This window comes from Streptomyces sp. KPB2, assembly GCF_003950055.1.
Classification (GTDB): Bacteria; Actinomycetota; Actinomycetes; order Streptomycetales; family Streptomycetaceae; genus Streptomyces; species Streptomyces salinarius.
This window is the reverse complement of record NZ_CP034353.1, coordinates 1,025,468-1,081,952: the sequence shown is the minus strand read 5'-3', so window position 1 is coordinate 1,081,952 and position 56,485 is coordinate 1,025,468. Positions and strand designations below refer to the sequence as shown.

Here is a 56,485-nt window from a genome sequence, read left to right as displayed (position 1 = left end):
TGTTCACGCGTCCAGGGCATTACGAACTCACCGTCCGCTTCTCTATCTTCTTGTCGGCGGCCTGCTCGGGGGTGAGGGCCACCACCCGCTGGACGAAGATCCCCGGCAGGTGCACCGCGTCCGGGTCGATCCCGCCGGGCTCGACCAGCTCCTCCACCTCGGCGATCGTCACCCGGCCGGCCATCGCGGCCAGCGGGTTGAAGTTCCGGGACGACTTGGCGAAGACCAGGTTGCCGTGCCGGTCGCCCTTCGCCGCGCGGACCAGCGCGAAGTCGGTGCGGATGCCGCGCTCCAGGACGTACTCCGTCCCGTCGAACTCGCGGACCTCCTTCGGCGGCGAGGCCAGCGCGACCCCGCCCGACCCGTCGTACCGCCACGGCAGCCCGCCGTCGGCGACCTGGGTGCCGACCCCGGCGGGGGTGTAGAAGGCGGGGATGCCGGCGCCGCCGGCCCGCAGCCGCTCGGCCAGCGTGCCCTGCGGGATCATCTCCACCTCCAGCTCCCCACCCAGGTACTGGCGCGCGAACTCCTTGTTCGCGCCGATGTAGGACCCGGTCACGCGGGCGATGCGTCCGGCGGCCAGCAGGACGGCCAGCCCGGAGTCCATCGCCCCGCAGTTGTTGGAGACCACCGACAGCCCGCCGGTCCCGCGCTCGTACAGCGCCTGGATCAGCACGTTCGGCACACCGCTCAGCCCGAAACCGCCCACCGCGAGCGACGCGCCGTCGGGCACGTCGGCCACCGCCTCACCGGCCGTGGCCACCACCTTGTCCATCCGAGAAGCCCCATCTCTGCCGCGCGCCCCGTGAGTGGATAGTCAGGGCACTGAGTATTTCAGCGAGGTTGCCCACACGCTGCCATCGGACGGTCGGGGCGTCAAGACCCACAAAACGCGAGGTAGACCGCAAGGAGTGATCTCGGGCTGCCGCTGTTCGTTCCATGTATCGTCAGTGCACCAACGAAAGTGACCCACGGGAGTGCGCGCATGGCAGCGGTCGATCTGACCACCCACCCCGGCCACCTCGCCAGGCGGCTGCAGCAGGCGCACTACCTGCTGTGGACCACGATGGTCTCCGAGGAGACCACCTCGCCGCAGTACGCGGTCCTCAACGCCCTGGTCGCCGAGCCGGGCCTGGACCAGCGCACCGTGGGCGAGCGGGTGGGGCTGGACCGGTCCACCATCGCGGAGGTGGTCAGCAGGCTCGGCCGACGCGGGCTGCTCGACAAGGTGCGCGACCCGCAGGACGGCCGCCGGTCCCTGCTCCGGCTCACCGAGGAGGGGCAGCGTGTCCACCGCAGGCTGGGCGTGCGCATCGCGCGCATGAACCAGGTCTTCCTCGCCCCGCTCGCCCCCGGCGAGCAGGCGGTCTTCGTCGACCTCCTGCGCCGGGTCGCGGACGCCGCGGAGGGGCTCCGCAACCCGGCCGAACCGACGACGGCAGCGGGCTGAGCGGGGACTTCCCCGTCAGGAGCGCCCGGCGAAGACCACCCAGACCTGCCCCTCGGCGAAGTTCAGCGGCTTGCCGTCCTCGGTGGTGAAGGTCGTGCCGTCCTCGGCCGCCCCGCGCTTCCAGGTCGCCTCGTAGGCGCGCCCGTCGCGCAGCACCTCCGCATGCCCCGAGCCCACCGACTCGACGTAGGGCGATTTGCTGCTGCGGAAGTCGCGGAAGGCCGACTCCCGCACCGTCACGTGCTGCACGACGACCGTGGCCGGGGCCAGCCGGCCGCCGTCGGTGGTGCGGGCCGGGCTGCCGTCCATGGTGACCAGCCACCGGTCCCGGCTGTCGGACCAGGTGAAGGTGAAGCTCGCCGAGGGGTAGCGGACCGTGTGCGAGGACTCCGCCCGCCCGCCCGCGGGTGCCTTGCCGTAGGTGAAACCGGTGGTGAGGGCCGCGGCGCCCGACGGCTTGCGGAGCAGTTCGGCCGGTCGCAGGTAGAGGTTGTGCGGAGCCTGCCGGTTCGGGTCGCGCACGTAGGCCGCGGAGTCCTCGTCCGCGGGCTCCGCGCGCAGCGGCGCCTTGTCGATCAGCGGCAGCAGCTTGCTCTGCGCACCGGAGAACGCCAGCACCGGCTGGTCGAACTGGCCCAGCAGCTCCAGGTCGGACTCGCGGGCGCTGCGCACCGGTCCCACCGACTCGGGCAGCTTGGTGGCGTAGATCGCCATCAGGCGGCTCAGTCCGGCCTCCACCGGCTCGGCGTAGACGACGTCCGCGTCCTCCAGACCCGTCTGGGGACGGGCCGCGCGTACGTTGTCGACCTTCACGGCGAGCACCGGTCCGGACGCGGGGGCCGCGCTGTGCGACCGCTCCGGTTGCGGCGCGTTTGACGCCCGCCCGTCGTCCTCGGTGCCGGGCCCCGTCGTGCAGCCCGCCGCGGCCAGCGAGACCGCCACCGCCGCCGTCAGCAGGGCGGCGCATCGCCCCTTGTGGGTTCCTCTTCGCGATCCGGTCATCCGTCCACCCATCCCGTGTCATTGATTGTGCGCTTCTTGAAGCATTTAGTGCCATACCTGACTGAATCCGATACGGCACACGGAACGGGGCAGATAATCCGCTGTTCGGCCGAAACGACCGCCGGGTTCGGGGCCGGGAGCCCCGGGGTACCCGGCCGCCACGCAGAACCGACGCGCACGGCGACGGAGGGAGCGCGGGCGATGAAGGCAGTGACGTGGCAGGGCAAGCGGGACGTGCGGGTGGAGGAGGTGCCCGACCCGAGGATCCAGGAGCCGACGGACGCCGTCATCCGCGTCACCTCGTCCGGGCTGTGCGGCTCCGACCTGCACCTGTACGAGGTGCTCACGCCGTTCATGACACCGGGCGACATCCTCGGCCACGAGCCGATGGGCATCGTCGAGGAAGTCGGCCCGGAGGTGACCCGTCTGAAGCCCGGCGACCGGGTCGTGGTGCCGTTCCAGATCGCGTGCGGACACTGCTACATGTGCGACACCGGGCTGCCGACCCAGTGCGAGACCACCCAGGTCACCGGCGAGGGCATGGGCGCCCCGCTGTTCGGCTACACCCGTCTGTACGGCGCGATCCCCGGCGGCCAGGCCGAGTACCTGCGGGTGCCGCAGGCCCAGTTCGGCCCGATCAAGGTGCCCGAGGGTCCGGCCGACGACCGATTCGTCTACCTCTCCGACGTACTGCCCACCGCCTGGCAGGCGGTCGAGTACGCCGCCGTACCGCAGGGCGGCAGCCTCGCCGTGCTGGGCCTCGGCCCGATCGGCGACATGGCGTGCCGGATCGCCCGGCTCAAGGGTGTCGACCAGGTGTTCGGCGTCGACCTCGTGCCGGAGCGGCTGGAGCGGGCCCGCGCACGGGGCGTGGAGACGTTCGACCTGCGATCCTTCGACAAGGAGAAGGAACTCGTCGCCGCGATCCAGGACCGCACGGGCGGCCGCGGCCCCGACGCCGTGGTCGACGCGGTCGGCACCGAGGCGCACGGCGGCGCCGTGGCCAAGCTGGTGCAGCAGACCGCCGCGGTGATGCCCCGGGCCATCGGCGGCCCGCTGGCGGAGCGGTTCAGCATCGACCGGCTCGCCGCCCTCTACACCGCGATCGACCTGGTGCGCCGCGGCGGCACCATCTCGCTGTCCGGCGTGTACGGCGGCATGGCCGACCCGATGCCGATGCTCACCATGTTCGACAAGCAGATCCAGCTGCGCATGGGCCAGGCCAACGTACGCCGCTGGAGCGACGAGATCGTCCCGTTCCTGACCGACGAGGACCCCCTCGGCGTCGACGGCTTCGCCACCCACCACGTGCCGCTGTCCCAGGCGCCGCAGGCGTACGAGATGTTCCAGAAGAAGCGGGACGGCGCGGTCAAGGTCCTGATGAGGCCGTGACGCCCGCCGCTCAGGCGCCGCCCAGGATCTCCGCCAGGTCGTAGCGGACCGGCTCCTCCAGCTGCGCGTAGGTGCAGCTCTCGGGGGTCCGGTCCGGGCGCCAGCGGCGGAAGCGGGCCGTGTGCCGGAAGCGTGCCCCGTTCTCCATGTGGTCGTACGCCACCTCGACCACCCGCTCCGGACGCAGCGGCACCCAGGACAGGTCCTTCTTGCCCGACCAGCGACTCGGCGCGCCCGGCAGCCGTGCCGACTCGTGCGCGGCCTCCTCGGCCCACTTCGCCCACGGATGGCCGCCCACGCCGTCCATGCGCAGCGGCTCCAGCTCCTCCACCAGCTCGGCCCGGCGCTTCATGGTGAAGGCCGCGCACACCCCCACGTGCTGGAGGGTGCCCCGGTCGTCGTACAGGCCGAGCAGCAGCGAGCCGACCACGGGGCCGCTCTTGTGGAAGCGGTAACCGGCGACGACCACGTCCGCCGTGCGCTCGTGCTTGATCTTGAACATGGCCCGCTCGTCCTGCCGGTACCGCAGGTCGAGCGGTTTGGCGACGACCCCGTCGAGCCCCGCGCCCTCGTACTGCTCGAACCACTGCCGGGCCACCTCGATGTCGTCCGTCGCCGGTGCCACGTGCACCGGCGGCGTCACCCCGCCCAGCGCCCGCACCAGCAACGCCCGCCGGTCGGCCAGTCCCACGTCGAGCAGGGACTCGTCGTCCAGCGCAAGCAGGTCGAAGGCGACCAGCGAGGCCGGCGTGCGCTCCGCCAGGGTCCGCACCCGGGAGTCCGCCGGATGGATCCGCTCGGTCAGCGCGTCGAAGTCGAGATGCCCGTCCCGCGCGATCACGATCTCCCCGTCCACCACGCACCGCTCGGGCAACCGCTCCCGCACCGCCGCCACCAGCTCCGGGAAGTACCTGGTCAACGGCTTGCCCGTGCGACTCCCCAGCTCCACCTCGTCCCCGTCGCGAAACACGATCGCCCGAAATCCGTCCCACTTCGCCTCGTAGTGCATGCCCGGCGGGATCTTCGCCACGGACTTGGCGAGCATCGGCTTCACGGGCGGCATGACGGGGAGGTCCATGGTCCGATTCTGTACGCGCCCGCCCGCGCACGCCTGCTGTACGCCCCCGCCCGCGCACGCCTGATATGCGAAGCTCCCGTGCTGCGCCTACCGTGGCTCGCATGGCGGAAGCGGTGGAACTGGAGGCGGGCGGCCGGACCGTACGGCTGTCCAGCCCGGGGAAGGTGTTCTTCCCGGAGCACGGGTACACCAAGCTCGACGTGGCCCGGTACTACCAGGCCGTCGCCCCCGGCATCCTGCGCGCCCTGCGCGAGCGGCCCACCACCCTCCAGCGCTACCCCGACGGCATCACCGGCGAGTGGTTCTACCAGAAGCGCGCGCCCAAGGGCATGCCCGACTGGATCCCGACCGCGCACATCACCTTCCCCAGCGGGCGCAGCGCCGACGAGATGTGTCCGACCGAGGAGGCCGCCGTGCTGTGGGCCGCCCAGTACGGCACCCTCACCTTCCACCCCTGGCCGGTGCGCCGCGACGACGTCGACCACCCCGACGAACTGCGCATCGACCTCGACCCGCAGCCCGGCACCGACTACGACGACGCCGCCCGCGCCGCCCACGAACTGCGCGCGGTGCTGGAGGAGTTCGGCGGACTGCGCGGATGGCCCAAGACCTCCGGCGGGCGGGGCATCCACGTCTTCGTGCCGATCGAGCCGCGCTGGACCTTCACCCAGGTGAGGCGCGCCGCGATCGCCGTCGGCCGGGAGATGGAACGCCGGATGCCCGACCGGGTCACCATCAAGTGGTGGAAGGAGGAGCGCGGCGAGCGCATCTTCGTCGACTACAACCAGACCGCCCGCGACCGCACCATCGCCTCCGCCTACTCCGTGCGGCCCCGCCCGGGCGCGCCGGTCTCCGCGCCGCTGACCTGGGACGAGGTGGGCGTCGCCCACCCGCAGGACTTCGACATCACGACCATGCCCGCGCGCTTTGCCGAACTCGGCGACGTGCACGCGGGCATGGACGACACGAGGTACTCCCTCGACGCGCTGCTGGAACTGGCGACGAAGGACGAGCACGACCACGGGCTCGGCGATCTGCCGTACCCGCCCGAGTATCCGAAGATGCCGGGCGAGCCGAGCCGGGTCCAGCCCAGCCGGGCCAGGAAGAAGACTCCCGACCCGGACTGAGCCCCGACCACCGTGCTTCTACAGGTCCTTGATCCGGACGTCGCGGTACGAGACCACGTCCGACGTGCTGTGCACCTGCAGTCCGATGTAGCCGGCCGCGAACCGCCGCCCGTCCGTGCCCGGGTCGTCCGAGCGCTCGGGGTAGAAGGTCTGGCCGCCGAAATTGTCGAACTCGTTGATCAGCACGCCGTTGCGGTAGATCGAGAAGTGCTGGTCCACCACGCGGATCTCGTAGTCGTTCCAGGTCCCCTTCTCCGTCACGCCCGCGCCGGCCAGGCCGACCCGGTCGAAGCCGTAGACGGACCCGGACTTGTACATGTCGCCGGTCGGGCTGTCGAACACCTGGATCTCGTGCCCGTACTTGATGGCCACCCACTCCGGCCGCGGCTCCTCCGGGTGGTCGTGCACCTGCGGGAAGCGCACGAAGACGCCGCCGTTGGTGTTCGCCGTGCCCGCCGCGTCGTCACGCCACTGGAGCTTCAGCGAGAAGTCCCCGTACTTGCGCTCGGGGAACCACAGCATGCCCATGCCGGGCGTGCTGGTGCTGGACGTGATCGACCCGTCCGCGTTCAGCGCGAACGAACCCCCGCCCACCTGCTCCCACTTCGCGAAGGACTCCTGGCTGCCGTCGAGGATCGTGCGGTAGCCCTCGGTCTGGCCGGGCCTGCCGATCTTCGACTGGCGGGCGGCCTTGTTGATCGCCCGGTACTCCCGCTTGTCGACGACGCCCTCGTCCAGGAGCGCGTCCATGACCTCACGGACGTGCTTGAGGAAGAGCGCCTGGGACGTCCACTCCTTCTCGTCCTCGATCATCTCGCCGATCCGGCACCGGTTGTCGGTGACCCGGTTCGGCACCCCCGAGTCGACCGTGCCGACGATCACCGTGCGGCGCTCGTCGTACTCCGGGCAGGGCGGCGGCGGCACCTGGCCCGCCACCACCGTGAAGCTCACGGTCAGCGGCTCGGAGGTGTTGCCCGCCTTGTCGCTCGCCCGGTACGCCACGGTGTGCCGGCCCACCCGGTCCACGACCACCGGGTCGGTGTACGCCAGGTAGGGCCCGGCGTCCAGCGAGTACTCCACCGCGGCGACACCGGAACCGCCCTCGTCCGCGGCGCTCACGGTCACCTTCGCGCTGCCGACGTAGGCGCCGTCGGAGTCCTTGGTGCCGTCCACGGTCGCGCCGGTCACCGGCGGGGTGGTGTCCTGCGGGGGAGCGGCGGCCACGGTGAAGGCGACGCTCTTCTCCGCCGCGACGTTGCCCGCCTTGTCGGTGGCCCGGTAGCGCACGGTGTGCTCGCCGACCTCGTGCACCATGACCGGCGCCGTGTACGCCGTCCAGGCGCCGTCGCCGACCGCGTACTCGATGGTGTTGACGCCGGAACCGGTGTCGGAGGCGGTGACGGTCACCGTCGCCATGTCGATGTAGGCACCGTCCGCGTTCTTCTCACCGCTGACCGTCGCCGAGGTCTCCGGCGCGGTCGTGTCGTCGGTGTCCGGCGCGGCCACGGCGAACGTGACGCTCTTCTCCTCGGCGGCGTTGCCCGCCTTGTCGAACGCCCGGTAGCGCACCGTGTGTTCGCCCACCTGGTCGACGACGACCGGCGTGGTGTACGGCTGCCAGGCGCCGTCGGCACCGATCGCGTACTCGATCCGCTCGACGCCGGAGCCGCCCTCGTCGGTGGCGGCGAGCGTCACGGTCGCGGAGCCGACGTACGCGCCGTCGGCGTTCTGCGTGCCGCCCACCTCGGCCGAGGTCGCCGGCGCCGTGGTGTCCTCGCCACCGCCGCCCTCGGTCACCACGAGCACGCCCGTCATCTGGCCGTGGCCCGGGATCGTGCAGTGGTAGAGGTACTTGCCGGGGGTGAGGGTGACTTCGGCGGTGTGCTTGCCGCCCTGGTCGTCGAACGGGTTGGCCAGGATGTTCAGCTGCACGTCCTGGTTGTACTCGGGATCGCTGGTCACGAACGTCAGCGTGTGCGGCATGCCGGTGGTGTTGCCGGTGGCCTCACTGTTCTCGAAGACGATCGTGGCCGGACCGGCCACCGCCGTCTCGGGCGCCGACGTGTACTTGGTGATGTCGTCGCCGGCCGTCCAGGTGAGCACCTGGTCGGCGGCGGCCGCGGCGGGCGCCGCCGCGGGCTGTCCGGAGGCGGACGTCGCCTGCAGACCGAGCACCATCAGCAGGCCGGCCAACAGCGCGGCCCACATTCTTCGTTGGCGTATCACTCGGACCCCCTCGCCAGCTGGTTGGCGGCCGGGGTCGGCCCGCCGCCCTCGTAGGTGACCCTCCACAGCGCCGACTTGGAGTCCGAGGTGAAGAAGCCGCGGCCGTAGTCGAGGACGTACAGCGCGCCGTCCGGGCCGAACTTCCAGCCCATCAGGTTCTTGATGCCGTCGTTGCCGACCGGCACGATCTTCTTCAGGGACTCCGAGTGCACCGGCAGACCGCCGTCGCCCTGCGTCTTCGGGTCCATCAGCACCGCGTTGCGCGGCTGGTCGGCGTCGTAGAAGTCACCGACGAACCACTTGCCGTCCCAGTACGCGGGCCACTTGGTGTCACTGGTGCTGTCGGCGTCGTAGCGGTACACCGGCCCGTTCATCGCGGCCTGGCCACCACCCTTGAGCCAGGGCAGCCTGTACGTGGCCTCGTCCTCCTTGTACGACGGGACGCCGTTCTCGTCGCGCGGGTAGTCGGGGCCGCCGCCCTGCGGCGAGTACCAGATGTTGTTGCCGGTCACCGGCGGCAGGTTGACCAGGCCGTCGTTGTTCGGCGACTCGTTCTTCGGGTGGTCGCAGTCGTACCAGCCCAGCGGCTTCGACGGGTCCGGCAGGTTCCGGTCCCGGTACGGCTGCTTGTTGCCCATGCAGTACGGCCAGCCGCGGTTGCTCGCCTCGGTGATCGCGGCGAACGTGTCGTACTTGGCCGGACCCCACGTCGGCGACGGGGCGCCGGCGTCCGGGCCGACCCAGCCGGCGTACAGGGTGTCGGTCTTCTTGTCGACCGAGATGCGCGCCGGGTTGCGCACACCCATCACGTAGATCTCACCGCGCGTCTTGCCGCCGCCCTCGGCGGTCTCCTTCCCGGTGAAGAGGTTGCCCTCGGGGAGCGTGTACGTCCCGTCCGGCTCCGGGTGGATGCGCAGGATCTTGCCGTTGAGGTTGTTGGTGTTGCCGGCGGTGCGGCGCGCGTCGGCGAAGGAAACGCCCTTGAAGTTGGGCTCCGGGTTGTTGCCGGAATAACCGCCGCTGAAGCCGCTGGAGTTGTTGTCACCGGTGGCGATGTACAGGTTCCCCTTGGAGTCCCAGGCCATCCCGCCGCCCGCGTGGCAGCAGCTGTGGATCTGCACCGGCCACTTCAGCAGCACCTTCTCGCTGCCCAGGTCCAGCTTGTTGGTCGCGAGGTCCAGCGTGAAGCGGGAGACCCGGCGCTCGGCCATGTGCGTGTCCCGGTTGATCTCGGAGTGCGGGGTGTAGTGCAGGTACACCCACCCGTTCTCCTCGAACCCCGGGTCCAGCTCGATGCCGAGCAGGCCCTCCTCGACCTTGGTCAGCTCGTCGCCGCCGCCCTTGTTGCCGAAGACGGTCAGCGCGCCCGCGAGGGTGACCTTGTCGGTCTTCGGGTCCCAGACGTGGATCTCGCCCGTGCCCTTGCCGACGTTCGGGTCGTTCCAGTCGGTCACCACCGGCTGGGAGGAGTCCGCGCCGCCGCGCCCGATGTAGAACACGCGGCCGTCGGGGGCGGTGACCAGGCCGTGCGGTTCGCCGATCTGGTCGTTCTGGCCGGGCTGGTTGGGCTCGGTGAGCCGCTCGGCCTTGTAGTTGGCGTCGATGGTCGCCTTGCAGTCGGCCTGCGACAGCCGGGTCGTCCACATCAGGGCGCCGCGCAGATGGCTGCGGAAGTCGGTCTCGTCGTACGACGACACCGTGCCGCCCATGCCGGTGTAGAAGGACCGGCCGCCGTCGTAGTCCCGGCACCAACTGACCGGGTGGTCGGCCCCGTTGGCGCTCGCGCCGGGCGCGTACGTCGACTCGCGCACCCGGGCCACGGTGTGCACTTCGCCGGACGGGTTCTCCTTCCAGTTCAGCCACTGGTCGGGGCGCTTCCACTCCATCGGCAGGTCCTTGGTGGCCGGATGCCGCCGGTCACCGACCTCGACCGTGGCCCGCTGGACCTTCGCCGGACTGTCGGCGGCCGGACGCGCGCCGACCAGACCCGTGAACCAGTCCGAGTACGGCTCCGCACGGGCCGCGTCGTGGACGCCGAGGAAGCCGCCCCCGGCCTCCATGTAGGCCTCCAGGCCCACCTCCTGGGCGGGCGTCAGGACGTCGCCGCCGCCGGTCAGGAACACGACCGCGTTGAAGCGGCCGAGCTTCTTCCCGTTGGTGAAGACGTCGGCGTTGTCCGTGGCCTCGACCTTGAAGCGCTCCTTGGCCGGGCCGGAGAGCCCGATCCGCTCGATGGCCGCGATCCCGGCGTTCACGACCGGAGACTCGTCCCCGGCCGCGGCGGAACCGTAGAAGATCAGCACCCGTACGTTCGCGCCACCCGGAGGCGACTTGATCGACATCGTTGTCAGGGATGGGTCCGGCGCCGGACGTGCGCTGGCGGCAGGGCCGGCCAGCAGTCCCGCGGCGACGAAAGCGGCGGTGGCGCACGCCGCCCAGCCTCTTCTTCTCGCGCTCAACCCTCTTAAGGGCATGGGCACCTCCTCGGTCACGGCAGCAGCGCCAAGGAAGCTAGACCTCTTTGCGCGGTACGCCAATAGGTATGACCGGGATCGAACGAACTTTGTCCTGAGTGTGGATAAACACGACGGCAACCGGTACGGTCCCACAGGTTCGGCACAGCCAATCAGGTCCTGGGTGCGCGCACATTCCGTATCGGCGTGGGGAGTTGGGCATGGACAGGCGAGGCTTCAACCGACGGGTACTGCTGGGCGGCGCGGCCGCCGCGACATCGTTGTCCATCGCCCCGGAGGCCGTGGGCGCCCCGCCCTCGGCCAAGGGGATCACCGCGCCGACGGCGCCGGCCGGCGGCGAGGTGAGACACCTCAAGATGTACGCCGAGAAGCTGCCAGACGGGCAGATGGGCTACGGCTTCGAAAAGGGCAAGGCGTCCGTCCCCGGCCCGCTGATCGAGCTCAACGAGGGCGACACGCTGCACATCGAGTTCACGAACACCATGGACGTGCGGGCCAGTCTGCACGTCCACGGCCTGGACTACGAGATCTCCAGCGACGGCACCGCGATGAACAAGAGCGACGTCGAGCCCGGCGGCACCCGCACCTACACCTGGCGCACCCACAAGCCCGGACGCCGCAACGACGGCACCTACCGGCCGGGCAGCGCGGGCTACTGGCACTACCACGACCACGTGGTGGGCACCGAACACGGCACCGGCGGCATCCGCAAGGGCCTCTACGGCCCGGTGATCGTGCGCCGCAAGGGCGACGTGCTGCCGGACGCCACGCACACCATCGTCTTCAACGACATGACCATCAACAACCGCGCCCCGCACACCGGTCCCGACTTCGAGGCCACCGTGGGCGACCGCGTCGAGATCGTCATGATCACGCACGGCGAGTACTACCACACCTTCCACATGCACGGTCACCGCTGGGCGGACAACCGCACGGGCATCCTCACCGGGCCCGACGACCCGTCCCGCGTCATCGACAACAAGATCACCGGCCCGGCGGACTCCTTCGGCTTCCAGATCATCGCGGGGGAGGGGGTGGGCGCCGGGGCGTGGATGTACCACTGCCACGTGCAGAGCCACTCCGACATGGGGATGGTGGGCCTCTTCCTCGTGAAGAAGCCGGACGGCACGATCCCCGGGTACGAGCCGCACGACCACGGCGGAACGGCCGCGAAGAGCGCAGTGCCGGACGCCGAGGCACCGGCGCCGGAACACCAGCACGAGCACTGAGCCGGCGCCGGCCGGGCGGCCCAGCCCGGCCACGCACCAGCACGTTCCCCACCCCGAGCACGCGTCCTCCCGCCCGGTGGCTGCCGCTATCCTGAGCCGCAGCCGCCGAGGAGGAGCCGCCCGTGACCGAGACCGCGCCGCGCCCCACGCTCGAGGCCGTGGCCGAGCGCGCCGGGGTCTCGCGGGCCACCGTGTCCCGCGTGGTCAACGGCGCCCACGGGGTGCGGGAAGCACTGGCCGAGCGGGTCCGGCGCGCCGTGGAGGAGCTGGGATACGTGCCCAACCAGGCCGCCCGCTCCCTGGTGACCCGGCGGCACCAGGCCGTCGCCGTCGTCGCCGCCGAACCGGAGACCCGGGTCTTCGCCGACCCCTACTTCGCCCAGCAACTGCGCGGCATCAGCAAGGAACTGACGGCCCACGACAACCAGCTCGTGCTGCTGCTCACCGAGGGCCGCGAGGACCACGCCCGCGTCGGCCGCTACCTGGCCGGCGGGCACGTCGACGGCGCGCTCGTCTTCTCCCTGCACCTCAACGACCCGCTGCCCGGCCTGGTCCGCGGCGCCGGCCTGCCGACCGTCTTCGGGGGGCGCCCCGACTGGGACGACGGGCGGGACGACGTGGTCTACGTGGACAGCGACAACCGGGGCGGTGCCCGCTCGGCCGTCCAGTACCTGGCCGGGCTCGGCCGCACCCGCATCGCCCACATCACCGGACCGCTCGACCAGACCTCCGCGGCCGACCGGCTGGCGGGCTTCCGCGACGTCCGGGCCGGCACCGGCCCGGAGCTGATCGCCCGGGGCGACTTCACCTCGGGCGGCGGGGAACGGGCGATGCGCGAACTGCTCGACCGGTGCCCCGGCCTGGACGCCGTGTTCGCGGCCAACGACCTCACCGCGGCGGGCGCCCTGCGGGTACTGCGCGAACGCGGGCGGCGGGTGCCGGACGACGTGGCCGTCGTCGGCTTCGACGACATGCTGCCCGTCGCCGAGGAGACCGACCCGCCGCTGACCACCGTCCGCCAGGACATCGAGGGCATGGGCCGGCTGATGGCCCGCCTGCTGCTGCGCGGCCTGGACGGCGGGCCGGCCGACGACGCCGACGCCCCCCGGGCCCCGGCCGCCACCGCGCCCGGCGTGGTCCTGCCGACCACCCTCGTGCGCCGCGCCACGGCCTGAGCCGGACACGCCACCCGGCCCGCCCTCGGCTTGCTCGCGCGGGGCACGCCCGCGTGTGAGCCGGGCGCCGGGGGCGTCGCGCGGTGTGCGGGTGCTGGACCGGGCGCGGGGGCGGGGCGTGCGGGGTGGCGCTTTTGGTTTGGTCGCGGGGCACGCTCGCGTGCGTGCCGGGGGCCGGGCACCGTCTAGCGAGTGCGGGCACCGAACCGGGCGCGAGTGCGGGCACCGGACCGGGCGCGAGTGCAGGCACCGGATCGGGCGCGAGGGCGGGACGCGCCGGTACGCGCACCCTGGTGTCGGGCCGTGACGTATGTGTGTGCGGGCGCCGGACGCGCCCCGCCCGCTACCCCTGGCGCGGGGCCGGCCTGAGGATCGCGAAGCGGGCGCCGTAGGGGTCGGCGAGCCGTGCCACGCGGCCGACGCCCTCGATGTCCGTCGCGGGCATACCGACCGAGCCGCCCAGCTCCGACGTCCGGGCGACCGTGGCGTCGGCGTCGTCGACCGCGATGTAGGGCAGCCATCCGGCACCGGTGTCCGCAGGGTCCTCGGCGAGCGGGACGATGCCGCCGAACATGGCCTCCTCGCCCTCCCCGGCCGGATTGACGCACGTGTAGGAGCCGCCGGGGAAGGAGACGGCGGAGGTCTCCAGGCCGAGCACCGCACGGTAGTACGCGGCGGCGGCCGCGACGTCCGCCGTGTGCAGCTCGACCCAGCACAGCGCGCCGGTCTCGCCGGCCACGTCCAGACCCGCGCGCTGCGCGGGCTGCCAGATGCCGAACGGCACCCCGGCCCGGTCGGCGAGGATCGCCATGGTGCCCTGATCCATGACGTCCATCGGCTGCACGAGGACTCCGCCGCGGGCCTCCTCGGAGGCCTTCGCGGCGGCCCGGGCGTCCGGCGCCTGGAAGTACACGGTCCACGACGGCGGGCCCTGCTCCTCGGTCGTACGCATGCCGCCGGCCACGATCCGGCCGTCCAGCTCGAAGAAGCCGTAACCGCCGGCCTCCGGTCCCGCCGACCGGAACCGCCAGCCGAAGAGGCCGCCGTAGAAGGACGTGGCGCCGTCGAGGTCGGGGGTGCCGACGTCGAGCCAGTTCGGAGCGCCGGTGACGTAACGGGTGGTGAGCATGATCGCCCTCCTCGGAAGGGTCCCGTTGCCTGCACTGACGAGTCTTCCACCGACCACTGACAACCGCTTCCGCGCGCCGCCGTGCGCCGCCGTGCGCGGCAATGGACGATCTGATCGGCTGCGGGTGCCGGACGCGCGGCGTTGATGCCGCGTTGATCGAACGTTTTTCGCCGCCCGGCACGCTGCTGCCCATGCACATCGAGACGACCGCGACGCCCGACCTCAGCTGGCAGGAGCAGGCGTTGTGCGCGCAGACCGGGGGAGACTTCTTCTTCCCCGAGCCCGGCAGCTCGGTACGGGACGCGAAGCGGATCTGCGCCCTGTGCCCGATTCGCTCGACCTGCCTGGAATTCGCCATGAGCAACGACGAGCGCTTCGGCGTCTGGGGCGGCCTGTCGGAGAAGGAACGGCTGGCCCTGCGGCGCACCACCCCCTGAGCGCGGTCCGCACGGGCGAGGGGAGCCCGCGCGGACCGGGACCGGAGCGGTCAGCCCGCCGCGCGGGCCGCCATCCGGGCCTTGCGCGCCGCCAGCTTCTCGTCGAACTTGGCGGCCTCGGCGTCCAGACCGCCCATGTACAGCCCCAGTTCCTCCTGGGCCGCCTGCCCGTCGGGACCGAGGCCGTCGATCTCCATGACCTTCAGGAAGCGCAGCACGGGCTGGATCACGTCGTCGTGGTGGATGCGCAGGTTGTAGACCTCGCCGATCGCCATCTGCGCGGCGGCCCGCTCGAAGCCGGGCATGCCGTGACCGGGCATCCGGAAGTTGACGACCACGTCCCGGACCGCCTGCATCGTCAGGTCGGGCGCCAGCTCGAAGGCCGCCTTGAGCAGGTTCCGGTAGAAGACCATGTGCAGGTTCTCGTCGGTCGCGATGCGGGCCAGCATGCGGTCGCAGACCGGGTCGCCGGACTGGTGGCCCGTGTTGCGGTGCGAGATGCGGGTGGCCAGTTCCTGGAAGGCCACGTACGCGACCGAGTGCAGCATCGAGTGCCGGTTGTCCGACTCGAAGCCCTCGCTCATGTGGGCCATGCGGAACTGCTCCAGCTTGTCCGGGTCCACCGCGCGCGAGGCGAGCAGGTAGTCGCGCATCACGATGCCGTGCCGGCCCTCCTCCGCGGTCCAGCGGTGCACCCAGGTGCCCCAGGCGCCGTCACGGCCGAAGAGGCTGGCGATCTCGTGGTGGTAGCTGGGGAGGTTGTCCTCCGTCAGGAGGTTCACCACGAGGGCGATCCGGCCGATCTCGGTGACCTTGGACTGCTCCTTCTCCCAGGCCTCGCCGTCCTCGAAGATCCCCGGGAAGTTCCGGCCGTCGCTCCACGGCACGTACTCGTGCGGCATCCAGTCCTTGGCGACCTTCAGATGCCGGTTGAGTTCCTGCTCGACCACTTCCTCCAGCGCGTACAGCAGCCGGGCGTCGGTCCATTCTGCGGAAGTGCCGAGGTGCGGGGAGACGATCGTCACGAATAACTCCAGGGGGACGTACGACAGTGCGGTGCGGCCGGCGAGCGGTGCCGGGAACCTACGGGATCGTAGGCTACGAAACCGTAGGTTACGAGACCGTAGGTTAAACGCACTGTAAAGGCCGCTGATCAGTCACCGTCCGGCGGAGTACGGCAAGGCCCCGAGACCCGCAGGCCCGGGGCCGGTCGGTCGTTCCTGGCGGCGTGCTCAGGCGTACAGCTCCCGCAGCCGGACCGAGAGGCAGGTCACACAGCCCTCCAGCTTCTCGAACTCCCCGATGTCGACGAGGACCGGTTCGTGACCGAGGTCGGCGAGCATGTCCGCCGTCTTCGGCGCGCTCGCCGCCATCAGCAGCTTGGCGCCGCCGAGCAGTACCACGTGGGCGCCCGACTCCTCCGGCACCGGCAGGAAACGCGGGAACAGCGAGGGCACGTCCGTCATCGGGATGTGCCCGATCACCGTCCCGTCCGGCAGCGCGGTGACCGCCGACTTCAGGTGCAGCACCTTGCTCACCGGCACGGCGACGACCCGGGCGCCCAGCGGTTCGAACGCCGCCCGCACCTGCTGGACCCCGGCCGCGTTGGTGCGCCCGCCGCGGCCCACGTAGATCGTGTCGCCGATCTTCAGCACGTCGCCGCCGTCCAGGGTGCCCGGCTCCCAGACCCAGTTGACCGAGCAGCCGAGCCGGGCCACGGCCTCCTCGACGCCGGCCGTCTCCGCGCGCCGCGACTCGGCGCCGGGCCGCGTGAGCAGCGCGACGTTGCGGTACATGACGACGATGTCCTCGACGAAGACCGAGTCCGGGCAGTCGTCGGCCGGGTCCACCTCCAGCGTCTCCCAGCCGTGCGCACCGAGGGCCTCGACATAGGCGTCCCACTGCTCGACGGCACGGCCGTGGTCGACCTTCTCCCGCTCGATGTGCGTGACCAGCCCTTCGGCGAGCTTCGGGCTGGGACGGCGGACGAGGGCCTTCTTGCTGGGCACGAGGGGTCTCCGGGGTCTCCGATTCGGGGCTGGCTGCTCCGGCGTCACGTATCGGCGCCGGTTCGCCATCATGCAGCGGGGACCTGGGCGGACGGAACCCCCGTCAGCCCCTCGTAGCCCTCCTGAGATGCTCCGCGGTGCTGGAGCCGCGGGCCGCGAGCAGCTCGCGCGGGGTGCCCTCGAAGATCACCCGGCCGCCGTCCCGTCCGCCGTCCGGACCGAGGTCGATCACCCGGTCGGCGTGCGCCACCACGTCCAGGTTGTGCTCGACGACCACGACCGTGTTGCCGGTGTCCACCAGCCGGTCCAGCAGAGCGAGCAGGCCCTGGACGTCCGACATGTGGAGTCCGGTGGTCGGCTCGTCCAGGACGTACACCGCGCCGGTGCGGTGCAGCCGGGTGGCCAGTTTGATGCGCTGCCGCTCGCCGCCGGAGAGCGTGGACAGCGGCTGACCGAGGGTGAGGTAGGTGAGGCCGACGTCGCGCAGGGCGTGCAGCCTGCGGCGTACGCCGGTGTCGGCGAAGAAGCCGAGGGCCTGGTCGGCGGTCATCGCGAGCACGTCGGCGACGGACCGGCCGTCGACCGTCAGACGCAACACCTCCTCCCGGAAGCGGCGCCCCTCGCAGTCGTGGCAGATGGTCGTCACCGGGTCCATGAAGGCGAGGTCGGTGTAAATGATCCCGCGTCCCTCACAGGTGCCGCACGCCCCCGCCGAGTTGAAGCTGAAGAACCCCGGCTCGGCACCGGTCTCCCGGGCGAAGAGCTTCCGCACCGTGTCCATGATCCCGAGGTACGTCGCCGGGGTGGAGCGGGCCGAGATGCCGATGGCCGACTGGTCGACGACCACGGCGTCCGGGTGGGCGGCGGTCAGCTCCGCGACCAGCGTGCTCTTGCCCGACCCGGCGACCCCGGTGACCGCGGTGAGCACCCCGGTCGCGAACGCCACCGTCACCTCCCGCAGGTTGTGCCGGTCGGCGCCCTTGACCCACAGCTCGCCGGTGGGTGTGCGCACGGTCTCCTTCACCGCCGTACGCCGTCCCAGGCACCGCCCGGTGAGCGTGTCCGAGGCGGCCAGCCGGTCCGGCGTCCCCTCGAACACCACCCGGCCGCCGTCCGCGCCGGCCCGCGGCCCCATGTCGACGACGTGGTCCGCCAGCGCGATGACGTCCGGGTCGTGCTCGACCACCAGCACGGTGTTGCCCTTGTCGCGCAGCCGCAGCAGCAGGTCGCCGAGACGCCCCACGTCACGCGGGTGCAGCCCGACGCTGGGCTCGTCGAAGATGTACGTCATCCCGGTGAGACTGGACCCGAGGTGCCGCACGGTCTTCAGCCGCTGCCCCTCGCCGCCGGAGAGGGTGGCGGTCTCCCGGTCCAGGCTGAGATAGCCGAGGCCGATGGCCTCCACCCGTTCCAGCGCGGCCACCGCGGCGGCCGCCACCGGCAGGGCCACCGGGTCGTCGATCTCCCGCAGTACGGCGATCAGGTCGGTGATCTGCATCCGCGAGCAGTCGGCGATGGAACGCCCGCCGATCCGGGACGCGAGCGCGGCCGCGTTCAGCCGGGCGCCGCCGCAGTCGGGGCAGCGGGCCTCGACCAGGAAGCCGCGCACCAGGTTCCGGGTCTTCTCGCTCATGCCGGACAGGTCCCGCTTGAGGTACAGCCGTTCGAACCGGTCGGCGAGGCCCTCGTAGTCGGTGCTCCACGTCCCGCCCGAGCCGCTGACGGTGACCTTGCTGCCGGGCCGCCCGCGCATCAGGAAGGCGCGCTCGGCGTCCGTGAAGTCGCCGACCGGCTTGCCGGTGTCCAGCTCCGGCGTGTTGGTGTACGCCTGCCCCTGCCAGGTCCCGGCCGCGAACGGCGGGAAGCGGACCGCCCCGCCCGCCAGCGACCTCGCCGGGTCGAGGATCCGGTCCCAGTCGGGCTGCACCCTGCGGCCCAGGCCGTCGCAGCCGGGGCACATGCCCGACGGGTCGTTGAAGGAGTACGCCGTCGCCCCTCCCGCACCGGGGGTGCCGTGCCGGGAGAACAGCACCCGCAGCACGGAGTGGATGTCGGTCATCGTGCCGACCGTGGAGCGGGAGTGGCCGCCGACCGGCCGCTGGTCGACGACGATGGCGGGGGTCAGATCCTCCAGGGCGTCCGCGTGCGGCCGCTCGTACTTGGGCAGCCGGTTGCGCACGAACCAGGTGAACGTCTCGTTCAGCTGGCGCCGCGACTCCACCGCGATCGTGTCGAACACGACCGACGACTTCCCCGACCCCGAAACGCCGGTGAACACGGTCAGCCGGCCCTTCGGGATGCGGAGCGTGACGTCCTGGAGGTTGTTCTCCCTGGCACCGGTGATGCTGATGAATTCGCTCATCCAGCGGACGCTAGGCGCAATACCCGACAGCTTCCGGCGTGATTTCCCTCAGTTCTCCCTCCTCCAGCAGCAGCCAGCGCGTGATGCCGAGCGACTTCAGGAACGGCAGGTCGTGGCTCGCCACGATCAGCGCCCCCTCGTAGGCCTCCAGCGCGGTGGTGAGCTGCCGGACGCTCGCCATGTCCAGGTTGTTGGTCGGCTCGTCCAGCATCAGCAGCTGCGGCGCGGGCTCGGCCAGCATCAGCGCCGCCAGCGCCGCCCGGAAGCGTTCGCCGCCGGACAGTGTCGCCGCCTGCTGGTCGGCGCGGGCGCCCCGGAACAGGAAGCGTGCCAGCCGCGCCCGGATCCGGTTGTTGGTGGCGCCCGGCGCGTACCGGGCCACGTTCTCGGCGACGCTCAGCTCGTCGTCGAGGACGTCGAGCCGCTGCGGCAGGAACCGGAGCGGCACGTGTGCCGTCGCCTCGCCGGCCACCGGCGCCAGCTCCCCCGCGACGGTGCGCAGCAGCGTGGTCTTGCCCGCGCCGTTGCGGCCGATCAGCGCGATCCGCTCGGGGCCGTGCAGATCGAGACCGCCCGTCACCCGGGCACCGTGGGCCAACTCCAGGTCGCGCAGGGTGAGCACGGTCCGGCCCGGCGGCACGGCCGTGTACGGCAGGTCGACGCGGATCTCGTCGTCGTCCCGCACGGCCTCCACCGCGTCGTCGAGTCGCTCCTTGGCCTCGGCGAGCTTCTCCTCGTGCATGATGCGGTACTTGCCGGCCGACTGCTGGGCCGTACGGGCGCGCAGCTTCATCACCGCCCGCGGCTCGCGCTTGGTGTCGTACATCTTCTGCCCGTACCGCTTGCGCCGGGCCAGGACGACCTGGGCGTCGGCCAGCTCGCGCTTCTGCCTGCGCAGGTCCGACTCGGCGACCCGGACCATCCGCTCGGCCGCCTCCTGCTCCACGGCCAGGGCCTCCTCGTAGGCCGTGAGGTTGCCGCCGTACCAGGTGACCGTGCCGGAGCGCAGGTCGGCGATCTGGTCGACCAGCTCCAGCAGCTCGCGGTCGTGGCTGACCACGACCAGGACGCCCGGCCAGGACCGGACGGCCGCGTACAGCCGCCTGCGCGCGTACACGTCGAGGTTGTTGGTGGGCTCGTCCAGGAGCAGGACGTCGGGCCGGCGCAGCAGCAGCGCGGCCAGCCGCAGCAGCACCGACTCGCCGCCCGAGACCTCGCCGACGGTGCGGTCGAGCCCGAGGTGGCCCAGCCCCAGCTCGCCGAGGGTGGCCAGCGCGCGTTCCTCGACGTCCCAGTCGTCGCCGACGGTCTCGAAGTGCTCCACGCTCGCGTCACCCGCCTCGATGGCGTGCAGCGCGGCCCGCCGCCCGGCGATGCCGAGCGCTTCGTCGACGCGCAGCGCGGTGTCGAGGGTGACGTTCTGCGGCAGGTGGCCCACCTCGCCGGCCACCCGGACGGTGCCGTCGGTGGGGGTGAGCTGCCCGGCGATCAGCTTCAACAGGGTGGACTTCCCGGCGCCGTTGACGCCGACCAGCCCGGTTCTGCCGGGGCCGAAGGCAACGTCGAGTCCGTCGAAGACGGCGGTGCCGTCGGGCCAGGCGAAGGACAGGGACGTACAGGTGAGGGAAGTGGGGGAAGTAGACATACGGGGTCTCCGCGGTTGCTCGAAGCGGTCAGGGGCAAACGCGTATCGAGACACCGGAAGCGGGCGGCCACCGTCGGACGAGGGAGGGCACGAAGGAAGCCCTGCTCCGCTAAGGAGGCACGGACGGCTCGAACGCCGAGGTCGCACGCGGCGCCCACACGTGAGATACGTGTGACGCGGTGTCTCAGGACCTCAGACGAGCAACGTCCTTCTCCAATCGGCGGCAACAGAAGCGACATTGAACCTAGGAGAGACCCGGTGGCCTGTCAACGCATTTACGCGGGAACCGGACACCGACTCGCTCCACGGACCGAGGAGGCCCCCGTGCCCAACGGCTCGCTCTCCCTGCCGGCCCGGCTCTGCCTGCTGGCCTGGGACCCCGCGCGGTCCACGGCCGCCGACACCGCCCGGGTCCACCACCTGGTGCGCGCCGGCGCGCTCACCGAACTGGCCCGGTGCGGCCTGCTCACCGACGACGAGGGCATCGCCACGCCCGCCGACCCGGACTCCCGCACCGGGGACCCGGTCCTCGACGGCCTGCTGGAGCTCGTCCGCGAGTCGATGCCGCGCCGGTGGCGCACCTGGGTGCGGCCGCACGCCCGGGTCACCTACGACGCCGTGCGGGAGCAGCTCGTGGCCGAGGGGTACGTGCGGGCCGAGAAGAAGCGCGTGCTCGGCGTGTTCCCGTCCGTGGACCACGTGCTCGCGCGGCCCGCCGTGGCGCGGGCGCTGCGCGAGGAGGTGCGGCGGGTCCTGGAGGGGCCGCTGCCGGCCGGGGAGGTGTCCGAGCGGGACGCGGCCACGGCGGTGCTGGCGGCCGCCGCCGGGCTGGGCGTCCCGGAGGGCTGGGGGAGCGGAGCGCGCGGCCGGGACCGGATCGCCGAGCTGATCGGGCGGTGCGGGAGCGCGGCCCCCGGCATGCGGACGATCGTGGGCGAGGTCAGGGGCGCGGTGAGCGACGAGACCACGCGCGCGCGGGCGCAGGCGTCGGCCGGCGGCTGAGCGACCGCCGCAGCGGGCCCGGCGGGGCGGTCAGCGGCTCCCGCCGCCGCGGGGCCCGGCGGGCGGGTCAGCAGCTCCCGCGCATCAGCTCCGCCAGGTCGTGGTCCAGGTCCAGTTGGAGATGCTCCAGACCCACCGGCACCAGCTCGCCCGCGGCCCGCAGGAACCGGCGCAGCTCACCCGAGCGCACATGGATCACGGCGGTGCCCTCGGGCGCGTGGAACTCCAGGACGGTGCGGTCGTACCCGTACGGGCGCACCCGGACGTCGCCGTGGCCGTTCGGCTCCCGCATCCCGGCGATGAGCAGCTCGCGGGAGAAGGTCCAGCAGACGTCCACGCCCTCGAGGGTGGCCGGGGCGGGGAAGGTCATGCGGACGGCGAACGGGTCACTGCGGTCGTAGTGCAGGGTGGCGGGGATGCTCGGCATACGCGGTGCGGCGGCGACGAGACGCGCCTCGACGGGCTGCTCGATGACGGTGGACAACGCCTTGCTCCCTCGTGACGGCTGGACGGGCTTCGGAGGTGGTGCGGGCCGGGCACTGGAAGAGACGTCGGAATCAGCCCATCCGTGCACACGACGAGCGAGTGACCTCTGTCACCGCGTTCATGCCCGGCAGCCCCCGGGAGTGACACGGCTCTCCCCGCGTGCCCCGAAGGACACTTGCGGCACTCGCGCGCCACACGCGCGTGGTGGACGAGTGCCGGCCGACGCCCCCTGGACGGCGCCCGGGCGGTGGGCTAGCTTCGCCCGCCATGAGGCGCTTGGGAAGCACGCGACGCACGGTACGGCCCGTTCGAGCCGGCGGCAGGCGTACGGGGCGGGTGGTGCTCGCGGCGGCGGTCTGCGCCGCGGCGCTCGCCGCGCTGACCGCCGTACCCGCCCAGGCGCACCCGCGGCCGCAGTGGGACGTGAAGGACACCGGGATCTCCGACGTCCGGTTCCGCGGGCTCGCCGCCGTCAGCCGGCACACCGCGTGGGTGGCCGGCACCGGGGGCACGGTCCTGCGCACCACCGACGGCGGCGACACCTGGCGCGACGTCTCCCCGCCCGGCGCCGGCGAACTGGAGTTCCGGGACATCGAGGCCTTCGACGCCCGCCGGGCCGTGGCCCTGTCCATCGGGGAGGGCGAGGCGTCCCGGGTCTACCGCACCGACGACGGCGGGGCGACCTGGACCGAGTCCTTCCGCAACACCGATGCGCGGGCCTTCTACGACTGCCTCACCTTCTTCGACCGCCGCCACGGCCTCGCCATGAGCGACCCGGTGGACGGGAGGTTCCGCATCCTGTCGACCAGCGACGGCGGCCGCTCGTGGAAGGTGCTGCCCGACGCCGGGATGCCGGCCGCGCAGACGGGGGAGGCCGGATTCGCTGCCGGCGGCCAGTGCCTGGTCTCCGCGGGACCGAAGGACGTGTGGCTCGCCACCGGTGGGGCCGCGCACGCGCGCGTGCTGCACTCCGCCGACCGCGGGCTCACCTGGACGGCCGCCGACGCCCCGATCCCGGCCGGCGACCCCGCCCGCGGCGTCTTCGCCCTCGCCTTCCGCGACCGCGCCCACGGTCTCGCCGTCGGCGGCGACTACCGCCCCGACCAGGCCTCCCCGCGGGCCGCCGCCCGGACCGGCGACGCCGGCCGCACCTGGCACCCCGCCGACCGGCCGCCGCCGGCCTACCGCTCCGGCGTCGCCTGGCTCCCGCACAGCCGCACCGCCGCCCTCGCCGTGGGCCCCACCGGCACCGACCTCACCACGGACGGCGGCCGCACCTGGCGCACCGTCGACACCGGGTCCTACGACACCGTGGACTGCACCCCGGACCTGGGCTGTTGGGCCGCGGGCGAGCAGGGCCGGGTTGCTCGGCTGGAGCGCTGACGCCGGGCGGGGCGGGGTGTTTGTCCGTAACGTGGGTAACCGTTCGCTGTACGTGAGCCGTACGCGAGAGGAAGTGAGCGGACATGCCCAGCGGTTCCGGCCCCAAGCGGGAGCGGCAGTACGAACACATCAAGAAGAGCGCGAAGGACCGCGGCGAGAGCACCGGCCGCGCCAAGGAGATCGCGGCGCGCACGGTGAACAAGGAGCGCGCGCAGTCCGGCGAGTCGAAGACCGCCAGCCGCACGTCCACGCGGGACGAGTCGCCGAGCAAGCGCGGCGGCCGGCGGTCCGGGAACCGGCAGGGACCCCAGGGGCCCACCTACGACCAGCTGTACCAGGAGGCCAAGCGCCGTGACGTCCACGGCCGTTCGAGCATGAACAAGGGCGAGCTGCGCCAGGCGCTCGGCAAGTGAGCCGGCGCTACCGGGCGAGCGTCTCCCGGTAGCGCTCCAGCGCGGGCGCCGTCTTCGTGGCGACGAACTCGGTGACGCGGTACGCGCACACGCCGGCCCTGACGAATGGGTCGCCCGCGACGATCTCCTCGATCCGCGCCCGGTCCTCCGCGACGGCGAGGACAACCCCGCCGTCGCGGGGTTCCTTGGGGCCGGACGCCAGGAACACACCCTGCTCGTAGAGTCCGTCGAGCCAGGCCACGTGCTCCTCCAGCACGGCGTCGACGGCTTCGCGCGGGGCGGTGTGGGACAGCTCCAGTACGAACATGATCGCGAGCCTACTCCGGGCTCCCGTAGGCTTGCCGCCACCATGACGACCGTGACCGTGCAGATCCCCGCCGACTGGCCCGCGACCGAGGAACGGGCCCGCGCCGTCCAGGACGAGCTGCGCGCCCGCGTCGTGCTCGACGAGCCCGGACCGACGCCCGGCACCGGCCGGGTGACCGGCGTGGACGTCGCCTACGACGACGAACGCGACGTCGTCGCGGCGGCCGCCGTCGTGCTGGACGCCGCGACCCTCGCCGTCGTGGCCGAGGCCACGGCCGTCGGGCGGATCTCCTTTCCCTACGTGCCCGGTCTGCTCGCCTTCCGGGAGATCCCGACCGTGCTCGCCGCCCTGGAGGCGCTGCCCTGCCCGCCCGGCCTGGTCGTGTGCGACGGGTACGGCCTGGCCCACCCGCGCCGCTTCGGCCTCGCGAGCCACCTGGGCGTCCTCACCGGCCTGCCCACGATCGGCGTGGCCAAGAACCCGTTCACCTTCACGTACGACGACCCGGACGCCCCGCGCGGCAGTACGTCCCCGCTGCTCTCCGGCGCCGAGGAGGTCGGGCGCGCGGTGCGGACCCGCGACGCCGTGAAGCCGGTGTTCGTCTCCGTCGGGCACCGGGTGGGCCTGGGCAACGCCTGCGCCCACACGCTGGCCCTGACTGCCGGCTACCGGCTGCCGGAGACCACCCGCAGGGCCGACGCGCTGTGCCGCGCGGCCCTGCGGACGGCCACCTATCCGGCCTGACCCTCGATGCTCCAGCGGCCCACCTCCCGGTAGGCCGAGTCGTGGATCGCCGAGCCGTCTCCGGGCCGCAGGTCGTAGTGCTTCAGATTGCCGCCCCAGTACCGCAGGATCCGCTGGAGTTCGCCCGCCGGGTCCTCGGCGAGCGCGCCGTCGTCCATGGTGACTTCGAGAAGGAACTTCATGCCTTCAAGGGTTTCATTGAAGTCCTTTTTGGCACTTTGCCGCACACCGGGCCCGTTCGCAGGGGGAGGGGCGCGCGAGAAGTCTCAAATCATGCCGTTCGGGCGCCCAGGCGTGTCTGAGTACCCGTACGGATGTGCCGCCGCCCGGCGCACCGGCAGGGTGGGCGGCATGACGACACACCGTGCATCCAAGAACTCGGCCGAGCCCGGCCGGCCCGTCGAGCGGGCCGTGGTCGCCGGCCTCGTGCTGGCGGTGGGTGCGGGGCTGGCCTGGATCGGCGGGATGATCTACACGATCGCCGGGTGGGCGGGGTAGAGACGGCGGGTGGGCCGGGTGGAGACGGCCTCCGGACCCGGCCTCCGACCGCCTCGCGGGGCCTTCAGCGGCTCGCGGCCACCCGGAACCCGATGCCCGCCGCCCGCAGCCGCTCGGTCAGCGCGTCGCCCATCGCCACGGCCGTCGTGACCTGCCCGGCCGTCGCCGGCAGGGTGTCGAGCGCCAGGCACAGCGCCGCCTCGGCGAACATCTTGGCCGTCTCGTCGTACCCGGGATCGCCGCCGGACACCTCGGTGAACACCTTCCGCCCGCCGCCCTCGCCCACGAAGCGGACCGAGAACCAGCTCCGCGCCCGCCGTTCGGCGCTCGGTCCCTCGCCCGGCGCGAGCCGGCCGGACAGCCGGCGCCGCACGGGCGGGACCTGGGCCGCCGCCACCAGCGCGGCCACCGCCGCCACCCCGCCCACCGCGACGGGCAGCCGCCGCACGGCCGCGTAGTGGCGGTAGCGGAAGTCCGGTCCGTAGCGGTCCAGGGCCTTCGCGGACCGGCGCACGATCTGCGCGTCCACGGTCGGCAGCGGCAGCGCCCACGCACCGACCTCCCCGGCGAACCGCGGCGCCCCCGTCGGCGTCGCCACGCGGCGGCCCACCAGCCGGGGCTCGTGCCGCCGGCGTTCCAGCGCGGCGGCCCGCAGCCGACGGCCGCGGGCGAACTGGCCCAGCGCGGAGGCGAGCGTTCCGCCCGAGAAGGTGGCGCCGACGCGCACGAAACCGTCCACGCGCAGCGGCACGCCCTCCGGCAGCTGCCCCACGGTGAAGTGCACGCCCAGGTCGTGCGGGACGGAGTCGAAGCCGCAGGCGTGCACCAGCCGGGCGCCGGTCTCCCGCGCGCGGGCGTCGTGGCGCACGTACGTCAGGTCCACGAACTCGGGCTCCCCGGTGAGGTCGAGGTAGTCCGTTCCGGCGTCCGCGCAGGCGGCGACCAGCGCGTCGCCGTGGCGGAGGTAGGGGCCGACGGTCGTGGCGACCACGCGCGCGTGCCCGGCGAGTTCGCGCAGCGAGTCCGGATCGGACACGTCCGCGAGCAGTACGCCGACGTCCGCCGCGGCCGGCAACCGCTCGCGCAGGCGGCGCAGCTTCTCCTCGCCCCGGCCGGCGATCGCCCAGCGCAGCCCCTTCGGCGCGTGCGCGGCGAGATACTCCGCCGTCAGTTCGCCGACGAAACCCGTCGCCCCGAACAGCACGATGTCGTACGGCCGGTCGGCCGTCTTCAGCCTGCTCATGACATCCCTCCGTCACCCGTCGGCAACCCCTGGGTCCGCAGCACGCGCCGTTGCCGGTGGCTGAGGCTAGCGTGAGGAGCGCGCGGCCCGGCGAGGAGCCTCGACCACAATTGGCTAAGCGCTTGCTCGCCCGGGTCTTGTGCCCAGTGGAACACGTTCTTAGCATCACTGGTGTTACATCGGTTGTGTCACAGAGCTGGGGGCTGAATGTCGCAAGCGAAGACGCCGACGCGGACACCGGGTGCCGAGGGCCCGCTCACCGGTGTGCGCGTGGTGGAACTGGCCGGCATCGGTCCCGGGCCCTTCGCCGCCATGCTCCTGGCCGATCTGGGCGCCGACGTCGTCCGCGTCGACCGCCCCGGCGGTCCCGGACTCGGGATCGACCCCGCCCATGACGTCACCAACCGCAACAAGCGCTCCGTCGTCGTCGACCTCAAGGCGCCGGACGGCCCCGCCCGCGTCCTCGACCTCGCCGAACGCGCCGACGTCCTGATCGAGGGCTACCGCCCCGGTGTCGCCGAACGGCTCGGCGTCGGCCCGGAGGACTGCCACGCCCGCAACCCGCGCCTCGTCTACGGCCGTATGACCGGCTGGGGCCAGGAAGGCCCGCTCGCCCAGCGCGCCGGGCACGACATCGGGTACATCGCCCTCACCGGCGCCCTCGGCATGATCGGCGCCCCCGACGCATCGCCGCCCGCCCCCGCCAACCTCCTCGGCGACTACGCCGGCGGCTCCCTCTACCTGGTCGTCGGCGTCCTCGCCGCCCTGCACCACGCGCGCGCGAGCGGCACCGGCCAGGTCGTGGACGCCGCGATCGTCGACGGGACCGCCCACCTCTCCTCGATGATCCACGGCATGCTCGCGGCGGGCGGCTGGCAGGACCGGCGCGGCGCCAACCTCCTCGACGGCGGCTGCCCCTTCTACGGCACCTACGAGACCGCCGACGGCCGCCACATGGCGGTCGGCGCGCTGGAGCCGCAGTTCTACGCCGAGTTCATGCGGCTGCTCGGCATCCCCGGCCTCGCACCGGCCCGCGACGACATGTCCCGCTGGCCAGAGCTGCGTGCGGCCGTCGCCGCCCGGTTCAGGTCCCGTACCCGGGACGAGTGGACGGCCGTCTTCGCCGGCTCCGACGCCTGCACGGCGCCCGTCCTGTCGCTGCGCGAGGCCCCGCACCATCCGCACCTCGCCGCCCGCTCCACCTTCACCGACCACGGCGGCATCACCCAGCCCGCCCCCGCGCCCCGCTTCTCCGCGACCCCCACCGCCGTACGCACCGGGCCCGCGCTGCCCGGCGCCGGCGCCGAGTCCGTGGCCCGCGACTGGGACCTGCCCCGCGAGCAGGACCCGCCCCGGGCGTCCCTCCCGAACCCCGCAGTGCACAACCCTCAGTGAAAGGCCTGCCAGTGAGCACCGAAGCGTACGTGTACGACGCGATCCGCACCCCGCGCGGACGCGGCAAGGCGAACGGCGCCCTGCACGGCACCAAGCCCGTCGACCTGGTCGTCGGCCTCATCCACGAGATCCGCGCCCGCTTCCCGGACCTGGACCCGGCCGCCGTGGACGACATCGTGCTCGGCGTCGTCGGTCCGGTCGGCGACCAGGGCTCCGACATCGCGCGCATCGCGGCGATCGCCGCCGGGCTGCCGGACACCGTGGCCGGCGTCCAGGAGAACCGCTTCTGTGCCTCGGGCCTGGAGGCCGTCAACCTGGCCGCCGCCAAGGTCCGCTCCGGCTGGGAGGACCTGGTGCTCGCGGGCGGCGTCGAGTCCATGTCCCGGGTCCCGATGGCCTCGGACGGCGGCGCCTGGTTCAACGACCCGATGACGAACCTCGCCACCAACTTCGTCCCGCAGGGCATCGGCGCCGACCTGATCGCCACCATCGAGGGCTTCTCGCGCCGCGACGTCGACGAGTACGCGGCCCTGTCCCAGGAACGCGCGGCCACCGCCTGGAAGGAGGGCCGCTTCGAGCGCTCCGTCGTCCCGGTGAAGGACCGCGCCGGCCTCACCGTCCTCGACCACGACGAGCACCCGCGCCCCGGCACCACCGCGGACTCGCTGGGGAAGCTCAAGCCGTCCTTCGCGGACATCGGCGAGCTGGGCGGTTTCGACGCGGTGGCGCTGCAGAAGTACCACTGGGTCGAGAAGATCGACCACGTCCACCACGCGGGCAACTCCTCCGGCATCGTCGACGGCGCCTCCCTGGTCGCCATCGGTTCGAAGGAGGTCGGCGACCGCTACGGTCTGCGGCCGCGCGCCCGGATCGTCTCCGCCGCCGTCTCCGGCTCCGAGCCCACCATCATGCTCACCGGCCCCGCTCCGGCCACCCGCAAGGCCCTCGCCAAGGCCGGGCTGACCATCGACGACATCGACCTGGTCGAGATCAACGAGGCGTTCGCGGCGGTCGTCCTGCGCTTCGTGAAGGACATGGGCCTGTCCCTGGACAAGGTCAACGTCAACGGCGGCGCCATCGCACTCGGCCACCCCCTCGGCGCCACCGGCGCGATGATCCTCGGCACCCTCGTCGACGAACTCGAGCGCCAGGACAAGCGCTACGGCCTCGCCACCCTGTGCGTGGGCGGCGGCATGGGCATCGCCACCATCGTCGAGCGCATCTGACCCCCTCCCGACGGATACGACGGCCACGACGGCTGCCACGGCCACGACGGCCACGACGGCCACGACGGACCACCTGGAGCACACCTCATGAGCACCGAGCCCACCACCATCCGCTGGGAGCAGGACGACACCGGCGTCGTCACCCTCGTCCTCGACGACCCCGACCAGTCCGCGAACACCATGAACCAGGCGTTCCGCGACTCCCTCGCCGCGGTCACCGACCGCCTGGAGGCCGAGAAGGACGCCATCCGCGGCATCATCGTCACCTCGGCCAAGAAGACCTTCTTCGCCGGCGGCGACCTGCGCGACCTCATCCGCGTCACGCCCGAGACCGCCCAGGACCTCTTCGACGGCGGCATGGCCATCAAGCGGAACCTGCGCCGCATCGAGACCCTCGGCAAGCCCGTCGTCGCCGCCATGAACGGCGCGGCCCTCGGCGGCGGCTACGAGATCGCGCTGGCCTGCCACCACCGCGTCGCCCTCGACGCCCCCGGCTCCAAGATCGGCTGCCCCGAGGTCACCCTCGGCCTGCTCCCCGGGGGCGGCGGCGTCGTGCGCACCGTCCGGATGCTCGGCATCACCGACGCCCTGCTGAAGGTCCTCCTCCAGGGCACCCAGTACAACCCGCGCCGCGCCCAGGAGAACGGCCTGGTCGACGAGGTCGCCGACAGCCGCGAGGACATGCTCGCCCGGGCGCGCGCCTTCATCGACGCCCACCCGGAGTCCGCCCAGCCCTGGGACCGGCCCGGCTACCGCATCCCCGGCGGCACCCCGTCCCACCCGAAGTTCGCGGCCAACCTGCCCGCCTTCCCCGCCAACCTGCGCAAGCAGACGAACGGCGCCCCCTACCCGGCGCCGCGCAACATCATGGCCGCCGCCGTCGAGGGCTCCCAGGTCGACTTCGAGACCGCCCAGGTCATCGAGGCCCGCTACTTCGTCGAGCTGGCCGCCGGGCAGACCTCGAAGAACATGATCCAGGCGTTCTTCTTCGACCTCCAGGCGGTCAACTCCGGCGCCAACCGCCCCAAGGGCGTGGAGCCCCGCAAGGTCGCCAGGGTCGCCGTCCTGGGCGCGGGCATGATGGGCGCGGGCATCGCCTACTCGTGCGCCCGCGCGGGCATCGACGTCGTACTGAAGGACGTCTCGCTGGAGTCGGCGCTCAAGGGCAAGGCGTACTCGGAGAAGCTGTGCGCCAAGGCCGTGGCGAGGGGCCGTACGAGTCAGGAGAAGGCGGACGCGCTGCTCGCCCGGATCACGCCGACCGCCGAGGTCGCCGACCTCGCGGGGTGCGACGCGGTGATCGAGGCGGTCTTCGAGGACACCTCGCTCAAGCACAAGGTGTTCCAGGAGATCGAGCACGTCGTCGCCCCGGACGCGCTGCTGTGCTCCAACACCTCGACCCTGCCGATCACGGCGCTGGCCGAGGGCGTCGAGCGGCAGGGCGACTTCATCGGGCTGCACTTCTTCTCGCCGGTGGACAAGATGCCGCTGGTGGAGATCATCAAGGGCGAGCGGACCGGGGAGGAGGCGCTGGCGCGCGCCTTCGACCTGGTCCGGCAGATCAAGAAGACGCCGATCGTGGTCAACGACTCGCGCGGCTTCTTCACCTCCCGGGTCATCGGCCACTTCATCAACGAGGGTGTCGCCATGGTGGGGGAGGGCATCGAGCCGGCGTCCGTGGAGCAGGCGGCGGCCCAGGCGGGCTACCCGGCCAAGGTGCTCTCCCTCATGGACGAGCTGACGCTCACCCTCCCGCGGAAGATCCGGGCCGAGACCAGGCGCGCCGTGGAGGAGGCGGGCGGCACCTGGACCGCGCACCCCGCCGACGCCGTCATCGACCGCATGGTCGACGAGTTCCGGCGCCCCGGGCGCAGCGGCGGCGCCGGGTTCTACGAGTACGGCCAGGACGGCAGGCGGGCAGGACTCTGGCCGGGGCTGCGCGAGCACTTCACCCGGCCCGGACAGGAGATCCCGTTCCGGGACATGCAGGAGCGCATGCTCTTCTCGGAGGCGCTCGACACCGTCAAGCTCCTCGAGGAGGGCGTCCTGACCTCCGTCGCCGACGCCAACATCGGCTCGATCTTCGGCATCGGCTTCCCCGGCTGGACCGGCGGCGTCCTCCAGTACATCAACGGCTACGAAGGGGGTCTGCCGGGCTTCGTCGCCCGCGCCCGCGAGCTGGCCGACCGCTACGGCGAGCGCTTCACGCCGCCCGCGCTGCTGGTGGAGAAGGCGGAGAAGGGGGAGGTCTTCACCGACGGTCGCTGAGGCCGGTGCCCGCGGCGGGGACCGGGGCCGCCTCAGTCCTCGCCGTACGCGCTGCCCTCGTCGAGCCACTCCCGCAGCTCCTCGCGCAGCGAGCGCTGGAACGTGGTCAGCAGCGCCTGCACCACCAGCGGGTGCATGTGCGCCGAAAGGGACCGCACGTCCGGCGCGTCCCGTTCGGCGACCGCGTCGCGCAGCAGCCGCGACAGGTCGCGCGCGGCGGCGCGGGAGTGCTCCAGCAGGGCGGCGCGGGCGGCGAGCACCGTCTCGGGGGAGAAGGGCACGTCGAGCAGCTCGACGCCGAGCCGCAGCAGCCCGGCGTCGACGCGGTAGCCGTCCCCGTCGGGCACCACGACGTCCATCGCGCCGAGCCGTTCCACCTCCTCGTCGGTGAGCGGCCGCCCGGCCCGCCGGCCCAGCTCCTCGCGGGTGACCCGCTCCACCGTCTCCGGCACCCAGGAGGCCACCACCGCGCGGTGCAGCGCCAGGTCGTGGGGGCTCAGGTCGTCCGGCAGCCGGTTCAGGTACCGCTCGATCGCGGCCAGCGTCATGCCCTGGTGCTGCAGCTCCTCGATCAGCGCGAGGCGGGCCACGTGCTCGCGGCCGTAGTGCCCCACGCGGCGCGGGCCGAGCACCGGCGGCGGCAGCAGCCCCCGGGTGCCGTAGAAGCGGACCGTGCGCACCGTGACGCCGGCCCGCGCGGCCAGCTCGTCGATCGTGAGGGTCGGCTCCTCGGTGTCGGTCGTCGTCATGTGCAGCAGTATCGCTGTCTCACCAACACTGTGAAACCTCTTCCGCATCGGTCGCAGGCCTCTTGCACACCAGGTGCAGACCGTCGGTGGATCTTGTGAGAAGTCACGCTGTGTGACATGAACCACCGCATGCCCACGCTGTGTCGTGGGAAGGTGCCGTCTTGGTCTGTGCCGCGTCATTGGGTGGTGCGGGCCCGAGACACACGTACGGACGACTCGGGCGCACCCCGCCCGAGCGCACCAGAGAGTGGAACCACCCGTGAGCAAGGACGCCGTCGACACGGCACAGGTCGCCGCCCACCCCCAGGCGACCGGGACCATCCCCGCGGACGCGGGCGACGCCGGTTACAGCAAGGACCTCAAGGCCCGCCACGTCAACATGATCGCCATCGGCGGCGCGATCGGCACCGGCCTCTTCCTCGGCGCCGGCGGCCGCCTGCGCGACGCGGGCCCGGCGCTCGCCGTCGCGTACCTCGTCGCCGGCGTCTTCGCCTTCTTCGTCGTCAAGGCCCTCGGTGAGCTGGTGCTCTACCGGCCCTCCTCCGGATCCTTCGTGTCGTACGCGCGCGAGTTCCTCGGCGAGAAGGGCGCCTACGTCGCCGGCTGGATGTACTTCCTGAACTGGTCGACCACCGGCATCGCCGACATCACCGCCATCGCGCTGTACACGCACTACTGGAGCATGTTCACGAGCATTCCCCAATGGGTGCTCGCCCTGATCGCCCTGGCGGTGGTCCTGGCCGTGAACCTGATCTCGGTGAAGATCTTCGGCGAGATGGAGTTCTGGTTCGCGATCGTCAAGGTCGCCACCCTCGTGGGCTTCATGCTGATCGGCATCTTCCTGCTGGCCACCCAGCACGAGGTGAGCGGGCAGACCCCGGGCGTGGGCATGATCACCGACCACGGCGGCATCCTCCCGCACGGCGTGATGCCCGTGGTCCTCGTCATGCAGGGCGTGATCTTCTCCTACGCGGCCCTGGAGCTGGTCGGCGTCGCCGCCGGCGAGACCGCCGAGCCGCACAGGATCGTCCCCCGCGCGGTGAACTCGATCATGTGGCGGGTCGCCCTGTTCTACGTCGGCTCGGTCGTCCTCCTGGCGCTGCTGCTGCCGAGCTCGCTGTACTCGGGCGACGAGAGCCCCTTCGTCACGGTGCTGTCGGGCATCGGGGTGCCGGCCGCCGGTGACGTGATGAACCTCGTCGTGCTCACCGCCGCGATGTCGTCCCTCAACTCCGGTCTGTACTCCACCGGCCGCATCCTGCGCTCCATGGCGATGGCGGGCTCCGCGCCCCGGTTCACCGGCGTGATGAGCCGCAGCCAGGTTCCCTACGGCGGCATCCTGCTGACCTGCGGCATCTGCGTCCTCGGTGTCGGACTGAACTACCTGGTGCCGAACAAGGCCTTCGAGATCGTCCTGAACGTCGCCTCCCTGGGCATCATCAGCACCTGGGTGATCATCATGATCTGCCACCTGGTCTTCGTGCGCCGGGCGCGCGCGGGCCTGGTCGAGCGGCCGCGCTTCCGGCTGCCCGGCAGCCCCGTCACGGAGATCGTCACGATCGCCTTCCTGCTGGCCGTGATCGGCCTGATGTGGAACGACGAGGAGGTCGGCCGCAAGACCGTGCTGCTGGTGCCCGTGATCGCGGTGATGCTGGTGGCCGGCTGGTTCGGCGTCCGGCGCCGGGTGGCGCGCAACGCCGAGCAGGAGCTGTCGGCACTGCGGAAGTAGCGGCCCCGGGCCACTGTCAGTGGTGGCCCCTACGGTGGCGTCATGTCGGAGATCAGGTATGTCCGGGGTGACGCCACCGCGCCGTCGGTCAAGGGCGTCAAGGTGATCGCCCACGTCTGCAACGACCTGGGCGGCTGGGGCAAGGGCTTCGTCCTGGCCCTCTCCCGCCGCTGGCCCGAGCCGGAGGCGGCCTACCGCGCCTGGCACCGCGACCGCGCGTCCAACGACTTCGCACTGGGCGCGGTCCAGTTCGTCCAGGTCGAGCCGTACGTGTGGGTGGCCAACATGATCGGCCAGCGCGGCATGCGGACCGGCAGCAAGGGAGCCCCCGTGCGCTACGAGGCCATCGGCACCGCCCTCGGCCGCGTGGCCGACAGGGCCGCCGGGCTGGAGGCGTCCGTGCACATGCCCCGCATCGGCTGCGGCCTGGCCGGGGGCAAGTGGTCCCGCGTCGAGCCGCTCATATCCGACCGCCTCGCCCGGCGCGGCGTCCCCGTGACCGTCTACGACCACGGGGACGCCGCCTAGACCCGCGGCCTGCGGCTCAGTGCTCGTGCACGCCGTTCGTCGCGGCGATCCTCCGCCACGAGCGGGGCTGCGCGGGGGTCTCGGACCCCTTGGACGCCGGAGCCGCCTTCGCGAGCGACTCGGCGCGTGCCGCCGGCGCGTCCGGCTTCGACGGCTGGAACAGCCAGGTGTCGAACAGCGCGGCCAGCGGCTCGCCCGACACCTCCTCGGCGTACCTCTGGAAGTCCGCGACCGACGCGTTGCCGTAGGCGTGCTTCGAGGGCCACCCCTTCAGGATCGCGAAGAAGTCCTCGTCCCCGACCTCGTTCCGCAGCGCCTGGAGGGCCAGCGCGCCCCGGTCGTAGACGGCGGCGTCGAACTGGTTCTCCGGGCCGGGATCACCGGGCTTCACCGTCCAGAAGGCGTCGTCGGCCGGGTGCGAGGCGTAGGTGTAGTCGGCCAGTTCCTGCGCCGTGCCCTCGCCCTCGTGCTCGGACCACAGCCACTGGGCGTACCGGGCGAAGCCCTCGTTGATCCAGATGTCCTTCCAGCCGCGCACGGAGACCAGGTCGCCGTACCACTGGTGGGCCAGTTCGTGCACGACCACGGACACGTTCGACCCGTTCGCGAACTGCCGCGGGCTGTAGAACGGCCGGGTCTGCGTCTCCAGCGCGTACCCGGTGGTGGTGTTCGGCACATAGCCGCCGAGCGCGTTGAAGGGATACGGCCCGAAGTACCCGCTCAGCCAGTCGGCGACCTCGCCGGTCCGCTCCACGCTGGCCCGGGCCGCGCCGTCGTTCGCCCCCAGGTCCCGGCTGTAGGCGTTGACGACCGGGATGCCGCTCTCGGTGGTGCCCGTGGTGAGGTCGAACTTCCCGACCGCCAGAGTCGCGAGATACGTGGCCTGGGGTTTGTCCGAGCGCCAGTTCCAGCGCGTCCAGCCGAGCCGCGAACTCGTCGACCGGAGGGTGCCGTTGGAGATCGCCTGGGTGCCGTCCGGCACCTGCACCGACACGTCGTAGGTGGCCTTGTCCAGCGGGTGGTCGTTGCTGGGGAACCACCACCAGGCGGCCTCGGGCTCGTTCGCGCCGACGCCTCCGTCCGGGGTGCGGTGCCAGCTGGTGAAGCCGTACGCCTGCTTCGACGACGGCACCCCGCTGTAGCGGACGACCACGGTGAGGGGCGCGCCCTTGTCCAGGGGCTTCTTCGGGGTGATCTCCAGCTCGTGCTCGCCCGAGGTCGTGAACGACGCCTTGGCGCCGTTCACCCGTACCTCGCCGACGTCCAGCAGGAAGTCGAGGTTGAACCGCGACAGGTCCGCGGTGGTGCGGGCCAGGATCGTCGCTGTCCCCTCCAGCCGGTCGGTGGCCGGCTGGTACTTCAGGCGCAGGTCGTAGTGCGAGACGTCGTATCCGCCGTTGCCGTAGGCCGGGTAGTAGGGGTCGCCGATGCCCGGAGCGCCGGGGGAGTGGGCCGCCGCCGACGCCGGGATCGCCAGCATGAGGGAGGCGGCGCCCAGTGCGCCCGGCACGATGATTCTGCGGTGCACGAAAGCTCCAAGTGGTAGGGCCACGAAGTCTGTTCGGAGCCTATTCAGCCCCCGTGGGCGCTGTCGTGTCCACGGCCACCCTGGTCACACGATCGTCATCCGGCCGACATGAGCCACCCGCGCCGCCGAGCGCGCCGCGCCGTGTGACGGTGGGTCACCGCGATATCCGCCGCGGAGAAGGTGAGTTCCGCGTCTTACGTGGTATGGGCCTAGCGGACGGGTATTTTCGGCCTCATCGACTGGAAAGGTGCCGCCTGTGACGCAGGACCGACCAAGCGACAAGGAAGAGCACGAAAGAGGCGCGCTCCCGGGTTCGGAAGCGGGCCTGCCGGGGCACGAGCACAGGCCCCGGACCGACCGCGTCGTCTTCGGCGTCACGGCCGTCCTCACTCTGGCGTTCGTCATCTGGGGCGCCGCCGCCACCGACTCGCTGGAGGACGTCTCCAGCAGCATGCTCGGCGGCCTGCTCCACAACGGAGGCTGGGCGTTCACGCTGGCCGCCTCCGGCTTCGTGGTCTTCGCCCTCTGGCTCGCGGCCAGCCGCTACGGCCGCATCCACCTCGGCGCCGAGGGCGAGGAACCCGAGTTCCGGACCGTGTCCTGGGTCGCCATGATGTTCAGCGCGGGCATGGGCATCGGTCTGATGTTCTACGGCGTGAGCGAGCCGCTGGCGCACTACACCACGCCCCCGCCCGGCACGAGCCCCGCCGACTCCGGCGACCGCATGGCCACGGCCATGGCCACCACCCTGTTCCACTGGACGCTCCACCCGTGGGCGATCTACGCCGTGGTCGGTCTCGGCATCGCCTACAGCACCTTCCGCAGGCGCCGCAGGCAGACCATAAGCGCGGTGTTCACCCCGCTCATCGGCGAGAAGCACGCCAACGGCGCCGGCGGCCGGGTCATCGACATCCTGGCCATCATCGCCACGATCTTCGGCTCCGCGGCCTCCCTCGGCCTCGGCGCGCTGCAGATCGGCTCCGGCATGGAGAAGCTCGACTGGATGGACAAGGTCAGCACCGGGCTGCTCGTCGGCATCATCGCGGTGCTGACGGTGGCGTTCGTGGCCTCCGCCATCTCCGGCGTCGAGAAGGGCATCCAGTGGCTGTCCAACACCAACATGGTGCTGGCCCTGCTGCTCGCCGTCTTCGTGTTCGTCGCGGGCCCCACCATCCTCATCCTCGACCTGCTGCCGACGTCCGTCTTCGCCTACCTCGGCGACCTGCCCCAGATGGCCGGCCGCACCGAGATCAGCGGCGGCAAGGAGGTCGCGGACTGGCTGGGCAGCTGGACCGTCTTCTACTGGGCGTGGTGGATCTCCTGGACGCCCTTCGTCGGCATGTTCATCGCCCGCATCAGCCGGGGCCGGACGATCCGCCAGTTCATCGGCGGCGTCATCCTGGTGCCCAGCACGGTCAGCCTGATCTGGTTCGCGATCTTCGGCGGCTCCGCGATGCGGCTCCAGGAGCAGCACCGGCTGGGCGACGACTCGACCCCGGAGGGGCAGCTCTTCGGCGTGCTCCAGGAGTACCCCATCGCCACCGCGACCAGCCTGCTGGTGATGATCCTCGTCGGCATCTTCTTCGTCTCGGGCGCCGACGCGGCCTCCATCGTGATGGGCACGCTCTCGCAGAAGGGCGCGCTCGAACCCAGCCGCTGGGTCGTTGTCGTCTGGGGTGTGGTGACCGGCGCCGTCGCGGCCATCATGCTGCTGATCGGCAGCGGCGAGGCGGACGCGCTCACCGGTCTGCAGAACCTCACGATCCTCGCGGCGGCGCCCTTCGTCATCGTGATGATCTTCATGTGCGTCGCCCTCATGCGCGACCTGCGCCGCGACGCGCTCATCGTGCGCGGCGAGATGGCCAACGAAGCCGTCGAACTGGCCGTCATCGAGGGCCACAAGCAGTACGAGGGCGACTTCGAGATCCGGATCGGCCCCGGCCCCGGCACGGACGTGGAGGGCGACCCGATCGGCAAGCACCACCAGGACTGATCCCGGCCGGCCGAACGGGACCGCACCACGGCGTCAGGAGGCGAGCCGGGCCGCCTCCTGCGCGCAGCCCCAGGCCACGGTGACGCCCGCGCCGCCGTGGCCGTAGTTGTGCACGAGCCGCCGCCCGTCCGGCAGCGTTGCGCGCTCCAGCCGGACCGCGTCCCGGGCCGGCCGCAGCCCCACCCGGTGCGCGAGCACCCGCGCCCCGGCGATCTCGGGCCGCAGGGCCGCGCACCGCCGCACGATGGCCTCGGCGACCGCCGGGTCCGGCTCGGTCGACCAGACGTCGTCCTCGGCCGTCCCGCCCAGCAGGAGCCGGCCGGGCTGCGGAAGGAAGTACGTCGTCTCACCGGAGTGGGGGTCGGCCGAGACCAGCCAGGTGCGGATGCCGGGATTCTCCACGACGACCAGTTGCCCGCGCACCGGCCGCACGGCCGGGTCCGGCACCAGGTCCCGGGCGGCCAGACCGGTGCAGTTGACCACGACCGGCGCGTCCGCCTCGGCCAGCTCGGTCACCGCACGGTTCTCCACCGTGCCGCCCGCGGCCACCAGCCGCTCCCGCAGCCACGGCAGATGGGTCGACATGTCGATGAGCGGCAGCCGCGCCCACAGCCCGGCACCGTCGTACTCCGCCGCCGTCGAGGCACGCAGCCCCGGCAGCCGCGCCGCGGCCCACGCGCCCACCTCGTCCGGGCCGGTCTCGCCGAGCACCCCCTCGGCCATGCGCACGCCGGTCTCCTCGGGCCGCGCCGCCAGTTCCTCGTACACGTCCAGGGAACGCAGCGCCCACGACTGCGCCAGCGCGACCGGCTCGATCCGGTACGGCCACCACAGCCCGCCCGCGACGACCGAGGTGGTCCGCTCGACGGGCTCCCGGGTCCACAGCCGCACCCGTCTGCCCCGCTCGGCGAGCACGACGGCCGTCGTCAGCCCGATCACCCCGCCGCCGACCACGACGACTTCACCGGTCAGTTCGCCATCCAGTTCGGTTTCCACACCAGGACGTTAACCGAACGCCCCGGACCGCGCCCGGAGCGGCCCCGCCACCGGCCCGGCCGAGCGGACGCCGGGCCGCGACTAGGATCTACGGTCTGATGACTGCCACCCTCGTCGCCAAAGACCTCGCCGCCGGCCACGGCGACCGCTCCCTGTTCACCGGGCTCGACCTCGTCGTCGCACCCGGCGACGTGATCGGCCTCGTCGGGGCCAACGGCGCGGGCAAGTCCACCCTCCTGCGGATGCTCGCCGGGCTGACCGCACCGGAGGAGGGCGAGCTGCGTCTGTCCCCGCCCACCGCCACCGTCGGCCACCTCCCGCAGGAGCCGGAGCGCCGCCCCGGCGAGAGCGTCCGGGAGTTCCTGGCCCGCCGCACCGGCGTCACCGACGCCCAGCGCGCCATGGACGAGGCCACCCAGGCCCTGGTCGACGGCGCCCCCGGAGCCGACGACGCCTACGCCAGCGCGCTGGAGCGCTGGCTGGCCCTCGGCGGTGCGGACCTCGACGACCGGGCCGAGGAGACCGCCGAGGCGCTGGGCCTGACCGTCGACCTGGACCAGCCGATGACCTCGCTCTCCGGCGGCCAGGCGGCCCGCGCCGGCCTCGCCTCCCTCCTCCTGTCCCGCTACGACGTCTTCCTCCTCGACGAGCCGACCAACGACCTCGACCTGGACGGCCTGGAACGCCTCGAACGCTTCGTGACCGGCCTGCGCGCCGGCACCGTCGTCGTCAGCCACGACCGCGAGTTCCTCACCCGCACCGTCACCAAGGTCCTCGAACTCGACCTCGCCCAGCGGCAGATCAACCTCTACGGCGGCGGCTACGAGGCGTACCTGGAGGAGCGCGAGGTGGCCCGCCGGCACGCCCGCGACGAGTACGAGGAGTACGCCGACAAGCGGGCCTCCCTCCAGGACCGGGCCCAGACGCAACGCGCCTGGATGGACAAGGGCGTCAAGAACGCCCGGCGCAAGGCGGGCAACGACAACGACAAGATCGGCCGCAAGTTCCGCAGCGAGGCCAGCGAGAAGCAGGCCGCGAAGGCCCGTCAGACCCAGCGCATGATCGAACGCCTGGAGGTCGTCGAGGAACCGCGCAAGGAATGGGAGCTGCGGATGGAGATCGCGTCGGCACCCCGCTCGGGCGCGGTCGTCGCCACCCTGCGCGACGCCGAGGTCAGGCGCGGCGACTTCGTGCTCGGCCCGGTCTCCCTCCAGATCGACTGGGCGGACCGGGTGGCGGTGACGGGAGCCAACGGCGCGGGCAAGTCCACGCTCCTCGGCGCCCTCCTCGGCCGGGTCCCGCTCGACGCCGGGCACGCGGCGCTCGGCTCCGGCGTCCTGCTCGGCGAGGTCGACCAGGCCCGCAAGCTGTTCCACGGCCCCGAGAGCCTGCTGGACGCCTTCCGTCCCGCCGTCCCCGACACGGAGCCGGCGGAGATCCGCACCCTGCTGGCCAAGTTCGGCCTCAAGGCGGATCACGTCACCCGCCCGGCGTCGAGCCTCTCACCCGGCGAGCGCACCCGGGCCGCCCTCGCCCTCCTCCAGGGCCGGGGTGTCAACCTCCTGGTCCTGGACGAGCCGACCAACCACCTCGACCTGCCGGCCATCGAACAACTCGAATCGGCCCTGGACGCCTACGAGGGCACGCTCCTCCTCGTCACCCACGACCGCCGCATGCTGAACGCGGTACACGTGACCCGCCGCCTGGAGGTGGCAAACGGCAAGGTCACAGAACGCTAGCTGCCCGCAGCCGCAGCCGCAGCAGCCGCAGCAGCCGCACCCGCAGCAGCCGCAGCTGCGGGCAGTCGTGCCGCTGGGGCGGCACGGGTGGGCGGTGGGGGCACCTCCCGCTCGAGCGAAGCCGAGAGTGGGGGAGGCACCCCGCAACGCCGGGTCGCACCCCCACCCCCGCCCGCCCCAGCCGCGGGAGCCCTACGCCAACCCGGCCCGCCGCAACGCGTCCGCCATCGCCCCGTTGGACGGAGCAGGCGTCGACGCCGGCCGCCCCTTACCGCCGACGGCCTTCCGCTGCCGAGGCGGCCTGCCGCCCCGCTCCTTCTTCGGCTCCCCCTGCGGAGCCGCTTCGTCGTCCAGCCGCAACGTCAACGAGATCCGCTTCCGCGGAATGTCGACGTCCATCACCTTCACCTTCACGATGTCCCCGGGCTTCACCACGTCCCGCGGATCCTTCACGAACGTCTTCGACATGGCCGACACATGCACCAGCCCGTCCTGATGCACACCGACGTCCACGAACGCCCCGAACGCGGCGACGTTCGTGACGACCCCCTCCAGCACCATCCCGGACGCCAGGTCGGAGATCTTCTCCACGCCCTCCTTGAAGGTGGCCGTCTTGAAGGCGGGCCGCGGGTCGCGCCCCGGCTTCTCCAGCTCGCGCAGAATGTCCGTGACCGTCGGCAGACCGAACGTCTCGTCCACGAACTGGTCCGGCCGCAGCGACCGCAGCACCGACGTGTTGCCGATCAGCCCGGCCACCTCCTGCCCGGCGGTCTTCACCATCCGCCGCACCACGGGGTACGCCTCGGGGTGCACGCTGGACGCGTCCAGCGGGTCGTCGCCGCCCCGGATCCGCAGGAAGCCCGCGCACTGCTCGTAGGCCTTGGGACCGAGCCGCGACACCTTCTTCAGCGCCGTCCGCGACGTGAACGGCCCGTTCGCGTCCCGGTGCGCCACGATGTTCTCGGCGAGCCCGGAGGTGATGCCGGAGACCCGGGCCAGCAGCGGCGCGGAGGCCGTGTTGACGTCCACCCCCACGCCGTTCACACAGTCCTCGACCACCGCGTCCAGCGAGCGGGACAGCTTCACCTCGGAGAGGTCGTGCTGGTACTGGCCGACGCCGATCGACTTCGGGTCGATCTTCACCAGTTCGGCCAGCGGGTCCTGCAGCCGCCGGGCGATCGACACCGCGCCGCGCAGCGAGACGTCCATGTCGGGCAGTTCCTGGGAGGCGAAGGCGGAGGCCGAGTACACGGAGGCGCCCGCCTCGGACACCATGACCTTGGTGAGCTTCAACTCCGGGTGCTTGGAGATGAGTTCCCCGGCGAGCTTGTCGGTCTCGCGGGAGGCCGTGCCGTTGCCGATGGCGACCAGTTCGACCGCGTGCTCCTTCGCCAGCCGCGCCAGCTTGGCGATCGCCTCGTCCCAGCGGTTGGCGGGCACGTGCGGGTGGATCACGTCCGTGGCCACGACCTTGCCGGTCGCGTCGACCACGGCGACCTTCACACCGGTACGGAAACCGGGGTCGAGGCCGAGCGTCGCGCGGGTGCCGGCCGGGGCGGCCAGCAGCAGGTCGCGCAGGTTGGCGGCGAACACGTTCACCGCCTCGTCCTCCGCCGCGGTGCGCAGGCGCAGCCTGAGGTCGATGCCGAGATGGACCAGAATGCGGGTGCGCCAGGCCCAGCGGACGGTGTCCACCAGCCACTTGTCCGCGGGCCGGCCCCGGTCCGCGATCCCGAACCGGCTCGCGACGATCGCCTCGTACGACGATGGTCCCTCGGTGGGCTCCTCGGGCTCCAGGACGAGGTCGAGCACGTCCTCCTTCTCGCCGCGCAGCATCGCGAGCACACGGTGCGAGGGCAGCTCGGTGAACGGCTCGGCGAAGTCGAAGTAGTCGGCGAACTTGGCGCCGGCCTCCTCCTTGCCGTCCTTCACCTTGGCGGCGAGCCGCCCGCGCCCCCACATCCGCTCGCGCAGCTCGCCGATCAGGTCGGCGTCCTCCGAGAACTTCTCCGTGAGGATCGAGCGCGCCCCGTCCAGCGCGGCCTGCGGGTCGGCCACGCCCTTGTCGGCGTCGACGAACGCGGCCGCAGCGGCCACCGGGTCCACCGACGCGTCGGCGAGCAGGCCCTCGGCCAGCGGCTCCAGACCCGCTTCGCGCGCGATCTGCGCCTTCGTGCGCCGCTTCGGCTTGAACGGCAGGTAGACGTCCTCCAGGCGCGCCTTGGTCTCCGCCGTGCGGATGCGCGCCTCCAGCTCCTCGGTGAGCTTGCCCTGCTCGCGGACCGAGTCGAGGATCGCCGCCCGCCGCTCCTCCAGCTCCCGCAGATAGCGCAGCCGCTCCTCGAGCGTGCGCAGCTGCGCGTCGTCGAGCATCTCGGTCGCTTCCTTGCGGTAGCGGGCGATGAAGGGCACCGTCGAGCCGCCGTCGAGCAGCTCGACCGCGGCCTTCACCTGCCGCTCCCGTACGCCGAGCTCGTCGGCGATCCTGCTTTCGATGGACCCTACGTCGGGTGTCGTCACGATCCCGTACCGCCTTCTCACTGAGGTTGCGCGGCAATTGTGGCAGGTGGCGACGACAATCGGGGATCAGGGCGCCGCCCCGGAGGCCGAAACCGGTGCGGAGGCGGCCCGGGATCAGACCCGGCGGCCCCGGGAGGCGGAGGAGGCCCCGCCGAACAGCCGGGCCAGGGCCCGGAAGGGAAGCGTCACCACGGTGGCGACTGCGCCACCGATCTGGCGCAGTACGTCTGCGATGGCACGGAACACGAGTTGCCCCTTTCGTCTCCCGGCCGCCCAGGCCGGGAGACGTACGGGTACCTCCGTACCGGCGCCGTATGCCCTCCCGTACGCCCGCTGTGCACGCCCGGGCGTGTCGTCGGCCCGTCAGCGCTTGGCGAGCAGGTCCGCCGGGAAGGCACCCGCTCCGAGCGCCGTACGCGCGAAGCCCGACGCGAGCTCCGTCAGGCGTGCCACGCCCTCCGCCCCCAGATGTGCGTAGGGGGCCGCGTCCAGCCGGTCCGTCTCCCGTTCGATCCCCTCGCGCAGGGCCGTGCCCTCCTCGGTCAGCTCGCCGGCCGCGTCGACCAGCCCGCGCTCGCGCAGCCGTCCGACGGCCGCGTCCCACTCCTCCCGGGTCCAGCCCCGGGTGGTGAAGACCCACTTCGGTGCCAGGCCCTTGCCGGTCGCGGTGTGCGTCACCAGTGCCTCCAGCCCGTCCAGGCCCGCGGTCACCAACGCGGCGAGGTGGCCGTCGCCCCGGTGCTCGCGCAGCAGGGTCGCCGCGTGCCAGAACGCCAGGTGCGGGGCGTCCGGCACGGGCAGGTCGGCGTGGGCCGAGTAGAGCGGGCGGGCGCCGCGCGAGCAGCCCTCGGCGGCGCGCAGCGCCAGCTCGGCGGCCTCCGCCATCCCGGCCGACGCCACGGCTTCCTCGCCCAGCAGCCGGCGCAGCGTCGCGCCCACGGCACGCAGACGGGCCGCCAGCGCCTGCTCGGGCGTGACCTTCTCCCACACGGCGGGCACGTGCCGGGCGACGAGGTCGTGCTTGTAGTTGTAGAACGCCGCGGTCACGGCGCCGGCGCCGACCGGACCCAGCGCGGCGGCCCGCGCCGCGAAGTTGACCGCCGGGGCCTCGGTGACCCCCAGGGCGCCCAGCTCACGGCCCAGGTCGGGGGAGAAGTAGTGCGTCGAGTGCAGGGAGTTGAGCGCGTTGTGGCAGCGGCGGCCCGCGCGTGCGTCGATCGCGGCAGTTGTCATGCCACGCACGTTACCAACCGCTCAGTACGTGCCGCGGGCCCATGCGCGGCATGGCAGGAAAGGTGGGGTTCTCGTCATTGCGGCCGTCCCCCGGCGGGCGAAGAATCCTCGGTATGGCGCAGCGAACCCGGCGCACCGGGCGGACCGTACTGGTACTCCTCTTCGACGACGTGCAGAGCCTCGACGTCACCGGCCCCGTGGAGGTCTTCGCGGGCGCCGAGAAGCACACACCGGGCACGTACCGGATCCGCACGGCATCGCTGGACGGCGCCCCCGTGCGCACCTCCAGCGGTCTGACCGTCGTACCTGACCAGGCACTCGCCGACGCGCCGCCGCCGGACACCCTGGTGGTCCCGGGCGGCCAGGGCACCCGCGACCCCGACCCGCGCCTGACCGCGTGGCTGCGTGAGCACGGACCACGCCCCCGGCGGCTGGTCTCCGTCTGCACCGGCGCGATCCTGCTCGCCCGGGCCGGGCTGCTGGACGGCCGCCGCGCCACCACGCACTGGGCCTACAGCGACCGGCTGGCCCGCGACCACCCGGCCGTGGACGTCGATCCCGACCCCATCTACATCCGGGACGGCAACGTGGCCACGTCCGCCGGCGTCACCTCCGGCATCGACCTCGCCCTGGCGCTGGTTGAGGAGGACCTGGGCCGGGACGTCGCCCTGACCGTCGCCCGGCACCTGGTGGTGTTCCTGCGCAGGCCCGGGAACCAGGCCCAGTTCAGTGCCCAGCTCGCCGCCCAGACCGCACGGCGCGAACCGCTGAGGGAGCTCCAGCAGTGGATCACCGAGCACCCAGAGGCCGATCTGAGCGTCGAGTCCCTCGCCGCCCGCGCCAGCCTCTCGCCGCGCCACTTCGCCCGTGCCTTCCAGGCGGAGACCGGCACGACACCCGGCCACTACGTCGACCGGGTCCGGCTGGAACACGCCCGGCGGCTGCTCGAGGACACCGGCGACGGCGTCGAGGAGGTCTCCCGGGCCAGCGGCTACGGCACGCCGGAGGCCATGCGCCGCGCCTTCGTCAAGGCCCTCGGCACCGCACCGGCGGAGTACCGCCGCCGGTTCCGGACCGCGCCGGCCCCCTGAAACCCGTACCCGCACCGTCGTCAACCGACCGACCCCGGAAGGAACCACGTGCAGATCGCCATCGTCCTCTTCGACCGCTTCACCGCCCTCGACGCCGTCGGCCCGTACGAGACCCTCGGCCGTCTCCCGGACGCCGAGACCGTCTTCGTCGCCGAGCACACCGGCCCCGTCCGCACCGACACCGGGAACCTCGCGCTCACCGCCGACCGGACCCTGGCGGACGCACCGGCCCCCGACATCGTCGTCGTCCCCGGCGGACCCGGTCAGAGTCCGCAGATGGAGAACGAGACCCTGCTGGACTGGCTGCGCGCCGCCGACGCCACCAGCACCTGGACCACGTCGGTGTGCACCGGTTCCCTGCTGCTCGCCGCCGCCGGGCTGCTGACGGGGCGCCGCGCCACCTCGCACTGGCTGGCGCTGGACTTCCTGAAGCGGTACGGCGCCGAGCCGACCGGGGAGCGGGTCGTCACCGACGGCAAGTACGTCACCGCGGCCGGTGTCTCCTCCGGCATCGACATGGGACTGACCCTGCTCGGCCGGATCGCCGGCGACGAGCACGCGCAGGCGGTGCAGCTCCTGACCGAGTACGATCCCCAGCCGCCCTACGACGCCGGATCCCCGGCCAAGGCGCCCGCGCGCCTCGTAGAGGAGTTCCGCGGCCGGAGCCGGTTCATCCTGACGTAGGCCCGCTCCAGCCGAAGCGCGGCTGCCTGCGTTCCAGGAAGGCGGCGACGCCCTCGGCGGTGTCGCCGCTGCCGCGTGCCTGGGCGGCCCAGTGGGCGTCCCGGTCGGTGCGTCCGTTCGCGAACTCCTTCGCCGCGGACTGCGTCAGCAGCGAGCGGGATGCCAGCACCCGGGTGAACTCCGCCACCCGCTTGCCCAGTTCGCCCTCCGGCAGCACCTCGTCCACCAAGCCGGTGCGCAGCGCCCGCGCGGCGTCGATCAACTCCCCGCTGAACAGCAGGTACTTCGCGGTGGCGGGCCCGGTCAGCGCCACCAGCCGCCGGGTCGCGGACGCCGGGTACACGACGCCCAGCTTGGCCGGGGTCACCCCGAACAGCGCCGTCTCCTCGGCGAAGCGCAGATCGCAGGCCGCCGCCAACTGCGCCCCGCCGCCCACGCAGTGCCCCCGGACCGCCGCCAGCGTCGGCTTGGGGAACGCGGCGAGGGCCTCCTCGGCCCGTACCGCCAGCTCCTGCGCCTCCTGCGCCGACTCGCGCAGCGTCGAGATGTCGGCCCCGGCGCAGAACGTCGCGCCCTCACCGGTGAGCACCAGCGCCCGCACCCCCGGATCGGCGGCCAGGTCGTCGAGGAGGCGGGGCAGCGCCCGCCACATCGCGGCCGTCATGGCGTTGCGCTTGGCCGGGTGGTGGACGACGACGGTGGCGACCGAGTCGGCGACCCGGTGCAGCAGCTGCGGCTCCATGGAACCGGATGCTATCCACCGGCCCTCCGCTCCGGGCGGCCGGGCGGCCGGGCGACCCTGCGCTCCGCGCGGTCGGCAGGCGGTGAGCAGGCGGGACAGGAACGGTCGCGTGTCACGCGCCAACGATCAGAAACCGCTCGATATGCGCTGACTTGTGTTCAGCCCCCGAGAGCGGCCCGGCGCGTTACCAACACTCAGGGGTGTGGTGACAATCGAGCCCAGGGGTGGCGACCGGACGATGGACGAGACCGGGCCCGCCGGGCCGCTGCCGTACGAAGGTGTCTGGCGGTTCACCGCCCCCGCCGTGGACGCCTCGGTGCCGCAGGCCCGGCACGCCGTGCGGGACCTGCTGACGCGGCAGGGCGTGCCGGTCTCCGACGACGTCACGCAGGCCCTCCTGCTGATCGTCTCGGAACTGGTCACGAACGCGGTCCGGCACGCGGCGGTGCTCTCGCCGGTGCTCGCCGTGGAGGTCGCCGTCGGGCCCGAGTGGGTGCGGGTGGCCGTGGAGGACGACCATCCCTACCGCCCGACCGCCCTGGAGACCGACCACGGCCGCACCGGCGGGCGCGGCCTGCTCCTGGTGCGCGAGATGACCCGGGAGGCGGGCGGGGCGTGCGACGTCGCCCACACCGCGAGCGGCGGCAAGGTGATCTGGGCCGCCCTGCCGCTCAAGCACACGCCGCGGTAGGACATTCCGCGGCAGGACTCCCCGCGTGCGGTGCCCGCCGTGCGGTGCCCGCCCGTGCGGTGCCCCGCCGCGGGTACGCCCCGCGGCGGGAGCGCCGTCACCAGCCCGCGGACGCGCCCGTCAGCTCGCGGACGGCCGGCCGGGCCGCGTCGAGCACCGTCATGAACCACGCCGAGAAGGTGTCCTTCGCGTGCCGCTCGGTCAGCTCCGCCGGGGAGACGAAGGCCGTCTGCGCCACTTCCTCCGGGTCCGGACGCAGCTCGGCCTGGACCAGACCGACGAAGAGATGGTTGTACTCCTGCTCGACCAGCCCCGAGGCCGGGTCGGGGTGGTTGTAGCGCACCGTGCCCGCCTCGGCGAGCAGGGAGGGCGACACCCCCAGCTCCTCGTACGTCCGCCGGGCCGCCGCCGCGAACGGCGCCTCGCCGGGGTAGGGGTGACCGCAGCAGGTGTTGGACCACACACCGGGGGAGTGGTACTTGCCCAGCGCCCGCTGCTGGAGCAGCAGCCGCCCCCGCTCGTCGAAGAGGAACACGGAGAAGGCGCGGTGCAACCGCCCCGGCGGCTGGTGCGCGGAGAGCTTCTCCGCGGTGCCGATCGTCACGCCGTTCTCGTCGACCAGTTCCAGCAAAATCGCGTCTGCGGTGCCGTTCGACGAGCTGGGCGTCGCGGTGGCAGGAGTGATCGGCATACCCATCCTTCACATCGGTCCTCGCGCCCCAAGTGTGCCGTACGAATCCGGCACTCTCGGCACTTCCCGGCACACCCGCATGTCCCGGGTGACCGTACGGGCACCGGGGGCGGCCGGCCGGACACCGAGCAGGGGTCCGATGGAAGATCATTCCCGGCGCCGCCCTCCGGGAACCCCCGAGCCCGCCGTCCCCGGGAGGGCACGGCCGCGGACCGGACGCGGACGGGGGCGTTCAACAGCGCGTCCCGCCGCGTACGCGCCCCCTGCCCCCTCCGTGCGGTGGGCCGCCCCGCCTCAACGGCACAGCCGGGCCTCGTGCTCCGCGTGCCCGCTCGGCTCCAGCTGGAAGGTGCAGTGCTCCACGTCGAAGTGGTCGCCCAGGCAGCCCTGCAACTCGTGCAGCATCTTCTCGTGACCGATCGCGCTCAGCGCCTCGCCGTTCACCACCACGTGCGCCGACAGCACGGGCATGCCCGAGGTGATGGTCCAGGCATGCAGGTCGTGCACGTCCTCTACCCCGTCGAGGGCCAGTATGTGGGCGCGCACCTCGGCGATGTCCACGCCCTTGGGGGCCGCCTCGAGCAGCACGTCCAGGGTCTCGCGCAGCAGCCGCACGGTACGGGGCACGATCATCAGGCCGATGAGCAGCGACGCGATCGGGTCGGCGGGCTGCCAGCCGGTGGCCAGGATCACCAGCGCCGAGACGATCACCGCCAGGGAGCCCAGCGCATCCGCCGCCACCTCCAGGAAGGCGCCCCGCACGTTCAGGCTCTCCTTCTGGCCGCGCATCAGCAGCGACAGCGACACCATGTTCGCCACCAGGCCGATCGCACCGAAGACGACGGTCGGCCCGCCCGCGGTGTCGGCCGGCGTGATGAACCGGTCGATCGCCTCGTACAGGACGTAGCCGCCCACCCCGAGCAGCAGCAGACAGTTGGCCAGGGCGGCCAGGATCTCGGCGCGGGCGTAGCCGAAGGTGCGGCGGTCGCTCGGCGGGCGGCTCGCGAAGTGGACGGCCAGCAGAGCCATGCCGAGCCCCAGCGCGTCCGTCGCCATGTGCGCGGCGTCGGCGATCAGCGCGAGCGAGTCGGCGACCAGACCGCCGACGATCTCGACGACCATGACGGTGAGGGTGATCGCCAGCGCCACCCGCAGCCGGCCCCGGTACGCGGCGGTCACCGTCCCGCCGGCCTGCCCGCCGTGCGCGTGCCCGTGATCGTGCCCAGCCCCCATGAGAAAGCCGCCTCCTTGTCCGAAAGGGCGTCCGGCCCCCGGTGCCCGGATGACAGTCAACTACGGGTAGGGGGTATCGGGCAACGCGGCACTGAACACCGTTGTCATGTGCCCTGACCTGCGGAAACGTCATGCAGGTCAGCGCGTTGCGGGGCATTCGGAAGCGTCGCGTCCGCCGAATGGCGGCAGCGCCCGCCCAGGGCCGTCCTGACCCTGTGCGAACGACCGCCGACACTCTGCGATGTCCGCGATGCCCGGTCTGGGAGCGCGGTTTGTGGGGCGGGCCCCGAATCCACGATGATGATCGCGGCGAAGGCGGGTGCAAGCGGCGTCGACCGACCGTGAAACGGGCGGTGAACACGGCGTTCCCGGCATCCGATAACCTCTGCCGACATGCCGCCCGGGTGCCCCAGGCACGGGCGCTCCACCATGCACAGGCCCGGCGCCCAGGCGCCGGCACCAGGGAGTGAGTTCGGTTGCCGACCGCCATCCTCACCGGTCAGCCGGTCCCCGGTTCGTCGATCGAGAGCGAGCTGCGGTCCCTGGGCTTCGACGTGCACCTTGCCTCCGGCGCCGCCGACACCGAGACCCTGCTGGCCCGCGTCCCGGGCGAGCACCGGGTCGCCGTGGTCGACGCCCGCTTCGTGGGCCACCCGCACGCCCTGCGCCTCGGCCTCACCGACCCCCGCTTCCCGCTCGCCGCGATCCCGGGCGCCGTGACCGCCCAGCCGGCCGCCCGCCAGGCGCTGACCCGCGCGATGGCCCGCGAGAACTCCGCCGGCGGCGGCACCGTGCTCGCCGTGGACAGCCTCGCCGACCGGATCACCGCCGCCCTCGACGCCGACGGCGCCGACGTGCACCGCCCTGAACTGGGCAGTCTCGTCGCCGCCGTCCCCGCCGACCCGCAGGCCCGCAACGAGGCCCGGCAGGCCGTCGCCGCCGTCGACGACGAGGCCGTACGCCTGAAGTCGGCGGTCAAGGCCCGCGACGGCTTCGTCACCACCTTCTTCATCAGCCCGTACTCCCGCTACATCGCCCGCTGGTGCGCGCGCCGCGGACTGACCCCCAACCAGGTCACCACCGCCTCGCTGATCACCGCGCTCATAGCGGCGGGCTGCGCCGCCACCGGCACCCGAGGCGGCTTCGTCGCCGCCGGCGTGCTGCTCATCGCCTCCTTCGTCCTCGACTGCACCGACGGACAGCTCGCCCGCTACTCCCTGCAGTACTCCACGCTCGGCGCCTGGCTCGACGCCACCTTCGACCGCGCCAAGGAGTACGCCTACTACGCGGGCCTCGCCCTCGGCGCCGCCCGCGGCGGGGACGACGTGTGGGCCCTCGCCCTCGGCGCGATGGTCCTCCAGACCTGCCGGCACGTCGTCGACTTCTCCTTCAACGAGGCCAATCACGACGCCACCGCCAACACCAGCCCCACCGCCGCCCTCTCCGACAAGCTCGACAGCGTCGGCTGGACGGTCTGGGTGCGCCGCATGATCGTGCTGCCGATCGGCGAACGCTGGGCCATGATCGCCGTGCTGACCGCGCTCACCACGCCCCGGGTCACCTTCTACGCGCTGCTGATCGGCTGCGCGTTCTCCGCGACCTACACCACCGCCGGCCGCGTGCTGCGCTCGCTGACCCGCAGGGCCACCCGCACCGACCGGGCGGCGAAGGCGCTGGCCGACCTCGCCGACTCGGGACCGCTCGCCGAGGCCGCCGCCAGGGGGCTGCGCGGCACCGCCCGCCGGCTGCCCGCGATCACCGCCCCCGCCGTGGCCCTCCTCGGCGGCGCCGCCGTCGTCGCCACCGCCGCGCTCACCGACTTCGGCGGCCCCTGGCCGCTCGTCGCCGCGATCGTGTACCTGCTGACCTCCGCGCTCGCCGTCGCCCGCCCCCTCAAGGGCGCCCTGGACTGGCTGGTCCCGCCGTTCTTCCGGGCCGCCGAATACCTCACCGTCCTGTTCCTGGCGGCGAAGGCCGACGTGAACGGGGCCCTTCCGGCGGCTTTCGGGCTGGTGGCCGCGGTCGCCTACCATCACTACGACACGGTCTACCGCATCCGCGGCGACGCGGGCGCGCCGCCGCAGTGGCTGGTGCGGACGATCGGTGGGCACGAGGGCCGCACGCTGGTGATCTGCGTGCTGGCCGCGCTGCTCACCGCCCCACAGTTCAAGCTCGCGCTCACGGTCCTCGCCGTGGCCGTGGCACTCGTGGTGCTCGTCGAGAGCATCCGCTTCTGGGTCGCCGCCCACAAGGTCGGCGCACCCGCCGTACACGACGAAGGAGAACCCGCATGATCGGCCTCGTGCTGGCGGCCGGCGCCGGACGCCGTCTGCGCCCCTACACCGACATCCTGCCCAAGGCACTGGTCCCGGTCGGCCCCGAGGGCGCGGAGGACAGCATCACGGTCCTGGACCTGACGCTGGCCAACTTCGCCGAGGTCGGCCTGACCGAGGTCGGGATCATCGTCGGCTACCGCAAGGAGGCCGTGTACGACCGCAAGGAGGCGCTGGAGCAGAAGTACGGCGTCAAGCTCACCCTGATCGACAACGACAAGGCCGAGGAGTGGAACAACGCCTACTCCCTGTGGTGCGGCCGTGACGCCCTCAAGGACGGCGTGATCCTCGCCAACGGCGACACCGTGCACCCTGTCTCCGTCGAGAAGACCCTGCTCGCCGCCCGCGGCGACGGCAAGAAGATCATCCTCGCCCTCGACACGGTGAAGAACCTCGCCGAGGAGGAGATGAAGGTCGTCGTCGACCCCGACAAGGGCGTCCAGCGCATCACCAAGCTGATGGACCCGGCCGAGGCGACCGGCGAGTACATCGGCGTCACCCTCATCGAGGGCGAGGCCGCCGCCGACCTGGCCGACGCGCTGAAGGCCACCTTCGAGCGCGACCCGCAGCTGTACTACGAGGACGGTTACCAGGAGCTCGTCAACCGCGGCTTCAAGGTCGACGTGGCGCCGATCGGCGACGTCAAGTGGGTCGAGATCGACAACCACGACGACCTCGCCAAGGGCAGGGAGATCGCGTGCCAGTACTGACGAGGCTCATCCCGTCGCCGGTCGTCGTGGACATCCGCGCGGGTGCCCTCGACGACCTGGGATGCGTACTCGCCGACGAACGCATCTCCCACTCGGGCAAGCTCGCCGTCGCCGTCAGCGGCGGCTCCGGCGCCCGGCTGCGCGAGCGCGTCGCCCCGTCGCTGCCCGGCGCCGACTGGTTCGAGGTCGGCGGCGGCACGCTGGACGACGCGATCAAGCTGGCCGGTGCCATGAAGGGCGGCCACTACGACGCGGTCGTCGGCCTCGGCGGCGGCAAGATCATCGACTGCGCCAAGTTCGCGGCGGCACGCATCGGCCTCCCGCTGGTCGCCGTGCCGACCAACCTCGCGCACGACGGACTGTGCTCGCCGGTCGCCACCCTCGACAACGACGCGGGCCGCGGCTCCTACGGCGTGCCGAACCCGATCGCCGTCGTCATCGACCTGGACGTGGTGCGCGCCGCCCCGGCCCGCTTCGTGCGCGCCGGCATCGGCGACGCCGTCTCCAACGTCTCCGCGATCGCGGACTGGGAGCTGGCCAACCGGGTCAAGGGCGAGAAGATCGACGGCCTGGCCGCCGCGATGGCCCGCCAGGCCGGCGAGGCCGTGCTCCGGCACCCCGGCGGCATCGGCGACAACGACTTCCTCCAGGTGCTGGCCGAGGCACTGGTCCTCACCGGCATCGCCATGTCGGTCTCCGGCGACTCGCGGCCCGCCTCCGGCGCCTGCCACGAGATCAACCACGCCTTCGACCTGCTCTTCCCCACCCGCGCGGCCTCCCACGGCGAGCAGTGCGGCCTGGGCGCGGCCTTCGCGATGTTCCTGCGCGGGGCCCACGAGGAGTCCGCCCAGATGGCCGAGGTCCTGCGGCGGCACGGGCTGCCGGTGCTGCCCGAGGAGATCGGGTTCACGCCCGAGGAGTTCTTCCGGGCCGTGGAGTTCGCCCCCCAGACGCGGCCCGGCCGCTACACGATCCTCGAGCACCTCGACCTGAAAACCGACCAGATCAAGGACCTGTACGCCGACTATGTCAAGGCCATCGGTAGCTGAACTACGCCCGGTCGTCCATCCCGCGGGAGTCAAGGACCGGCGCAGCGGTGAGCACTGGGCGGGACGCCTCTACATGCGCGAGGTCTCGCTGCGGATCGACCGCTACCTGGTGAACACCAGGATCACGCCCAACCAGCTCACGTACCTGATGACCGTCTGCGGCGTGCTCGCCGCCCCGGCGCTGCTCGTGCCGGGCGTCTGGGGCGCCGTGCTCGGCGTGGTCGCGGTCCAGCTGTACCTGCTCCTCGACTGCGTCGACGGCGAGATCGCGCGCTGGCGCAAGCAGTACTCGCTCGGCGGGGTCTACCTGGACCGCGTCGGCGCCTACCTGACCGACGCCGCCGTCCTCGTCGGCCTCGGCCTGCGCGCCGCCGACATCTGGGGCACCGGACGCATCGACTGGCTGTGGGCCTTCCTCGGCACCCTGGCCGCGCTCGGCGCCATCCTGATCAAGGCCGAGACCGACCTGGTGGGCGTCGCCCGGCACCAGAACGGGATGCCCCCGGTCAAGGAGGCCGCCTCCGAGATCCGCTCCTCCGGCATGGCGCTGGCCCGCCGGGCCGCCGGGGCGCTCAAGTTCCACCGGCTGATCCTGGGCATCGAGGCGTCCCTGCTGATCCTCGTCCTCGCCATCGTCGACCAGGCGCGCGGCGACCTGTTCTTCACCCGCCTCGGCACCGCCGTACTCGCCGGCATCGCGCTGCTGCAGACCCTGCTGCACCTGGTGTCCATCCTCGCCTCCAGCAGGCTGAAGTGAGCGCGCCCATGAAGGTCGGTGCCGTCGTCATCACGATGGGCAACCGCCCCGAGGAGCTGCGGGCCCTGCTCGACTCGGTCGCCAAGCAGGAGGGCGACCCGGTCCAGGTCGTCGTGGTCGGCAACGGCGCGCCCGTACCCGAGGTGCCCGAGGGCGTGCGCACCGTCGAGCTGCCCGAGAACCTGGGCATCCCCGGCGGCCGCAACGTCGGCATCGAGGCCTTCGGACCGGGCGGCGGCGACGTCGACATCCTGCTCTTCCTCGACGACGACGGCCTGCTCGCCCGCACCGACACCGCCGAGCTGTGCCGCGAGGCGTTCGCGGCCGACGACGACCTGGGCATCATCAGCTTCCGCATCGCCGACCCGGACACCGGCGAGACCCAGCGCCGGCACGTCCCGCGGCTGCGCGCCTCCGACCCGATGCGCTCCTCCCGGGTCACCACCTTCCTCGGCGGCGCCAACGCGGTGCGCACCCGCGTCCTCGGCCAGGTCGGCGGGCTGCCGGACGCCTTCTTCTACGCCCACGAGGAGACCGACCTCGCCTGGCGGGCCCTCGACGCGGGCTGGATGATCGACTACCGGTCCGACATGGTGCTGAACCACCCCACGACCGCGCCCTCCCGGCACGCCGTCTACCACCGCATGGTCGCGCGCAACCGCGTCTGGCTCGCCCGCCGCAACCTCCCCGCGCTCCTGATTCCGGTCTACCTCGGCGTGTGGATGGCGCTCACCCTGCTGCGCCGCCCGTCGCGCCCCGCGCTCAAGGCCTGGTTCGGCGGCTTCCGCGAGGGCTGGGCCACCCCGTGCGGTCCCCGCCGGCCGATGCGGTGGCGTACGGTGTGGCGCCTGACCCGGCTGGGCCGCCCCCCGGTGATCTGACAAGCTCGTACCGAGAGCGTTCCGGCCCTCCGGCCGGAGGGCCACCAGGTCCAAGTCCACGGCAGGCCCGCGCGGCCGAGCATTCGAAGACGAAAGTATCCACCAGTGAGTGAGACAACGCACGACGGCACGGTCGCCATGACCAAGCCCGTGTCGCCCGACGAGGGCCTCACACCGGCCCGGCTCGCCGCCAAGTACGGGCTGTCGGTGAGCGGTGCCAGACCTTCCCTCGTGGAGTACGTCCGTCAGCTCTGGGGGCGGCGGCACTTCATCCTCGCCTTCTCCCAGGCGAAGCTGACCGCCCAGTACAGCCAGGCCAAGCTCGGCCAGCTGTGGCAGGTGGCCACCCCGCTGCTGAACGCGTTCGTCTACTTCGCGATCTTCGGTCTGATCCTGAACGCGGGCCGGGGCATGCCCAAGGACGTGTACATCCCGTTCCTGGTGACGGGTGTGTTCGTCTTCACCTTCACCCAGTCCTCCGCGATGGCGGGCGTGCGCGCCATCTCCGGCAACCTCGGACTGGTGCGGGCCCTGCACTTCCCGCGGGCCTCGCTGCCCATCTCGTTCGCTCTCCAGCAGCTCCAGCAGTTGCTGGCCTCGATGATCGTCCTGTTCGCGGTGGTCATCGGCTTCGGCAGCTACCCCTCGCTGTCCTGGCTGCTGGTGATCCCGGCGCTCGTCTTGCAGTTCCTGTTCAACATGGGGCTGGCGCTGATCGTGGCCCGCATGGGCGCCAAGACGCCGGACCTGGCCCAGCTGATGCCGTTCATCATGCGGACCTGGATGTACGCGTCGGGCGTCATGTTCTCCATCCCGATCATGCTGGAGGACAAGCCGACCTGGATCGCCGACGTGCTCCAGTGGAACCCGGCCGCCGTCTACATGGACCTGATCCGCTTCGCGCTGAT

The 56,485-nt window shown here is 72.3% G+C and carries 51 protein-coding genes (2 of these 51 cut by a window edge); 27 read left to right on the top strand and 24 right to left on the bottom strand.

The annotated features are described in order from the left end of the window. Both D1J63_RS04810 and D1J63_RS04805 read right to left on the bottom strand, forming a co-directional pair. Positions 1-20: the beginning of a CoA transferase subunit B gene (locus D1J63_RS04810; RefSeq protein ID WP_125627870.1), read on the bottom strand. It extends 625 nt beyond the left edge of the window; 20 of the gene's 645 nt are visible here — the first part of the coding sequence; it begins with the start codon at positions 18-20; the stop codon falls past the left edge of the window. Next, positions 20-775, bottom strand: a complete 756-nt coding sequence (locus tag D1J63_RS04805; RefSeq protein WP_125627869.1) for a CoA transferase subunit A — start codon at positions 773-775, stop codon at positions 20-22. Before D1J63_RS04805 ends, D1J63_RS04810 begins: the two co-directional genes overlap by 1 nt. A 210-nt stretch (positions 776-985) precedes the next feature. Here D1J63_RS04805 and D1J63_RS04800 point away from each other — a divergent pair, with 210 nt between their 5' ends. Next, positions 986-1,450, top strand: coding sequence for a MarR family transcriptional regulator (locus D1J63_RS04800; RefSeq protein ID WP_125627868.1), 465 nt, complete (start codon positions 986-988; stop codon positions 1,448-1,450). A 15-nt stretch (positions 1,451-1,465) separates the two neighbouring features. On the opposite strand, the gene D1J63_RS04795 is transcribed toward D1J63_RS04800, so the two are convergent. After that, positions 1,466-2,452, bottom strand: a complete 987-nt coding sequence (locus D1J63_RS04795) for a DUF3048 domain-containing protein (RefSeq protein WP_125627867.1) — start codon at positions 2,450-2,452, stop codon at positions 1,466-1,468. Positions 2,453-2,653: 201 nt separating this feature from the next. Here D1J63_RS04795 and D1J63_RS04790 point away from each other — a divergent pair, with 201 nt between their 5' ends. Beyond that, a complete protein-coding gene (locus D1J63_RS04790) occupies positions 2,654-3,844 on the top strand; it encodes a zinc-dependent alcohol dehydrogenase (RefSeq protein ID WP_125627866.1) in 1,191 nt (396 codons plus the stop codon). Positions 3,845-3,854: 10 nt separating this feature from the next. Here the strand turns inward: D1J63_RS04790 and D1J63_RS04785 are convergent, their stop codons facing one another. Then, complete coding sequence (locus D1J63_RS04785) at positions 3,855-4,922, bottom strand: ATP-dependent DNA ligase (protein WP_125627865.1); 1,068 nt, start codon at positions 4,920-4,922, stop codon at positions 3,855-3,857. A gap of 101 nt (positions 4,923-5,023) precedes the next feature. On the opposite strand from D1J63_RS04785, the gene ligD reads away from it, so the two are divergent. Continuing rightward, positions 5,024-6,049 carry a non-homologous end-joining DNA ligase gene (gene ligD / locus D1J63_RS04780; protein WP_125627864.1) on the top strand — a complete coding sequence of 342 codons (1,026 nt, stop codon included), beginning with the start codon at positions 5,024-5,026 and terminating at the stop codon, positions 6,047-6,049. A gap of 18 nt (positions 6,050-6,067) precedes the next feature. On the opposite strand, the gene D1J63_RS04775 is transcribed toward ligD, so the two are convergent. Beyond that, entirely contained in the window at positions 6,068-8,257 is a 2,190-nt protein-coding gene (locus tag D1J63_RS04775; protein ID WP_125627863.1) for a family 16 glycoside hydrolase, read from the bottom strand. Positions 8,258-8,271: 14 nt separating this feature from the next. Next, entirely contained in the window at positions 8,272-10,617 is a 2,346-nt protein-coding gene (locus D1J63_RS04770; RefSeq protein ID WP_125627862.1) for a ThuA domain-containing protein, read from the bottom strand. A gap of 332 nt (positions 10,618-10,949) precedes the next feature. Here D1J63_RS04770 and D1J63_RS04765 point away from each other — a divergent pair, with 332 nt between their 5' ends. Together D1J63_RS04765 and D1J63_RS04760 are read left to right on the top strand one after the other, a co-directional pair. Next, positions 10,950-11,978: a multicopper oxidase domain-containing protein gene (locus D1J63_RS04765; protein WP_125627861.1), complete on the top strand. Its 1,029-nt coding sequence runs from the start codon at positions 10,950-10,952 to the stop codon at positions 11,976-11,978. A 122-nt stretch (positions 11,979-12,100) separates the two neighbouring features. Continuing rightward, positions 12,101-13,153: a LacI family DNA-binding transcriptional regulator gene (locus tag D1J63_RS04760; protein WP_125627860.1), complete on the top strand. Its 1,053-nt coding sequence runs from the start codon at positions 12,101-12,103 to the stop codon at positions 13,151-13,153. Positions 13,154-13,496: 343 nt separating this feature from the next. Here D1J63_RS04760 and D1J63_RS04755 read toward each other — a convergent pair whose 3' ends face one another. After that, positions 13,497-14,282 (bottom strand): VOC family protein, encoded by a 786-nt coding sequence (locus tag D1J63_RS04755; RefSeq protein WP_125627859.1) that lies wholly within the window; start codon positions 14,280-14,282, stop codon positions 13,497-13,499. Positions 14,283-14,473: 191 nt separating this feature from the next. Between D1J63_RS04755 and D1J63_RS04750 the strand changes: the two genes are divergently transcribed. Further along, positions 14,474-14,719, top strand: coding sequence for a WhiB family transcriptional regulator (locus tag D1J63_RS04750; protein WP_125635199.1), 246 nt, complete (start codon positions 14,474-14,476; stop codon positions 14,717-14,719). A gap of 50 nt (positions 14,720-14,769) precedes the next feature. Here D1J63_RS04750 and D1J63_RS04745 read toward each other — a convergent pair whose 3' ends face one another. From D1J63_RS04745 to D1J63_RS04730, 4 genes are all read right to left on the bottom strand, one after another. Further along, a complete protein-coding gene (locus tag D1J63_RS04745; RefSeq protein WP_102930662.1) occupies positions 14,770-15,744 on the bottom strand; it encodes an acyl-ACP desaturase in 975 nt (324 codons plus the stop codon). Positions 15,745-15,951: 207 nt separating this feature from the next. Next, entirely contained in the window at positions 15,952-16,728 is a 777-nt protein-coding gene (ddaH, locus tag D1J63_RS04740; protein WP_125627858.1) for a dimethylargininase, read from the bottom strand. Between the two features lie 103 nt (positions 16,729-16,831). Then, positions 16,832-19,090 carry an excinuclease ABC subunit UvrA gene (locus D1J63_RS04735; protein WP_125627857.1) on the bottom strand — a complete coding sequence of 753 codons (2,259 nt, stop codon included), beginning with the start codon at positions 19,088-19,090 and terminating at the stop codon, positions 16,832-16,834. 10 nt (positions 19,091-19,100) lie between these two features. Beyond that, the gene (locus tag D1J63_RS04730) at positions 19,101-20,735 is read right to left on the bottom strand and encodes an ATP-binding cassette domain-containing protein (RefSeq protein WP_125627856.1); all 1,635 of its coding nucleotides are present in this window, start codon (positions 20,733-20,735) and stop codon (positions 19,101-19,103) included. A gap of 324 nt (positions 20,736-21,059) precedes the next feature. Between D1J63_RS04730 and D1J63_RS04725 the strand changes: the two genes are divergently transcribed. After that, positions 21,060-21,737 (top strand): GPP34 family phosphoprotein, encoded by a 678-nt coding sequence (locus D1J63_RS04725; protein ID WP_125627855.1) that lies wholly within the window; start codon positions 21,060-21,062, stop codon positions 21,735-21,737. A gap of 67 nt (positions 21,738-21,804) precedes the next feature. On the opposite strand, the gene D1J63_RS04720 is transcribed toward D1J63_RS04725, so the two are convergent. Then, on the bottom strand, positions 21,805-22,221 hold the full coding sequence (locus tag D1J63_RS04720) for an SsgA family sporulation/cell division regulator (RefSeq protein ID WP_125627854.1): 417 nt from the start codon (positions 22,219-22,221) through the stop codon (positions 21,805-21,807). A 338-nt stretch (positions 22,222-22,559) separates the two neighbouring features. Between D1J63_RS04720 and D1J63_RS04715 the strand changes: the two genes are divergently transcribed. Both D1J63_RS04715 and D1J63_RS04710 read left to right on the top strand, forming a co-directional pair. Next, positions 22,560-23,606 carry an oxidoreductase gene (locus D1J63_RS04715; protein ID WP_125635197.1) on the top strand — a complete coding sequence of 349 codons (1,047 nt, stop codon included), beginning with the start codon at positions 22,560-22,562 and terminating at the stop codon, positions 23,604-23,606. Positions 23,607-23,689: 83 nt separating this feature from the next. After that, positions 23,690-24,019, top strand: coding sequence for a plasmid stabilization protein (locus D1J63_RS04710; RefSeq protein ID WP_102929073.1), 330 nt, complete (start codon positions 23,690-23,692; stop codon positions 24,017-24,019). 7 nt (positions 24,020-24,026) lie between these two features. Here D1J63_RS04710 and D1J63_RS04705 read toward each other — a convergent pair whose 3' ends face one another. Further along, entirely contained in the window at positions 24,027-24,326 is a 300-nt protein-coding gene (locus D1J63_RS04705; RefSeq protein WP_125627853.1) for a YciI family protein, read from the bottom strand. 42 nt (positions 24,327-24,368) lie between these two features. On the opposite strand from D1J63_RS04705, the gene D1J63_RS04700 reads away from it, so the two are divergent. Further along, positions 24,369-25,070 (top strand): endonuclease V, encoded by a 702-nt coding sequence (locus D1J63_RS04700; protein ID WP_125627852.1) that lies wholly within the window; start codon positions 24,369-24,371, stop codon positions 25,068-25,070. Here the strand turns inward: D1J63_RS04700 and D1J63_RS04695 are convergent. Further along, the gene (locus D1J63_RS04695; protein ID WP_125627851.1) at positions 25,058-25,252 is read right to left on the bottom strand and encodes a hypothetical protein; all 195 of its coding nucleotides are present in this window, start codon (positions 25,250-25,252) and stop codon (positions 25,058-25,060) included. The two genes, D1J63_RS04700 and D1J63_RS04695, sit on opposite strands and share 13 nt — an antisense overlap. A gap of 169 nt (positions 25,253-25,421) precedes the next feature. Here D1J63_RS04695 and D1J63_RS04690 point away from each other — a divergent pair, with 169 nt between their 5' ends. Then, positions 25,422-25,568 (top strand): hypothetical protein, encoded by a 147-nt coding sequence (locus tag D1J63_RS04690; protein WP_125627850.1) that lies wholly within the window; start codon positions 25,422-25,424, stop codon positions 25,566-25,568. 64 nt (positions 25,569-25,632) lie between these two features. On the opposite strand, the gene D1J63_RS04685 is transcribed toward D1J63_RS04690, so the two are convergent. Beyond that, entirely contained in the window at positions 25,633-26,811 is a 1,179-nt protein-coding gene (locus D1J63_RS04685) for a saccharopine dehydrogenase NADP-binding domain-containing protein (protein ID WP_125627849.1), read from the bottom strand. Positions 26,812-27,018: 207 nt separating this feature from the next. On the opposite strand from D1J63_RS04685, the gene D1J63_RS04680 reads away from it, so the two are divergent. The 3 genes from D1J63_RS04680 (at position 27,019) to D1J63_RS04670 (ending at position 31,700) form a co-directional block, all read left to right on the top strand. After that, a complete protein-coding gene (locus tag D1J63_RS04680) occupies positions 27,019-28,206 on the top strand; it encodes a CaiB/BaiF CoA-transferase family protein (RefSeq protein ID WP_125627848.1) in 1,188 nt (395 codons plus the stop codon). An 11-nt stretch (positions 28,207-28,217) separates the two neighbouring features. Continuing rightward, positions 28,218-29,432 (top strand): acetyl-CoA C-acetyltransferase, encoded by a 1,215-nt coding sequence (locus tag D1J63_RS04675; protein WP_102927890.1) that lies wholly within the window; start codon positions 28,218-28,220, stop codon positions 29,430-29,432. Between the two features lie 87 nt (positions 29,433-29,519). Then, positions 29,520-31,700, top strand: a complete 2,181-nt coding sequence (locus D1J63_RS04670; RefSeq protein WP_125627847.1) for a 3-hydroxyacyl-CoA dehydrogenase NAD-binding domain-containing protein — start codon at positions 29,520-29,522, stop codon at positions 31,698-31,700. Positions 31,701-31,732: 32 nt separating this feature from the next. Here D1J63_RS04670 and D1J63_RS04665 read toward each other — a convergent pair whose 3' ends face one another. Further along, complete coding sequence (locus D1J63_RS04665) at positions 31,733-32,449, bottom strand: MerR family transcriptional regulator (RefSeq protein ID WP_241235508.1); 717 nt, start codon at positions 32,447-32,449, stop codon at positions 31,733-31,735. 259 nt (positions 32,450-32,708) lie between these two features. Between D1J63_RS04665 and D1J63_RS04660 the strand changes: the two genes are divergently transcribed. Both D1J63_RS04660 and D1J63_RS04655 read left to right on the top strand, forming a co-directional pair. Next, entirely contained in the window at positions 32,709-34,178 is a 1,470-nt protein-coding gene (locus D1J63_RS04660) for an amino acid permease (protein ID WP_125627845.1), read from the top strand. A 42-nt stretch (positions 34,179-34,220) separates the two neighbouring features. Further along, positions 34,221-34,706 (top strand): macro domain-containing protein, encoded by a 486-nt coding sequence (locus tag D1J63_RS04655; RefSeq protein ID WP_125627844.1) that lies wholly within the window; start codon positions 34,221-34,223, stop codon positions 34,704-34,706. Between the two features lie 16 nt (positions 34,707-34,722). On the opposite strand, the gene D1J63_RS04650 is transcribed toward D1J63_RS04655, so the two are convergent. Then, a complete protein-coding gene (locus D1J63_RS04650) occupies positions 34,723-36,234 on the bottom strand; it encodes a M1 family metallopeptidase (RefSeq protein ID WP_206436753.1) in 1,512 nt (503 codons plus the stop codon). A gap of 256 nt (positions 36,235-36,490) precedes the next feature. On the opposite strand from D1J63_RS04650, the gene D1J63_RS04645 reads away from it, so the two are divergent. Next, positions 36,491-38,227 carry a BCCT family transporter gene (locus tag D1J63_RS04645; RefSeq protein WP_125627842.1) on the top strand — a complete coding sequence of 579 codons (1,737 nt, stop codon included), beginning with the start codon at positions 36,491-36,493 and terminating at the stop codon, positions 38,225-38,227. A gap of 33 nt (positions 38,228-38,260) precedes the next feature. On the opposite strand, the gene D1J63_RS04640 is transcribed toward D1J63_RS04645, so the two are convergent. Further along, on the bottom strand, positions 38,261-39,223 hold the full coding sequence (locus D1J63_RS04640; RefSeq protein ID WP_125627841.1) for an FAD-dependent oxidoreductase: 963 nt from the start codon (positions 39,221-39,223) through the stop codon (positions 38,261-38,263). A gap of 98 nt (positions 39,224-39,321) precedes the next feature. Here D1J63_RS04640 and D1J63_RS04635 point away from each other — a divergent pair, with 98 nt between their 5' ends. Further along, entirely contained in the window at positions 39,322-40,962 is a 1,641-nt protein-coding gene (locus D1J63_RS04635) for an ABC-F family ATP-binding cassette domain-containing protein (protein ID WP_125627840.1), read from the top strand. Between the two features lie 192 nt (positions 40,963-41,154). Here D1J63_RS04635 and D1J63_RS04630 read toward each other — a convergent pair whose 3' ends face one another. The 3 genes from D1J63_RS04630 to D1J63_RS04625 form a co-directional block, all read right to left on the bottom strand. Next, the gene (locus D1J63_RS04630) at positions 41,155-43,482 is read right to left on the bottom strand and encodes a Tex family protein (protein ID WP_125627839.1); all 2,328 of its coding nucleotides are present in this window, start codon (positions 43,480-43,482) and stop codon (positions 41,155-41,157) included. 114 nt (positions 43,483-43,596) lie between these two features. Next, complete coding sequence (locus D1J63_RS37535) at positions 43,597-43,728, bottom strand: LPFR motif small protein (protein WP_254882128.1); 132 nt, start codon at positions 43,726-43,728, stop codon at positions 43,597-43,599. Positions 43,729-43,845: 117 nt separating this feature from the next. Further along, a complete protein-coding gene (locus D1J63_RS04625; RefSeq protein WP_164712718.1) occupies positions 43,846-44,715 on the bottom strand; it encodes a hypothetical protein in 870 nt (289 codons plus the stop codon). A gap of 113 nt (positions 44,716-44,828) precedes the next feature. Here D1J63_RS04625 and D1J63_RS04620 point away from each other — a divergent pair, with 113 nt between their 5' ends. Together D1J63_RS04620 and D1J63_RS04615 are read left to right on the top strand one after the other, a co-directional pair. Continuing rightward, a complete protein-coding gene (locus D1J63_RS04620) occupies positions 44,829-45,806 on the top strand; it encodes a GlxA family transcriptional regulator (RefSeq protein WP_125627837.1) in 978 nt (325 codons plus the stop codon). Between the two features lie 48 nt (positions 45,807-45,854). Further along, positions 45,855-46,490: a DJ-1/PfpI family protein gene (locus tag D1J63_RS04615; protein ID WP_125627836.1), complete on the top strand. Its 636-nt coding sequence runs from the start codon at positions 45,855-45,857 to the stop codon at positions 46,488-46,490. Here the strand turns inward: D1J63_RS04615 and D1J63_RS04610 are convergent. Further along, positions 46,477-47,232 carry an enoyl-CoA hydratase/isomerase family protein gene (locus tag D1J63_RS04610; protein ID WP_102931736.1) on the bottom strand — a complete coding sequence of 252 codons (756 nt, stop codon included), beginning with the start codon at positions 47,230-47,232 and terminating at the stop codon, positions 46,477-46,479. The two genes, D1J63_RS04615 and D1J63_RS04610, sit on opposite strands and share 14 nt — an antisense overlap. A gap of 238 nt (positions 47,233-47,470) precedes the next feature. On the opposite strand from D1J63_RS04610, the gene D1J63_RS04605 reads away from it, so the two are divergent. Then, positions 47,471-47,923: an ATP-binding protein gene (locus tag D1J63_RS04605; protein ID WP_164713150.1), complete on the top strand. Its 453-nt coding sequence runs from the start codon at positions 47,471-47,473 to the stop codon at positions 47,921-47,923. A gap of 97 nt (positions 47,924-48,020) precedes the next feature. On the opposite strand, the gene idi is transcribed toward D1J63_RS04605, so the two are convergent. Both idi and D1J63_RS04595 read right to left on the bottom strand, forming a co-directional pair. After that, positions 48,021-48,614, bottom strand: coding sequence for an isopentenyl-diphosphate Delta-isomerase (idi, locus tag D1J63_RS04600; RefSeq protein ID WP_102931735.1), 594 nt, complete (start codon positions 48,612-48,614; stop codon positions 48,021-48,023). A gap of 294 nt (positions 48,615-48,908) precedes the next feature. Next, positions 48,909-49,847, bottom strand: a complete 939-nt coding sequence (locus tag D1J63_RS04595) for a cation diffusion facilitator family transporter (RefSeq protein ID WP_125627835.1) — start codon at positions 49,845-49,847, stop codon at positions 48,909-48,911. A gap of 476 nt (positions 49,848-50,323) precedes the next feature. Between D1J63_RS04595 and D1J63_RS04585 the strand changes: the two genes are divergently transcribed. From D1J63_RS04585 to D1J63_RS04560, 6 genes are all read left to right on the top strand, one after another. Next, positions 50,324-52,141: a DUF5941 domain-containing protein gene (locus tag D1J63_RS04585; protein ID WP_125627833.1), complete on the top strand. Its 1,818-nt coding sequence runs from the start codon at positions 50,324-50,326 to the stop codon at positions 52,139-52,141. Next, positions 52,138-52,890, top strand: coding sequence for a phosphocholine cytidylyltransferase family protein (locus D1J63_RS04580; RefSeq protein ID WP_102931731.1), 753 nt, complete (start codon positions 52,138-52,140; stop codon positions 52,888-52,890). Before D1J63_RS04585 ends, D1J63_RS04580 begins: the two co-directional genes overlap by 4 nt. Then, positions 52,878-53,939 (top strand): iron-containing alcohol dehydrogenase family protein, encoded by a 1,062-nt coding sequence (locus D1J63_RS04575; protein ID WP_102931730.1) that lies wholly within the window; start codon positions 52,878-52,880, stop codon positions 53,937-53,939. The genes D1J63_RS04580 and D1J63_RS04575 overlap by 13 nt, the downstream gene beginning before the upstream one ends. Further along, positions 53,917-54,696: a CDP-alcohol phosphatidyltransferase family protein gene (locus D1J63_RS04570; protein ID WP_164418023.1), complete on the top strand. Its 780-nt coding sequence runs from the start codon at positions 53,917-53,919 to the stop codon at positions 54,694-54,696. Before D1J63_RS04575 ends, D1J63_RS04570 begins: the two co-directional genes overlap by 23 nt. 8 nt (positions 54,697-54,704) lie before the next feature. Further along, positions 54,705-55,577 carry a glycosyltransferase gene (locus D1J63_RS04565; RefSeq protein ID WP_125635193.1) on the top strand — a complete coding sequence of 291 codons (873 nt, stop codon included), beginning with the start codon at positions 54,705-54,707 and terminating at the stop codon, positions 55,575-55,577. Between the two features lie 105 nt (positions 55,578-55,682). Next, positions 55,683-56,485 carry the 5' portion of an ABC transporter permease gene (locus tag D1J63_RS04560; protein WP_125627832.1) on the top strand. It continues 127 nt past the right edge of the window, so the window shows 803 of its 930 coding nt (coding positions 1-803); the start codon lies at positions 55,683-55,685; its stop codon lies beyond the right edge, outside the window.

Excerpts from the sequence above, each read along its gene's own strand:
- D1J63_RS04670 (WP_125627847.1), top strand. The coding sequence starts at position 29,520 with ATGAGCACCGAGCCCACCACCATCCGCTGGGAGCAGGACGACACCGGC.
- D1J63_RS04755 (WP_125627859.1), bottom strand. The coding sequence starts at position 14,282 with ATGCTCACCACCCGTTACGTCACCGGCGCTCCGAACTGGCTCGACGTC.
- D1J63_RS04770 (WP_125627862.1), bottom strand. The coding sequence starts at position 10,617 with ATGTCGATCAAGTCGCCTCCGGGTGGCGCGAACGTACGGGTGCTGATC.
- D1J63_RS04700 (WP_125627852.1), top strand. The coding sequence starts at position 24,369 with ATGACGACCGTGACCGTGCAGATCCCCGCCGACTGGCCCGCGACCGAG.
- D1J63_RS04635 (WP_125627840.1), top strand. The coding sequence starts at position 39,322 with ATGACTGCCACCCTCGTCGCCAAAGACCTCGCCGCCGGCCACGGCGAC.
- D1J63_RS04800 (WP_125627868.1), top strand. The coding sequence starts at position 986 with ATGGCAGCGGTCGATCTGACCACCCACCCCGGCCACCTCGCCAGGCGG.
- D1J63_RS04805 (WP_125627869.1), bottom strand. The coding sequence starts at position 775 with ATGGACAAGGTGGTGGCCACGGCCGGTGAGGCGGTGGCCGACGTGCCC.
- D1J63_RS04750 (WP_125635199.1), top strand. The coding sequence starts at position 14,474 with ATGCACATCGAGACGACCGCGACGCCCGACCTCAGCTGGCAGGAGCAG.
- D1J63_RS04795 (WP_125627867.1), bottom strand. The coding sequence starts at position 2,452 with ATGACCGGATCGCGAAGAGGAACCCACAAGGGGCGATGCGCCGCCCTG.
- D1J63_RS04620 (WP_125627837.1), top strand. The coding sequence starts at position 44,829 with ATGGCGCAGCGAACCCGGCGCACCGGGCGGACCGTACTGGTACTCCTC.
- D1J63_RS04655 (WP_125627844.1), top strand. The coding sequence starts at position 34,221 with ATGTCGGAGATCAGGTATGTCCGGGGTGACGCCACCGCGCCGTCGGTC.
- D1J63_RS04610 (WP_102931736.1), bottom strand. The coding sequence starts at position 47,232 with ATGGAGCCGCAGCTGCTGCACCGGGTCGCCGACTCGGTCGCCACCGTC.
- D1J63_RS04570 (WP_164418023.1), top strand. The coding sequence starts at position 53,917 with ATGTCAAGGCCATCGGTAGCTGAACTACGCCCGGTCGTCCATCCCGCG.
- D1J63_RS04775 (WP_125627863.1), bottom strand. The coding sequence starts at position 8,257 with ATGTGGGCCGCGCTGTTGGCCGGCCTGCTGATGGTGCTCGGTCTGCAG.
- D1J63_RS04595 (WP_125627835.1), bottom strand. The coding sequence starts at position 49,847 with ATGGGGGCTGGGCACGATCACGGGCACGCGCACGGCGGGCAGGCCGGC.
- D1J63_RS04790 (WP_125627866.1), top strand. The coding sequence starts at position 2,654 with ATGAAGGCAGTGACGTGGCAGGGCAAGCGGGACGTGCGGGTGGAGGAG.
- D1J63_RS04685 (WP_125627849.1), bottom strand. The coding sequence starts at position 26,811 with ATGAGCAGGCTGAAGACGGCCGACCGGCCGTACGACATCGTGCTGTTC.
- D1J63_RS04730 (WP_125627856.1), bottom strand. The coding sequence starts at position 20,735 with ATGTCTACTTCCCCCACTTCCCTCACCTGTACGTCCCTGTCCTTCGCC.
- D1J63_RS04625 (WP_164712718.1), bottom strand. The coding sequence starts at position 44,715 with ATGACAACTGCCGCGATCGACGCACGCGCGGGCCGCCGCTGCCACAAC.
- D1J63_RS04710 (WP_102929073.1), top strand. The coding sequence starts at position 23,690 with ATGCCCAGCGGTTCCGGCCCCAAGCGGGAGCGGCAGTACGAACACATC.
- D1J63_RS04690 (WP_125627850.1), top strand. The coding sequence starts at position 25,422 with ATGACGACACACCGTGCATCCAAGAACTCGGCCGAGCCCGGCCGGCCC.
- D1J63_RS04785 (WP_125627865.1), bottom strand. The coding sequence starts at position 4,922 with ATGGACCTCCCCGTCATGCCGCCCGTGAAGCCGATGCTCGCCAAGTCC.
- idi (WP_102931735.1), bottom strand. The coding sequence starts at position 48,614 with ATGCCGATCACTCCTGCCACCGCGACGCCCAGCTCGTCGAACGGCACC.
- D1J63_RS04695 (WP_125627851.1), bottom strand. The coding sequence starts at position 25,252 with ATGAAGTTCCTTCTCGAAGTCACCATGGACGACGGCGCGCTCGCCGAG.
- D1J63_RS04765 (WP_125627861.1), top strand. The coding sequence starts at position 10,950 with ATGGACAGGCGAGGCTTCAACCGACGGGTACTGCTGGGCGGCGCGGCC.
- D1J63_RS04565 (WP_125635193.1), top strand. The coding sequence starts at position 54,705 with ATGAAGGTCGGTGCCGTCGTCATCACGATGGGCAACCGCCCCGAGGAG.
- D1J63_RS04705 (WP_125627853.1), bottom strand. The coding sequence starts at position 24,326 with ATGTTCGTACTGGAGCTGTCCCACACCGCCCCGCGCGAAGCCGTCGAC.
- D1J63_RS04735 (WP_125627857.1), bottom strand. The coding sequence starts at position 19,090 with ATGAGCGAATTCATCAGCATCACCGGTGCCAGGGAGAACAACCTCCAG.
- D1J63_RS04680 (WP_125627848.1), top strand. The coding sequence starts at position 27,019 with ATGTCGCAAGCGAAGACGCCGACGCGGACACCGGGTGCCGAGGGCCCG.
- D1J63_RS04665 (WP_241235508.1), bottom strand. The coding sequence starts at position 32,449 with ATGACGACGACCGACACCGAGGAGCCGACCCTCACGATCGACGAGCTG.
- ligD (WP_125627864.1), top strand. The coding sequence starts at position 5,024 with ATGGCGGAAGCGGTGGAACTGGAGGCGGGCGGCCGGACCGTACGGCTG.
- D1J63_RS04580 (WP_102931731.1), top strand. The coding sequence starts at position 52,138 with ATGATCGGCCTCGTGCTGGCGGCCGGCGCCGGACGCCGTCTGCGCCCC.
- D1J63_RS04605 (WP_164713150.1), top strand. The coding sequence starts at position 47,471 with ATGGACGAGACCGGGCCCGCCGGGCCGCTGCCGTACGAAGGTGTCTGG.